The following is a 56491-nucleotide window of genomic DNA, read 5'->3' as shown; positions in this document are numbered from 1 at the left end:
ATCACCGTGGACGTGCGCGGCGAGATCCTGGAGCTGAAGATCACCATCAACACGATGGTGGACCAGTTGTCGTCGTTCGCCGACGAGGTGACGCGGGTCGCCCGGGAGGTCGGCAGCGAGGGCCGCCTCGGCGGCCAGGCCGAGGTGCCCGGCGTGGCCGGCACCTGGCGCGACCTCACCGACTCGGTGAACTTCATGGCCGGCAACCTGACCAGCCAGGTCCGCAACATCGCCCAGGTCACCACGGCCGTGGCCCGGGGCGACCTGTCGCAGAAGATCACCGTCGACGCCCGGGGCGAGATCCTGGAGCTCAAGAGCACCATCAACACGATGGTGGACCAGTTGTCGTCGTTCGCCGACGAGGTGACCCGGGTGGCCCGCGAGGTCGGCACCGACGGGCGGCTCGGCGGTCAGGCCCAGGTCAGCGGCGTGGCCGGCACCTGGCGCGACCTCACCGACTCGGTGAACTCGATGGCGGTCAACCTCACCGACCAGGTGCGCAGCATCGCGCAGGTGGCCACGGCGGTGGCCCGGGGCGACCTGTCGCAGAAGATCACCGTCACCGCGCACGGCGAGATCCTGGAGCTGAAGAACACCATCAACACGATGGTGGACCAGCTGTCGTCGTTCGCCGACGAGGTGACGCGGGTGGCCCGCGAGGTCGGCACCGAGGGGCGCCTCGGCGGCCAGGCGGACGTCAAGGGCGTCTCCGGCACCTGGAAGGACCTCACCGAGTCGGTGAACGTCATGGCGGACAACCTCACCGCCCAGGTGCGCAGCATCGCCGAGGTGACCACCGCCGTGGCGAAGGGCGACCTGACACAGAAGATCCGGGTCGACGCGCGCGGCGAGATCCTGGCGCTGAAGGAGACCATCAACACGATGGTCGACCAGCTCTCCGCGTTCGCCGACGAGGTGACCCGGGTGGCCCGGGAGGTGGGCACCGAGGGCCGCCTCGGCGGCCAGGCCCGGGTGTCCAACGTGGCCGGCACCTGGAAGGACCTCACCGACAACGTCAACGAGATGGCCAACAACCTCACCAACCAGGTGCGCTCGATCGCGCTGGTCGCCACCGCCGTCGCCCAGGGCGACCTGAGCCGGCAGATCACCGTGGAGGCCAAGGGCGAGGTGGCCGTGCTCGCCCAGACCATCAACACGATGGTCGGCACGCTCGGCGCGTTCGCCGACGAGGTGACCCGGGTGGCCCGCGAGGTGGGCACCGAGGGCCGCCTCGGCGGGCAGGCGCGGGTGCCGAACGTGGCCGGCACCTGGAAGGACCTCACCGACAACGTCAACTCGATGGCGAACAACCTCACCGGCCAGGTCCGCAACATCGCCCAGGTCACCACCGCCGTGGCCCAGGGCGACCTGACCAAGAAGATCGACGTCGACGCGCGCGGCGAGATCCTGGAGCTGAAGACCACCATCAACACGATGGTGGACCAGCTGTCCTCGTTCGCGGCCGAGGTGACCCGGGTGGCCCGGGAGGTCGGCAGCGAGGGCCGCCTCGGCGGCCAGGCCGAGGTCGAGGGCGTCTCCGGCACCTGGAAGCGGCTCACCGAGAACGTCAACGAGCTGGCCGGGAACCTCACCCGCCAGGTGCGCGCCATCGCCGAGGTGACAAGCGCCGTGGCCACCGGCGACCTGACCCGCTCCATCACCGTGGACGCCCCCGGCGAGGTCGGCGAGCTGAAGGACAACATCAACTCGATGGTGGAGTCGCTGCGCGAGACCACCCGCACCAACCAGGAACAGGACTGGCTCAAGACCAACCTGGCCCGCATCGCCGGCCTGATGCAGGGCCACCGCGACCTGGACGTGGTCGCCGGTCTGGTGATGAACGAGCTGGCCCCGCTGGTCTCCGCGCAGCTCGGCACGTTCCTGCTGGTGGACGACGGCCCCGGCGGGACCGGCCTGCGGGTCGTCGGCGGGTACGGGCACGACACCTCCGGCCGCCGGTACGCCCTCGGCGAATCGCTCGTCGGGCAGGCCGCGGTGAGCAAGCGGGCCATCGTGGTGGACACCGTGCCGGCCGACTACGTCACCGTCTCCTCCAGCCTCGGCGCCGCCGCCCCGCTGCACCTGGTGGTGCTGCCGATCCTCTTCGAGGACCAGGTGCTCGGCGTCATCGAGCTGGCCAGCATGAGCCGCTTCACCGAGGTGCAACGCGACTTCCTCGACCAGCTGACCGAGACCATCGGCGTCAACGTCAACACCATCGTCGCCAACGCCCGTACCGACGTGCTGCTCACCGAGTCGCAGCGCCTCGCCGCGGAGTTGCAGGCCCGCTCGGAGGAGTTGCAGGCCCGCTCCGAGGAGCTCCAGCGCTCCAACGCCGAGCTGGAGGACAAGGCGGCCCTGCTGGCCCGGCAGAACCACGACATCGAGACGAAGAACTCCGAGATCGAGCAGGCCCGGCAGGAGCTGGAGGCCCGCGCCCAGCAGCTCGCCCTCGCCTCCAAGTACAAGTCGGAGTTCCTCGCGAACATGAGCCACGAGCTGCGTACGCCGCTGAACTCGCTGCTCATCCTCGCCCAGCTGCTCGCGCAGAACCCGAACCGCAACCTGACCGCCAAGCAGGTGGAGTACGCGACGGTCATCCACTCGGCCGGCACGGACCTGCTCCAGCTCATCAACGACATCCTCGACCTGTCCAAGGTGGAGGCCGGGAAGATGGACATCAACCCGGAGACCTTCGAGCTGGCCGCGCTGCGCGACTACGTCGACGCCACCTTCCGGCCGCTGACCACGCCGCGGGGCCTGGAGCTGGAGATCAGCACCGGGCCGGGCGTGCCGACCGAGCTGCACACCGACGAGCAGCGGCTGCGGCAGGTGCTGCGCAACCTGGTCTCCAACGCGGTCAAGTTCACCGAGAAGGGGCGGGTACGGCTGCGCATCGAGCGGGCCGCGCCGGACGAGCTGCCCGAGGGGCTCGCCCAGACGGACGTCGTCCTCGCGTTCCGGGTGATCGACACCGGCATCGGCATCGCCGAGCAGCACCTGACCGCGATCTTCGACGCCTTCCAGCAGGCCGACGGCACGACCAGCCGGCGGTACGGGGGCACGGGCCTCGGGCTGTCCATCAGCCGGGAGATCGCCCACCTGCTCGGCGGCCGGATCCAGGCGCGCAGCGTGCTCGGCCGGGGCAGCACGTTCACCCTCTACCTGCCCGTCGGCCCGGTGCCCGCCGGGACCGGCGACGCGGCGGTCACGGACGACCGCCCGAGCGGCGCGCTGCCGGTTGCGGGCCGTGCCGGCGCGCTGCCCTGGACGTCGCCGGCCACCCTGCCGTGGACGCCGCCGGCCGCGCTGCCGCCGGCCGTGACCCTCCAGCCCGGCGAGGTTCGCCGGATGCTGGTGCTGGAGCGCCACGACAAGGGGCTGCTGACGCTGCTCGCTCAGGGCGTCGCGGCGGACCTGGGCGACGCCCACCCGCCGGTGGAGATCTCCACCGCGGTGGACGTGGCCTCGGCGGTCGAGGCGCTCGCCACCGGGCGGCACCACGTCCTGGTGCTCCAGCTCGACCTGCCCGACGACGGCGGTACGAATCTGCTGAAGGCGCTGCACGACGATCCGGCGCTGCGCGGGGTGCCCGTGCTGGCGTACCACGGACACCCGCTGCCGGCCGGCTCGCAGGCCCTGTTGCAGGCGCTGGCCCACGAGCGGCCGCTGGAGGTCCTGCGCAGCCTGGACGACCTGCGCGAGCGGATCGCCCTGCACCTCACGGCGGTGACGCCGGAGCGGGTGCTGCCGTTCGCCCCGGTGCTGCCCGACGTGCGTCCCGCCGTCGACGCCCTGCCCGACGACCTGGCCGGGCGCAAGGTGCTGGTGGTGGACGACGACGCGCGCAACGTCTTCGCGCTGACCAACATCCTGGAGCTGCACGGGCTCGACGTGGTGTACGCGGAGAACGGCCGGCAGGGCATCGAGACGCTGATGCGCCACGACGACATCGACCTCGTGCTGATGGACGTGATGATGCCGGAGATGGACGGCTACGCCGCGACGGCGGCCATCCGCGCCATGCCCCGCTACGCCGACCTGCCGATCATCGCGGTGACCGCGAAGGCCATGCACGGCGACCGGGAGAAGAGCATCTCCTCCGGCGCCAGCGACTACGTCACGAAGCCGGTCGACGCCGCCGACCTGTTGCAGTGCATCCACCGCTGGCTGCACGGCTGAGGCGTCCCGGCGGCGGGGGCGAGTCGGATTTCGGCCCGTCGCCAATGCGACTTGCCGCATCCGTGCGGTGACGCGGAGTGCTCCCATGTCTCCCACTGGCCCGCACCGGGCGGGCCGAGGGAAACGGAGAGTGCGAGTGGGACCCAACCTGCTGCGCCGCGTCGCCACGGCGACCGTGGCGCTCAGCTGCGCCGTCATCGGGACGGTGGTGGCGACGACGGGACCGGCGGCGGCCAGCCCGATCCGCAACAACACCCCCTGGTCGGTGCTGCTCTGCAAGTTCAGCGACAAGCCGGCCGAGCCTAAGACCCCGTCGTTCTTCGCCAACTTCCTCACCCACACCGGTCTCGGCACGGGTGGGGTGGCGGACTACCTCGCCGACCAGTCCGGCGGGCGGGTCTCGCTGGCCGGCTCGAACGTGCGGGGTTGGTACACGATGCCGTACACCCTGGCGCAGTTCCAGTCGATCGACCGCGGCACCCGCATCCAGCGCTGCGTCGACACCGCCGCGGCCAACGGCTACACCGTTCCCGCCGGGCACCGCACCGCCGTCATGCTCAACGACTGGGTCGACTCCGGGGCCGCCGGCGGGCGGGTGCTGCTCGACCCGGGCGCCTGGAACGTCGGCTTCGCCGCCCACGAGATGCTGCACGGCTACAACCTGGGGCACTCGTTCTCCAACGACACGACCTACCAGAACGCGCCGTGGTCCCAGCCGGGCGAGTACGACGACCCGTGGGACGAGATGAGCGCGATGCACATCTACGCCTTCGCCACGGCGAACTACGGCACGAGCGCGGTCGGGCTCAACGCGTTCCACCGCGACGAGCTGGGCTGGCTGCCGAAGAACCGGGTGTTCACCATGGCCGCCGACGGGGTGGGCTCGCGGAGCATCACGTTGGCGCCGCTGGAGGTGCCCTCGGCGAGCGGCCCGCAACTGGTCCGGATCCCGTTCGACCCCGCCGACACGTTCCACTACTACACGGTGGAGTTCCGCCGGAAGACCGGCTGGAGCGCCGGCATCCCGGCCGACACGGTCCTGCTGCACGAGGTCCGCAACGGCACGCCCACGCTGCTGCGTACCGGGCCCGGCGGCGGTCCGGCCCAGTCGCTCAACGCCAACGGGGTCCAGATCGGCGTGAACTGGATCTCGGGCAACTCCGCCTCGGTCACCGTCACCACCGACGTGGTGAACCGCTGCCTGCAGGGGTACGTCTGGCGGGAGGCCCGGCCGGGCGACATGGTCTGCGTCACCGGGGCCACCCGCAGCCAGGTGTGGGCGGACAACGCGGCGGCCCCGAGCCGCTGGACCAACGGCGCGTACGGCCCGCACACCTGCATCTCCGGCTACGTGTGGCGGGAGGCGTACTCCGGTGACGACGTCTGCGTGACCGGCGCCCAGCGCACCCAGGCCGCCTCGGACAACGCCGCCGCGGCGAGCCGCCGCAACCCGGCGCGCCTGGTCGCCGGGCCGAACACCTGCGTCAGCGGGTACGTCTGGCGCGACGCCGACCAGTCCGACTACGTCTGCGTCACCGGGACGACCCGCTCCCAGGTGCTCGCGGACAACGCCGTCGCCACGAGCCGCTGGGTCAACGGCCCGTACGGCCCGCACACCTGCGTCGCCGGCTACGTGTGGCGCGAGGCGTTCCTCGGTGACGACGTCTGCGTCACCGGCACCCAGCGCAGCCAGGCCGCGGCGGACAACGTCGCCGGCCCGGGCCGGGTGCTGCGACCGGGCGGCTGAGCCCCGACGCGCCCCGGGCGGGCGACCGCCCGGGGAGCGTCCCGCGTCTCAGGACCGGCCGGCCTCGAACGTCTCCCGGTCGAGGAAGAGCAGCCGGGCCCGCTTGCCGTTCACGTCGATCAGCGGGCCGGCGACGAAGCCGGTGCGCAGGAGCCGCTCGACCGCCTTGTCGTTGCGCGCGTCCGGCTCCATCACGACGCGCCGGTGTCGCGGGTCGGCGAAGACGAAGTCGAGGAACACGCGCAACAGGGTGCCGGTGAAGCCCCGCTCGACCGCGCCGGGCGGGCCGATCAGCAGGTGGGCCCCGTGGTCGCCGGGCTGGACCGGGTAGCACTCGCCGACCGGGTCGGCGGCCGGCTCGTAGGTCTGGAACAGCGCCACCGGTGTGTCGTCGCGGTGGGTCAGCCAGGCGTGGTGGGTGGGGAGCGAGTCGAGGTAGCGGTAGATTTCCTCGACCCGGTCCCGGCCGGCGTCGCGCATGCCCCAGAACCGGGCGCGTTCCTGGCTGACCCAGGCGTGGATCAGGTCGGTGTCGGTGTCGGGGTCGACGGGTCGGATCGTCACCCGGCCGAAGCCGTCGACGTCCTGTCGGTAGGTGCTGGCGAGATCACGCATCGTGTGCCACCGTACGGTGATTCCGGTCGATGCGCGAGTAGGTCGGGCCGCGGCGCGGCGCCGGCCGGGCCGACGCCGCACACGCCCCCGTCAGCCGCCGGCGGCGGTGACCGCCGGGGCGCTCGCGGCGGCCCGGCGGCGGGCGGCGGGGACCACCAGCGGGGTGCCGGTCTCCGGGTCGTCGATCACGCGGCAGGGCAGCCCGAAGACCTCCTCGACCAGCTCGGCGGTGACCACCTCCCGGGGCGCGCCGGCGGCGACCACCTCGCCCTCGCGCATCGCGATCAGGTGCGTCGCGTAGCGGGCGGCGTGGTTGAGGTCGTGCAGCACCGCCACCAGCGTGCGGCCCTGCTCCTCGTGCAGCCGGGCGCAGAGGTCCAGGATCTCGATCTGGTGGGCGATGTCCAGGTAGGTGGTCGGCTCGTCGAGCAGCAGCAGGGGGGTTTGCTGGGCCAGCGCCATCGCGATCCACACCCGCTGCCGCTGCCCGCCGGAGAGCTCGTCGACGGCCCGGTCGGCCAGGTCGGCGACCCCGGTGGCGGCCATCGACTCGGTGACCACCCGCTCGTCCTCGCGCGACCACTGCCGCAGCAGCCCCTGGTGCGGGTACCGGCCGCGGGCGACGAGTTCGGCCACGCCGATGCCGTCCGGCGCGATGGACGTCTGCGGCAGCAGGCCGAGGGTGCGTGCCACGCTGCGGGCCGGCTGCCGGTGGATGTCCTCGCCGTCGAGCAGGACCGCCCCGGCGGCCGGCTTGAGCAGCCGGGACAGGGCCCGCAGCAGGGTGGACTTGCCGCAGGCGTTGGGGCCGATGATGACCGTGAAGGACCGGTCGGGCACGGCGACGCTCAGGTCCTGCGCGATGGTCCGCCGCTCGTAGGCGAGGGTCATCGCGGTGCCGCTCAGCCGGGACTGCATGCTCGGTGCTCCGTTCTCGTCGTGGGTGGCCCGCCGGCCGCTCCCGGTCACAGTCGGCCGGCCCGGCGCTCGGTGGCCAGCAGCCAGACCAGGTAGGCGCCGCCGAGCACGCCGGTGACGACGCCGACCGGCAGTTGGTGCCCGGGGAAGGCCCGCAGCGCGAGCTGGTCGGCGGCGACCAGGAGGACCGCGCCGACGGCCGCCGAGGGCAGCAGGTTCGGCCCGGGGGCCCGGGTCAGCCGCCGCGCGAGGTGTGGCGCGGTGAGGGCCACGAAGTTCACCGGCCCGGCGGCGGCCGCCGCGAGGGAGACCAGCAGCACCGCCGCCGCCAGCACGACGAGGCGCAGCCGCTCCACGCGTACGCCGAGGGCGGCGGCGGTGTCGTCGCCCATCTCGACCAGCCGCATCGCCGGCCCGTAGCCGGCCAGCATGAGGGGCACCAGCACGCCAAGCGCGATCAGCAGCGGCAGCGCGTTCGACCAGCCGCGACCGTCGAGGCTGCCGGTGAGCCAGAGCACGGCGCGGGCGGCGTCCATCAGCGGGGCCCGGGTGAGCAGCCAGCCGTTGACGCCGGTGAGGATCGCCATGGTGCCGATGCCGACCAGGATCAGCCGGTACCCGTGCACTCCGCGCCGCCAGGACAGCGCGTAGACCAGCGCGCCGGTGACCAGCCCACCGACCACCGCCGACGAGGCCAGCGCCACGCTGCTGCCGCCGAGCACCACCACGACGAGCGCCCCGGTGGCCGCGCCCTGGGTGAAGCCGAGCATGTCGGGGCTGCCCAGCGGGTTGCGTACCAGGGACTGGAAGACCGCGCCGGCCAACGCCAGCGCGGCGCCGACGCAGAGGGCGGTGACCACCCGGGGCAGCCGCAGCTCGGTGACGATGAACTCCTCGGCCGGGGTGCCCTGGCCGGTGAGGGCGCGCAGCACGTCGGCGGGGCTCATCGGGTAGTCGCCGCTGCCGATGGCGAGCATGCCCAGCGCCAGGGCCAGCAGCACGCAGGTGACGCCGACGGCGACGGCGCGGGGACGCAGCCGCAGTGACAGGCCGCCGGTACGCAGGGTGATCACGGGTGGGCCACCCGTCCGCGCTGCACCAGCCAGAGGAAGAGCGGCCCGCCCGCCACGGCGGTCACGAGCCCGACCTGGAGCTCGCCGGGGCGGCTCAGGACCCGCCCGAGCACGTCGGCGCCGAGCAGCAGCACCGGTGCCAGCACCGCGCAGTACGGCAGCAGCCAGCGCAGGTCCGGCCCGGTGAGCGCGCGTACCAGGTGCGGCACCAGCAGCCCGACGAAGACGATCGGCCCGCAGGCGGCGGTGGCGGCGCCGCAGAGCAGCGTGATCGCCAGGACGACCGCGCCCCGGACCAGGGCCGGGCGGGCGCCGAGCGCGCGCGCCGCGTCGTCGCCGAGGGCGAGGGCGTTGAGCGGGCGGGCGACGGCCAGGGCGACCAGCAGGCCCGCCGCCATGAAGGGCGCGACCGTGCGGACGGTCGACGGTTCGGCGCTGGCCAGCGAGCCGACGGTCCAGAACCGCAGCCGCTCCAGCGAGGCCGTGTCCACCAGCATCACCGCGCTGACGTACGAGTAGAGGGTGGCGTTGAGCGCCGCGCCGGCCAGCGCCAGCCGGGCGGGGGTGGCCCCGCGCCCGCCGCCGACGGCGTACACGGCGGCGGTGACGGCGGCCGCGCCGAGCAGCGCGAACCACACCTGCCCGCCGACGCCGCCGACGCCGAACAGCAGCGCCCCGGTGGCCACCGCCGCCGCCGCGCCGGCGTTGATGCCGAGCAGGCCGGGGTCGGCGAGCGGGTTGCGGGTCAGCGCCTGCATGACCGCGCCGGCGACGCCGAGCGCCGCCCCGGCGAGCAGGCCGAGCAGCGTACGCGGCAGCCGCATGCGGTGTACGACGGCGTACTCGGCGGCGTCGCGGTCCAGCAGGCCCTGCCACACGTCGGTGAGGGGGAGCTGTTTGGCGCCCACGGCGATGCTGAGCACCGCGACGGCCGCGAGCAGCAGCACCGACGCCGCGAGCCCGGCGGCCCGCAGGGCGGACCGGCCGGGCCGGCGTACGGCCGGCGGTGCCGGCGGCGCGCCGACGCGGGGGGAGAGGGTGGCGGACAGTGTGGGCTCCGATTGGTGCGGAATTCCGAACGGGACTTGACAGCCGTTTAGGTTAGGTTAACCTAACCCCGCTGTCCATGGTCATTCGCCCGACCCTGATCGAAAGACACCGCCATGCCGCATCCCGTGTCCGCCCGCCGCCTCTCCCGCCGGGGCCTGCTCGCCGCCGGTGGCGCCGCCACCCTGGCAGCCCTGCTCGCCGGCTGCGGCGGGGACGAGGACTCCGCCACCCCCGCCGCCAAGGACTCCGGCGGTCCGTGGTCGTTCACGGACGACCGCAACGAGAAGGTCAGCGCCCCCGCCCGGCCGACCCGGGTGGTCGCCTTCACGGGGGTCGCCGCCGCGCTCGTCGACTTCGGGCTCGACAAGCAGATCGTCGGGGTGTTCGGCGAGACCAAGCGCTCCGACGGCAGCAAGGACCCGCAGGCCGGCGACCTCGACGTCGAGTCCGTGGAGATCCTCGGCAACGTCTGGGGCGAGTTCAACCTGGAGAAGTACGCCGCCCTGCGGCCCGAACTGCTCGTCACCCACATGTACGACCCGGGCGCCTTCTGGTACGTGCCGGACGAGAGCAAGGGCAAGATCCTCCCGCTCGCCCCCACCGTCACCGTGACCACCGCGCGGGTGCCGATGACCAAGCCGATCGAGCGGTACGCGCAGCTCGCCGAGTCCCTCGGCGCCGACCTGTCCGCGAAGAAGGTCACCGACGCCAAGGCCCGCTTCGAGGCCGCCGCCGAGTCGGTCCGCCAGGCGGTCAAGGCCAACCCGGGCATCAAGGTGCTCGCCTGCTCCGGCAGCCCCGACCTGTTCTACGCCTCCAACCCCAAGGTCAGCACCGACCTGATGTACTTCGCCGAGCTGGGCGTCGACATCGTCGTCCCCACCAAGCTGGAGGCCGGCGACTACTTCGAGGCGTTGAGCTGGGAGAACGCGGGCAAGTTCCCGGCCGACCTGCTCCTGCTCGACAACCGCAGCACCGCCCTTCAGCCCAAGGACCTGGCCGCGAAGCCGACCTGGCAGCAGCTGCCGGCGGTCAAGGCCAACCAGGTCGCCGCCTGGGACGCGGTGCCCCGCTTCTCGTACGCCGGGGCCGCGCCGCTGCTGGAGAACCTGGCCACCGCCATCAAGGGCGCGAAGAAGGTCACGTCGTGACCACCGCCGTCGCCGTGCAGTACCGCCTCTTCGCCGCGCAGGTCGTCGGCGCCCGCCGCGTCGGCGCCTCCCTGGTCCGGGTCACCTTCGGCGGGCCCGAGCTGGCCGACTTCGCCGGCGGCGGCCGGGACCAGAGCGTCTCGCTGTTCCTGCCGCACCCCGGTCAGCCCGAGCCGGTGCTCCCCGTCGGGGCGGGGGAGGACTGGTTCGGCGCCTACCGGGCCATGGACCCCGACGTGCGCGCGGTGATGCGCTCGTACACCATCCGGGAGCAGCGCCCCGAGGTGGCCGAGGTGGACATCGACTTCGTCAGCCACGGCGACACCGGCCCCGCCTCCCGCTGGGCCCGGCACGCCCTGCCCGGCGACCGGGTGGTGCTGCTCGGCCCGGCCGTGCACGACAACCGCAGTGTCTGCTTCCGGCCCCCGGTCGGCACGGACTCCGTCCTGCTGGTGGCCGACGAGACCGGGCTGCCGGCCGCCGCCGGGATCCTCGCCTGGCTGCCGCCCGGCACCCCGGTGCGGGCCTGGATCGAGGTCCCCGACGCGGGAGACATCCAGGAGCTGCCCACCGAGGCGCGGGCCGAGGTGCGCTGGATCGTGCGGGGCGCCACCGCCCCCGGCAGCACCCTGCTGGCGGACGCGGTGCGCGCCGCCCGGCTGCCGGCCGGCAGCCCGTACGCCTGGATCGCCGGCGAGTCCTCGATGGTGCGCTCGGTGCGCCGGCACCTCGTCGGCGAGCGCGGCCTGGACCGCCGGCACGTCACCTTCTCCGGCTACTGGCGCCGGGGCGCCTCCGAGGACAACCTGCGCGCCGAGGCCGTCGCCTCGGCCACCGCCTGACGATGCCCGCCGCGCGCCGCGTCCCGCCCCGACGGGACGTGGCGCGCGGCGTCGGGCCGGTCGCTCAGAACTCGCGGTACATCACGTGCAGGTCCACCCGGCCGAGGGTGGGATGTTGGAACGCGCCGGGCACCGTGCCCACCACGTCGAACCCCTCCCGCCGGTACAGCTCCACGGCGGTGACGTTGCTCGCCACCACGGCGTTGAACTGCATGCCGGCGTACCCCCGCTCGCGGGCCCAGTCGACCGCGTGCCGGCACAGCGCGGTGCCCACGCCCCGCCCGCGCGCCGCGCGGGCCACCATGAAGCTCGCGGTGGCGACGTGCGCGCCCGGCCCGGGGCGGTTGGTGCCCATCTTCGCGGTGCCCAGCACCGCGTCGCCGTCGACCGCGACCACCGTCCGGCCGGGCGCGGCCTCCACCCACATGTCGTACGCCTGCTCGGCGGTCAGCTCCGGGTCGTAGGGGAAGGTCTCCCGCGCCCGGACCACCTCCTGGACGATCGGCCACACCTGGGCCCAGTCGGACTCGTGGAACTCGCGGATCCGCATCCGGCGGATGCTAGGGACGGCCCGGGCGCGGCGGCAAGGCGTTTACCGGCGGGGAGGGTGCGGCCCGGGGCGGCGGGGCGGACGTCCGCGCACTACCCGTCGACGAGCTGCTCCCGGAGGATGTCCGCGTGCCCGCAGTGCTGGGCGAGCTCGCGCAGCACGTGCAGATACACCCACCGCAGCGGAAGCGGGCCCCGCCGGTGCCCGGGCAGGATGTCGTCCAGGCCCAGGGACGCCGTCGCGCGGCGTGACGCCTCGCAGGCCTCGCGGTGCGCGCGCTGGACGGTGGCGATCGTGTCGTCGTCATCGAGGACGAACGACTCGTCCGGCGTCGCGGGGATGCCGATCTCCGCGCGCGACCGGCACGTCACGGCCTCGTCGAACCAGACCTTCTCGACGAAGGTCACGTGCTTCACGAGACCCAGCAGCGTGGTCCGGGAGGCCACCAACGACCGGCGCGCCTGTTCCTCCGTCAGCCCGTCCAGGCAGCCGTTGAGCGCGCGACGGTGCTCGTCGAGGAACGCCTCGAACTGGGCCCGGGCCGGCTGGGCGACGACCTGGTCGGCGAAGGTGGGCGGGTAGGAAGGCATGGGAGGAGCATTCCAGACCGTCGCCCGGGAGCAGTGTCGGACATCAGCAGGTGGCCCGGGCCGAGGGCGAATGGTTCGGCGGGTCTGCGGACGTGACCGCCGACAGGACGACGTCGATGACGCGGACCCGCTCGCCGCGGCCGGGGCTGTCGTCGGCCGGCGGTCGACAGGCTAGTTTGCTCGGATGAGTTCCCTCGATGACGTCGCGAGGCGTGACGGCTGGCGATGCTGGGTGTGCGACGAGCCGGTCGACGCCGACATGTCGGTGAACGACCCACGCGGTCCCAGCGTCGACAGCCGCACCGCGGACAGGAAGGCCAAGGTCGCCGAGCGACTCGCGCACCGGGCCTGCAACACCCGCAAGGGCGCGGTCAAGGTGGTCATCGCCTGGCCGGACCACCTGCACGTGGTGGAGCCCGCGCCACTGATCACCGTCGCCGAGCGACTCGAACGCAAGGGCGGCCGCGAGCTGGTCGCCCGCTGTCCGAGCAGGAAGGACGCCCAGGAGGCGGCGGACTGGCTGGTCGACCGGTTCTCCCGGCTGGTGCCCGGACTGCCGGTGACCGCGAGCGTCGACGCGGGCGGCGGACAGTATCTCGTCGCCCTGGCCGCCGGCCGCCGCTGACCGGTGGCCCTGGTCGGCGCGTCGCCGGCCAGGGTCCGATCCGTGAGCGTCCGGCAGCCCGGGATCCGAGCCGCCACCGGCGCTGCGGCACACCGCGCTCACCGGCCGTCTCCGGCCGGTGGCGTCGGTGGGCGATCAGTGCCCTGATCAGAAGGGGGGTGCGTCCTCGCCCATCAACGCCAGCACGACGCCTCCCTTCCCGCTCTTGAGGCCCTGGACCACGACCTTGCCGGTGCTGCCGTCGGGCAACTCCAACGTGAAGGTCTTCCCGACCGCGTTCTTGGGGCCGTTGCCGGCGCTGTTGGCGGGTCGGAAATCGCCCGCCCACGGCGGGATCCCACCTTTGCGGGCGGGCTCGGCGAAGAGCGCGGCGGTGCCGGGGGTCCGGGTGCCGTCGGAGGAGAGGAGCACTGAGGCGCTGCGATAGGTAGCCATATGCCGCAAGGCTATCCCGGACTGCGCCCGTTCGTGCCACCACAACTGTCGGGTGACGCGAACGGCTTCGGCAACCGACGGTGGCCTCGTCCCACCCCTCGTGCCGCATCCTGGACCTCGACTTCCAAGGATGGTGTCGTATCGAGGCGTGGCCGTTCGTGGAACCGGTGTGCGGCGGCCGGCCCGGGCCGCTGGACACGAGGGGCCGGGCAGGGCCCTCGTCCGGGACCGAGAGGAGACGACCATGACGGAGTACCTGATCACCTTCAACGACGAGTGGGTGCCACCACACACGGCGGAGGAGATCCGCGAGAAGAGCAAGGCCAGCTGGGCCGTGATGGGGGAGATGCAGGCCGAGGGCGTCCTGCTCTTCAGCAACGGGGGGCTCGACCGGTCCACCGCGGTGTGCAGCGTCGAATCGGTCGACGGCAGGCCCGTCTTCACCGACGGCCCGTACGTCGAGACCAAGGAGCACCTCGGCGGCTTCGCCGTCGTGGACGTGCCCGACGACGAGGCGGCGCGATACTGGGCCGGCAGGCTCGCGACCGCGCTCGACTGGCCACAGGAGGTGCACCGGTTCCGAGGCCCCGGGGCGCGCCCGGCGTAACGGCTCCGGGGAGAAGTGAGCGTGGTGCCCAGATACCTGCTGTCCGTCTACGGCCCGGCCGAGCCCACCGAGCTCGGCACCCACCACTCCCGGGAGGCCGTGCCGCGGGCGTACGCCGACACCGGCGCCTTCGACGAGCGGCTCCGGCGGGACGGTCACCTCGTCTTCACCGACGGCCTGGCGCCCGCGACGACCGCCACCACCGTCGACGGGCAGGGCGGGAGGCCGGTGCTCACCGACGGGCCCTACCTGGAGACGAGGGAGCACCTCGACGGCTTCTGAGTCATCGAGGCGGCCGACCTCGACGTGGCCCTGGCCCTCGCCACCGAGGGGTCGAGAGCGTGCCGCGGTACGGTCGAGGTGCGTCCCTTCCGCACCGGGGAATCCGTCCGAGCGCTGCCGGAGCCATGAACGATCCCACTGTCGAGCAGGCGATCACCCGTCTCCACCACGAGGAGTGGGCGCGGGTGGTCGCCGGCCTCGCACGCCGTTTCGGCGATCTCGACGTCGCCGAGGAGGCGACGGCCGAGGCGTTCGTGGCGGCCGCGGAGCGGTGGCCGCGCGAGGGCGTACCGTCCAATCCCGGCGGTTGGCTAGCCACCACCGCGACCCGTAAGGCGATCGACCGGCTCCGTCGCGAGTCGCAGCGCGACGCCAAACACCAGGCGGCCCGGATCATGTACGACGACACCCCCGCCGAGCCGACCGGCCCGGTCGAGGACGACCGGCTCAGACTGATCTTCACCTGCTGCCACCCCGCGCTCGCGTTGGAGGCCCGGGTGGCGCTCACCCTGCGCCTGCTCGGCGGCCTCACCGTGCCCGAGATCGCCCGCGCCTTCCTGGTGCGGGAGACCACCATGGCGCAACGGATCACCCGCGCCAAGGCGAAGATCAAGGCGGCGCACATCCCCTACCGGGTGCCCTCGGCCGACGACATCCGCGAACGGCTCGCCGGCGTGCTCGCGGTCGTCTACCTCGTCTTCAACGAGGGCTATCTCGCCAGCGAGGGGAACGACCCGGTGCGCGTCGACCTCACCGAGGAGGCGATCCGGCTCGGCCGCCTGCTCCGGACCCTCCTCCCGGACGACGGCGAGGTGACCGGCCTGCTCGCCCTGATGCTCCTCACCGACGCCCGGCGGCCGGCGCGCGTGTCCCGCACCGGGGAGCTGGTGACCCTCGCCGAGCAGGACCGCGGCGCCTGGGACCACACGCTCATCGCCGAGGGCAGCGCCCTCCTCCGCGAGCGGATCGAGGCGGTGGCGGCCGGCGGCGACCCACCCGGGCGCTACCAGCTGCAGGCCGCGATCAACGCGGTCCACACCGACGCCCCGTCCGCCCGGGACACCGACTGGTCCACCATCGTCGCCCTCTACGGGCGCATGTCGCTGCTCGACCCCTCACCGATCGTGCGCCTCAACCGGGCGGTCGCGGTCGCCGAGGTCGACGGCCCCGGGGTCGGGCTCGCCGAGATCGACCGGCTCGCCGAGGCCCTCGACGGCTACCACGCCTTCCACGCCGCGCGCGCCGACCTGCTGCGGCGACTCGGGCGCGGCGGCGAGTCGCGGACCGCGTACGACCGGGCCATCGGTCTCGCCGGCAACCCCGCGGAGCGGGCCTACCTCACCCGCCGCCGCGACCAGCTCGCCGGCTGACCACCACGTGGAGCCTGCGCGATCTGTTCCACCTGCCCTGACTGGCCTGCGCTGCGGGGCCGCGTCGGAGTCAGGCGCCGACGTCGACCGGAGCGCGGCAGGGGCGGTGGCGGCTCGACGAGCGTGGCAGGATCGCGCTTTCGACCCCTGCCGCGATGCCGAGGAGCCAGCCTGGTGAAGGCCGACCACTACGACAGTTTCGCCGAGCGCTACAGCGCGGACAACGAGTCCAACCTGATCAACGGCTACTACGAGCGGCCCGCGATGATCGGGCTCGCCGGGGATGTGGACGGCCGGCGGATCCTCGACGCCGGCTGCGGTTCGGGTCCGTTGTCCGCGGCGCTCCGCGAGCGAGGGGCCGTCGTGACCGGCTTCGACGCCAGCCGCGCGATGGTGGAGCTGGCCCGACGGCGGCTGGGCGGGGACGCCACGCTGCTGGTGGCCGACCTCAGCGAGCCGCTTCCCTTCGCCGACGGCGCGTTCGACGACGTCGTCGCGTCCCTGGTCCTGCACTACCTGGAGGACTGGACCGCGCCCCTGGCCGAGCTGCGACGAGTCCTGAGGCCGGGGGGCCGCCTCATCCTGTCCGTGAACCACCCGATGGTCTACACGGCGGTCAACCCGGGCGCCGACTACTTCGCCCTCGCACGGTGGTCGGAGGAGTACACCTTCGACGGGCACACCGCGGAGCTGACCTACTGGCACCGGCCGCTGCACGCGATGACGGATGCGTTCACCGACGCGGGCTTCCGCCTCTCGGTCGTCAGCGAACCCCCCATGTCTCCCGAGACCCCGCGCGAGATCCTGCCGCCACATCTCGTGGACCGCACCACGTTCATCTGCTTCATCTTCTTCGTCCTCGAAGCGCACTGAGCCGGGGCCGGTCCGCCGCCGCGCGCCACCACCGGCCTTCCCTCCCGGGCCTGCGCCGACGGTGCCGGACGCGCGGCCGGCGGCTCAGCCGAGGCGCACGTGGGCCGGCCGTTCGGGCCGGCCGGTGCCGGTGCCGGCGCCGTCGAGCGTCGTGCCGACCGGGACGGCGGGCCGGGCCGGTACGACCGGCGCGTCCCGGCCGGTGCCCCGGTGGCCGTCCCCGTCGTGGCTCGACTCCTCGTGGTAGTCCTGCTCCACGTTGACCGACCACACGTCGTGCCGGGTGCCGCAGGCGATGTTCTCGGCGGTGAGCATGGCGGTCAGCATCGAGTGGTCCTGGTTGTTGTAGCGGTGCATGCCGTTGCGGCCCACCGGGTGGACGTTCGGCACCTCGCGCGCCAGCCAGTCCCGGATCACGTCGACGTTGTGCTGGTAACGCTCGTCGTAGACCGGGTACGCCTTCGGCATCCGCACCACGTACCCGGCCTCGACCACCCCCGGCCGGACCAGGCCGAGCCGCTCCAGCTCGGCCGTCGCGGCGGCGACCAGTTCGGCGTCCGGCGTACGCCAGGTCTCGTCGTCCTCGAACACGAAGTACTCCAGGCCGAGGCAGGTGCGGCCGTCCTTGACCAGGTGCGGCGACCAGGAGCCGAAGTTCTGGATCCGGCCGACCCGCACCGCCGGATCGTGCACGTAGATCCAGTTGTCCGGGAACGAGAACTCCTCCGGCACCACCAGCGCGACGGTCAGGAAGTCCCGGTACCGCAGGTCGGCCGCGGCGGCCCGCACCTCCGGCGGGGCCGCCGGGCGCAGCGCGGCCACCAGCTCCGAGATCGGCATCGAGGAGACGACGTGCTCCGCCGGCTCGGTACGCTGCCCGCCTGCCCCGTTGACGGTCACGGCGACGGCCCGGCGGCGCTCCGGGTCCCGGTGCACGGCGGTCACCCAGGTGCCGGTGTCCACCCGGCCCCCGCGCCGGCGCACCTCCTCGGCGCAGCGTTGCCACATCATGCCCGGGCCGAGCTTCGGGTACTGGAACTCCTCGATCAGGCTTGTCACGTCCTTGCGGTTGCGTCGGGGCAGCACCGCGTTGCGGACCGCCTTGGCCAGCGACAGGTTCTTGATCCGCTGGGCGGCCCAGTCGGCCTGCAACCGGTCGGCCGGCATCCCCCAGACCTTCTCGGTGTACGTCTTGAAGAACATCGAGTAGAGCCGCCAGCCGAACCGGGCCGAGACCCACCCCTCGAAGTGCGACTGGTCCTTCGGCGGGCGCAGCCGGGCCCGCGCGTACGAGCCCATGCACAGCGCGGCCTCCCGCACGCCGAGGTTGCGCAGGGCGTTCGCCGCGCTCAGCGGGTAGTCGAACAGGGCGCCCCGGTAGTAGATCCGGCTCATCCGGGGCCGCAGCAGGAAGTCCTCGTCGGGCAGGATCTCGTGCCAGAACTCCTCGACCCGGGCCACCTTCGTGAAGAACCGGTGCCCGCCGATGTCGAAGCGCCACCCGTCCCGCTCGACGGTACGGCTGATCCCGCCCACCACCTCGTCTGCCTCGAACACCCGGACCGCGCTGTTGCGCCGGAGCAACTCGTACGCCGCCGTCAGGCCCGCCGGCCCAGCGCCGATGACCACCGTGCCGTGCTCTTCGCCCATGCCCGTCGCCCCCTGCTTCCGCCTCCCGGAGGCGGCCCGCTTACCCGGCACCGGCCCGAACTCACCCCGGATTCCCGTCCGCCCCCCGGGACACCCCGACGGGCGGAGCGCCCGGGACGCGCCGCGCCGCGCCCGGCGCCCGGTTCCGCACCGGGATCGCGCCGACGTGTCAACGGCCCCGGAACGGGGATGTCGCACCGGTCGGGCCGCCGGACCGGGAGACGCGTGATGGACAGTGGGCGGGCCGTCTCGGAGCGGCGGTGGCGCGCGCTGCCCGTCCGGCTGGCCGGGCGCGGGCACGACCTGCGGCGGGCGGCGTCGCGGGCCGCTGGCCGGATGCCGACGCCGTGGCTGTTCGTCCTCGCGGTCTTCCTCGGTACGAAGATCGTGCTCAGCGCCCTCGGGGTGCTCGCGCTGAGCGCCTTCGACGACGTGCCCTGGGCCCCGCCGCCGGACGAGACGATGATGCGCGAGCAGCAGCGGGCGGTCTCCGGGCACCGCGCGGTCGCGCTCTGGTTCGCCTGGGACTCCTTCCTCTACGACCGCCTGGCGCAGCTCCCGCTCGACGAGCCGTGGCCCGACTTCGGCTTTCCCCTGCTCTATCCGTTCCTGGCCCGTCCGCTGGCCCCGCTGCTGGGCGGCGACACCGCGCTGGCGTTGCTGCTCGTCGCGAACGTCGCGTTCCTGCTGATGCTCTTCTACGCCCACCGGCTGGGCGAGCGGCTGCTCGGCGGCGACGCCGCCGCCCGCCGGTTCGTCCGCTACCTCGTGCTGCTGCCGGCCGGGTTCCTGTTCCAGGCGGCGCTGACCGAGTCGCTGTTCCTCTGCCTCGCGCTCGCCGCCTTCCACTACGCCGAGCGGCGGCGCTGGCTGCTCGTGGGCGTCGTCGGCTTCTTCCTGGCGACGAGCCGCTCGGTCGGGTTCCTCGTCGTGCTCCCGCTGGCGCTGGTGCTGCTACGGCAGCACGGCTACCGGCTGGGCCCGCGCGCGTGGTGGGCGTACGTGCGCACCGGCTGGCCGCTGGCGCTGGTGCCCGCCGGCTGGCTGGCGTTCATGGCGTTCTGCCGGTGGCAGAGCGGCGACTGGTTCGCCTACAAGCACGCCCAGGAGACGGGTTGGGGCATCCGGGTGCAGAACCCGCTGGCGGTGCTGTGGCACGGCCTCACCGGCAGCCCGCCCCGCGACGCCCTGCGGGTGTGGGTCGCCGTGCTGGTGCTGGCGGTCCTGCTCGCGGGCGCCCGCCGACTCGGGCTGCCCTATCTCGTGTATGGGCTGACCATGGTCCTGGTGCCGCTGTCGATGGGGCCGCCGGTGTACAAGAGCCTGCTGCGCTATCTGCTGGCCGTCTTCCCGGTCGCCCTCGTGCTGGCCCGCTGGGCCCGGCACGCGGGCGCCGACGCCTGGCTGACCGCCGCCCTGGCCCTGCTCCAGGGCGCGCTCTTCGTCACCTGGCTCGCCTACTGGACCCACTTCATCATCTGAGCCCGCCTACGCCTCCTGCCCGCGCGCCGGGGCGTCCGGCGTACGGGCGGCGACCGCGCGCACCAGCTCCTCGGAGAGCGCCGTCGAGACCAGCGCCAGCCGACTCGCGTCGGCCTGCACGTCGGCCTGCGCGACCGCCACGCTCTGCGACTCCAGGGCCGGATCGACCTCCCGCGTCGCCGTCGCCCCCGAGGTGAAGCGCCGGAGCGCCACCAGGACCGCCGCGGCCTCACCGGCGGCGTCGGCACGCTCGATGCTCCAGCCGGCCGCCACCGCCCGCTGCCGGGCGGCGCCGGCCACGGACTCGTCGAGCGGGCCCAACGCACGCAGGCCGTCGCTGATCTCGACGCAGCGGCGGTAGAGCCGTTCGCCCAGGCGCCACGCCCACCGGGGGTCGACCTCCGGCCGGCGCGGGGGATGCAGGGCGATGGTCGGCATCGCCCGGTACAGCAGGTACCACAACGCGTGCAGGTCGCGGTGCGTGGCGTACCGGCGCGGCCAGGCGCGGACGCCGTCGACCGCCTTGCGTGCCGTCGCCAGCACGAAGCTGGCCCCGATCAGCGACACCGACAGCGTGATCAGCGTCTGCGTCGCGGCCGGCTCGGGCCACGGCGGCGCCACCCCGGCCAGCTTGAGGCAGATGAACAGGGCCTTGTGCGCGACGAATCCCGCACCGAAGGCCGCGCCGGCACTGAGCAGCCGCATGCTGGTCCTCAGCCGGGCGCCGGCGTAGCGCGCGTAGCCGGCGGACACCCGCAGGATGTCCACGACCGTCACCCCGAGGCAGGTCAGGAACGCGAGCATGTAGACGCCGACCGGTGGCAGGTCGCCGTACCGCTCGGCGAAGTGCAGGGGCTCGGACTCGGGGAAGTCGGCCCGCGAGAACGCCGCGACCATCACGCCGAACGCGGCGGCGAGGAACCCGCCCCGCCGCGCCATCAGCCGGCGTGCCCGCCCCGGGTCGCCCAGGTGCAGGAAGAGAAACTGGATCGCCGCCGCGGCGAGCAGCGCCGAGCCGTGCTCCACCAGCTTGGCGAGGTTGGCCACGCCCGACACGCGGTCGAGCAGGCTGTGCACCGGCGCCCACCCGGCGGTGACGGCCACCCCCATCCCCAGACAGATCCCCGCGCTCGCCAGGATCCTCGGGTTGGCCGGATCCCGACCCAACGCCCTGAGCTTCACCAGGAACGCCACTGCGGCGACGCTGGCGGCGACCAGATGACCGACAGTGACGAGCACCCGATCTCCCGCCTAGTCCGTCAACGTCGCGGCGATGCGGTGCATGACGGCGGCCGTGACGCCGCCCAGCTCGTCGAAGGCCACGTCCTCGCCGCCGCCGTCGAGCCGTGCCCCCAGGTATGTCGCCAGCAGCTCCGCGTCGTGCTCCTGCTGCTCGTCGAACGTGGCGGGGGAGCGGGCGAGCACCCCGTGCGCCGCCGCCGGCTCACCCGTTCCGCCGGCGGAGGGCACCGCCCGCGCGGTGTGCCGCAGGGCGATGTGCATCAGCTCGTGCAGGATCGTCTGGACGCGCAGCACGGGCGGCGCGTCGCGACTGAACAGGACGTAGTCGGTCCCGGAGGTCGCCACCCACAGCCCGCAGGGCCCGGCCTGCCCGTCGACGCTCATCGCGGCGAGCTGGATGCGCCGACCGCGCGTGGTCTCGAGCGCGGACACCAGGCCCCGCACCGTCAGGGGCGACGGCAGGTCCACGTCGAGCTGGCGCAACAACCGCTGTCTCCGACGCCGTCGGTGCCACATCGCCCGCCATCACTCTCCCCGCCGGGCCGCCAGCCCGAGAGACCCCCGTGTCGTGTCACCCGCCCGCCGCGTCCACCCCGGACGGTCGACGCCCGTGCCGGCCGCGACGGCGCGGGTGCGGGCAGCATAGCCAAGCGCGACGACACTGTGACGCCCGAGCGGGGCGGAACGTGACAGCTCACGCCCGCGGTGTGCCCGCCGCCCGGGGCGGTCGGCAGAATGTGGACCGTGCACGACGTCATCGACCGCCCCGACCGCCGCACCGGCAGGCTGCTCGCCCGCGCCGCCACCGAGGTCTTCGCCCCGGCGCTGCTGGCCGCGCTGATGCCCGTCGTCGTGGGCCTGCACGCCGCGTCGCCCGTCGAGGTGGGCCTCGCCTGGGCCCTGGTCGGCTCCCTGTTCTGCTCGATCATCCCCAACAGCCTGATCTGGTGGGGCGTACGCCGGGGCCGGCTGACCGACCACCACATCAGGCGACGGGAACAGCGCCGACGGCCACTGGCGTACGGGCTGCTGTCCGTGCTGGTGGGCCTCGCCGTGATGATCGGGTTCGGCGCCCCGCGCCCCGTCCTGGCGATGGTCGTCGTCATGTTCGCCCTCGGCCTCGCCGTGACCGTGGTCAACCTGGCGTGGAAGCTCAGCATCCACGCGGCCGTGGCGGCGGGCGCGGCGGCCGTGCTCGTGATCGAGTTCGGACCGGCGCTGCTCGCCTCGGCGCCCGTGGTGGCGCTGGTCGGCTGGTCGCGGGTGCGCCTGCGCGACCACACCGTCGGTCAGGTGGCCGCCGGCACCGTCGTGGGGGCGCTCATCGCCGTCCCCACGTTCCTGCTGCTGCGGTGAACGGAGGCGGGAGCACGCCCTACGTCCGGCCGCGCCCCGTGGGCTTGTTGCGTGCCTCCAGCGCCGCGACCTGCTCCACGATGGCGCGTAGGCTCGCCCTGGGCGCCCCCGGCGGCATCCGGCGGGCCAGGACGGTGATCGTCTCCAGGTCGGGGTCGCCCTCGCCGTCTGCGGCCACGGTGTCGAAGAAGTAGCCCGGGGGCACCCGGAAGAAGTTGGCGAGCTGCTGGATGGCCGACCGGGTGGGATTGTCCCGTTCGCCGCTCAGCAGGTAGTTGACGTAGCTCGTCGAGAGCCCCGTGGCCCTGGCGACCTCCTCCGGCGAGAAGGGCCTGTCGCTGCCGGGCCGGCGATGCGTCTCGAACAGGTGCCGCAGCCGGTCGGCGAAGGACGTCGATCCGCTGGCCTTGCCGCCGTCGGCCATGACCACCCCTCCCGATCCGACCCGAGGACGCCCACCATAGTGGTTGGGCCGGGCTGCGCCGCCACAATGGTTGCGGGCCGTGGCGGACCGTGCTTGACTGACCACGCCGACCACTGTTGTGGCAGTGACACCGTAGCGGACAACCATAGTGTGTGGTAGGACACCCGCACCAGCGTGTGTCGACTCCGTGTCGGCGCGTCGGCCGACGACCGCCAGGCGCGGCACAGGGGACGGAAACGGGGGATGCGCAAGCCGCTCAGGGGTGCACCTCACCGCACGCCGAGGAGCAGCCGGCAGGGGGGACCGCAGCCGGTACGGCCGCGCGCATCTGGGGGGCCGTCCTCCGAGCGACCTGGCGCCAGGTGGCCCCGGGTGCCATGCCCGGGGCCACCGACGACGGTGTCCACCGTGGCCGGGGCGTCCCGGTGACCGGAGGGTCGTCAGCCGGCTGACGCGCCGGAACCCCCCGCCCGTGGGCGGACCGGGGTGACCTCGGCGGCCGGCCCGGTGCTGTCCCGGCGCACCACCTCGGCGGGCAGCACCTCGACGCGGGGCGCCGCGGCCCCCGGGTCGAGCGCCAACGACATCGCGCGGACCCCCATCTCGACCAGGGGCAGCCGGACGGTGGTCAGCGCCGGGGTGACGTCCCGGGCGATCGGCATGTCGTCGAAGCCGATGACCGACACCTGCCGGGGCACCGCCACCGACCGGGAGCGCAGCAGCGCCAGCGCGCCGATCGCCATCGAGTCGTTGAGCGCCACGACGGCGGTCAGCTCGGGGTCGGCGTCGAGCAGCGCGGCCGTCGCGGCGACACCGCCGTCGCGGTCGAACTCGGCGTGCCGGACGCGGTGCTCGGGCAGGCTCAGCCCGTGCGCGGCGAGGGACTCCCGCAGGCCGGTGAGCCGGTCGGTGGTGGTGGTGAGCACCGCAGGCCCGGCCACCACCCCGATCGCCCGGTGACCGAGTTCGTACAGTTCCTCGCCGATCAACCGGCCGCCGGCGCGGTTGTCCGGCATCACCGCGTCGCCGGAGTGCTCGTGCCGGCCGATGACCGCGACCCGTCCGCCGGTCGCCTCGTACGCGGCGAGCTTCTCGTTGAGCAGCCGGGTGAAGGTGGCGTCGTGGTAGCCCGAGCCGGCCAGGATGATCGCGGCGACCTGCTGGCCGCGCAGCAGCTCGACGTACTCCAGCTCGCGGTCCGGGTCGCGGTAGCTGTTGCAGATCATCAGCAGCCGGCCCTGGTCGGTGGCGACCCGTTGCAGGCCCCGGGTGATCTCGGCGAAGTAGGGGTCGGAGACGTCGTGCACGATGACACCCACCGCCACGCGGTGCGAGCGGGCCAGCAGTTGGGCGTGCGCGTTCGGCACGTACTGGAGGTCGGCGACGGCGCGCAGCACGCGCTCGCGGAGCTCCTCGGTGACGGGCTTGCTGCTGCCGTTGATCACCCGGGAGGCGGTCGCGGGCGAGACCCCCGCCCGCCGGGCCACGTCGGACAGGGTCGCCACTGCCGCCCCCTCGGTCGTTTCTCGACGGCCGCGCCCCGGTGCCGGCCATGCGTCACCGTACCGCAGCGAAAGCGCTTCCCCGCCCCGGCGCCCGCCCGCGTGGCCCGGCGGTCGGCGCCGGCCGCGAGACGGGGCGAACAGCCTCTTGCCTGAGGAGGGAGGCGTTCCCTACGCTGCCCAGGAAAGCGCTTGCCTGAGATCCGCCGCCGGGAGCCTCCCGGCGGCGGCGCAGGCGTGGAACAGGTCGCCCGCCGCCGGTCCCGGTCGGAGGCGCCCGCGGAGGGAAGGAACACCATGACCCGCAGGTCGATAGGCATCATCGTCAACGGCGTCACCGGCCGGATGGGCTACCGGCAGCACCTGGTGCGCTCACTGCTCGCCATCCGCGAGCAGGGCGGCGTGCCCCTGGCCGACGGCACGTCGATCTGGCCCGAGCCCGTCCTGGTCGGGCGCAGCGAGACCAAGCTCCGCGAGATCGCCGAGCGGCACGGGCTGACCGACTGGACCACCGACCTGAGCGCGGCGCTGGCCCGCGACGACGTCGAGATCTACTTCGACTCCCAGGTAACCCAGCAGCGGGAGAAGGCGATCCGCCGGGCGCTGGACGCCGGCAAGCACATCTACACCGAGAAGCCGCTGGCCGAGGACACCGAGGGCGCCCTCGACCTGGCCCGGGCGGCGCGCGCCGCCGGCGTGCGTACCGGGGTGGTGCAGGACAAGCTCTTCCTGCCCGGGCTGCGCAAGCTCAAGCGGCTCATCGACGGCGGCTTCTTCGGCCGGATCCTGTCGGTGCGCGGGGAGTTCGGCTACTGGGTGTTCGAGGGCGACTGGCAGCCGGCCCAGCGCCCGTCCTGGAACTACCGCAGCGAGGACGGCGGCGGCATCGTCGTGGACATGTTCCCGCACTGGCAGTACGTGCTCGAGGAGCTCTTCGGCCGGGTGCGTACGGTCTCCTGCCTCACCGCCACGCACGTGCCGCAGCGGGTCGACGAGGCGGGCCGCACCTACCCGGCGACCGCCGACGACGCCGCGTACGGCATCTTCGAGCTCGACGGCGGCGTGGTCGCGCAGCTCAACTCCTCGTGGTGCGTCCGGGTGCACCGCGACGAGCTGGTCGAGTTCCAGGTCGACGGCACCGAGGGCAGCGCCGTGGCCGGGCTGCGCAGCTGCCGGGTGCAGCACCGGGCGGTCACCCCGAAGCCGGTGTGGAACCCCGACCTGCCGGTCACCGAGCCCTTCCGGTCGCAGTGGACGGAGGTGCCGGACAACGAGGAGTTCGACAACGGCTTCAAGGTGCAGTGGGAGGCGTTCCTGCGGCACGTCGTCGCCAACGAGCCGTTCCCGTGGGACTTCCTGGCCGGCGCGCGCGGCGTGCAGCTCGCCGAGCTGGGCCTGCGGTCGGCGCGCGAGGGCGCCCGCCTCGACATCCCGGAGCTGGACCTGTGAGTGCGACGAGTGAGCCGGGTCTGCGAGCCCCGCAGTCGCGAACGGAGGTGGCGCTGTGAGCGCGAGCAATGAGGTGGTGCTGCCGGGTGGGCGGCGGTACCGGTTGACCGGGGGCGCCGGCTTCCCGCGCCCCGCCGGGCCGCCGAGCAGCCGGATCGCGTACGCCGCCGCGCACGTGGTGGCCGATCCGACGGCCGAGAACGTCCCCGGCGCCCCGGCCGTGCTGGACTGGGACCGCACCCTGGCCTTCCGGCACCACCTGTGGTCGTACGGCTTCGGGGTGGCCGAGGCGATGGACACCGCGCAGCGCGGCATGGGCCTGGACTACCCGGCCACCCGCGAGCTGATCCGGCGCAGCGCCGCCGAGGCCCGCGCGGTCGGCGGGCGGATCGTCGCCGGGGTCGGCACGGACCAGCTCCCGCCCGGCCCGGCCACCCTGGCCGAGGTCGCCCGCGCCTACCGCGAGCAGCTCGACGACGTGCGGGCCGCCGGGGCCCGCCCGGTGCTGATGTGCAGCCGCCACCTGGCCGCCGCCGCCCGCGACCCGGAGGACTACCTGCGGGTGTACGACGAACTGCTCTCCGCCGTCGACGAGCCGGTGGTGCTGCACTGGCTCGGCCCGATGTTCGACCCGGCGCTCGCGGGCTACTGGGGGTCGGCCGACCTCGACGAGGCCGCCGACGCCGTCGTCGGGCTGATCAAGGCCCACGACAGCCGGGTGGACGGGATCAAGGTCTCCCTGCTCGACGCCGGCCGCGAGGTGGCGCTGCGCCGCCGGCTGCCCGCCGGGGTGCGCCTCTACACCGGCGACGACTTCCACTACCCGGAGCTGATCCGTGGCGACGCGAGCGGCCACTCCGACGCGCTGCTCGGGGTGTTCGCCGCGATCGCGCCGGCCGCCGCCGCGGCGCTCGCGGCACTGGACCGGGGGGACCTGGCGGCGTACGACCGGATCTTCGCCCCGACCGTGCCCCTGGCCCGGCACATCTTCGCGGCCCCCACCTGGCACTACAAGACGGGCATCGTCTTCCTGGCCTGGCTGACCGGGCACCAGGACCACTTCACGATGGTCGGCGGGGCGCAGTCCGGCCGCTCGCCGGCGCACCTGGCCACCCTGCTCACCCTCGCCGACGCCGCCGGGCTGCTGCCCGACGCGGACCTGGCCGCCGCCCGCGCCCGGGCGCTGTTCACGGTGGCGGGGGTTGACCAGTGAGCGCGAGGAGTGAGCCGGACCTGGGGCGGTTCTCGTTCAACCAGGCCACGTCGCAGCACTGGCCGCTGCCCGAGGTGGTCGCCGGCTGCGTCGCCGCCGGGGTGCCGGGGATCGGGCTCTGGCGGGAGCCGGTCGCCGAGTACGGGTTGGCCCGCGCCGCGAAGCTGGTCCGCGACGCCGGCCTGGCGGTCACCTCGCTCTGCCGGGGCGGGTTCTTCACCGCCGACGGCTGGCGGGAGGAGAACCTGCGCGCCATCGAGGAGGCCGCCACCCTCGGCACCTCGGTCCTGGTGCTGGTCTCCGGCGGGCTGCCGGCGGGCAGCCGGGACATCGACGGCGCCCGCCGGCAGGTCGCCGACGCCATCGCCGAGCTGGCCCCGCACGCCGCCGCAGTGGGGGTGACGCTGGCGATCGAGCCGCTGCACCCGATGTTCAGCGCCGACCGCTGCGTGGTGTCCACCCTCGGCCAGGCGCTCGACATCGCCGAGCGGTTCGACCCGGGCGTGGTCGGGGTCGTCGTCGACGCGTACCACGTGTGGTGGGACGACACGGTGTACGCGCAGATCGCCCGGGCGGGGGCGCGGATCGCCGCGTTCCAGGTGTGCGACTGGGTCACCCCGCTGCCCGAGGGGGTGCTGCTCGGCCGGGCCCTACCCGGCGACGGCTGCATCGAGCTGCGCCGGCTGCGGGAGGCCGTGGACGAGGCCGGCTACGCCGGGCCGGTCGAGGTGGAGGTCTTCTCGGCCGAGGTGTGGGCCCGGCCCGGCCGGGAGGTCCTCGACGCGTCGGTCGCGGGCTACCTGCGTCACGTCGCCTGACGACGGGTCCCGGCCGGTCGGGCGGCTGGCCGGGATCCGGGCGAGGATGAGGGGGTGACCGACCGACGGGTGCACCTCGACGACCTCGGCGCGTGGCTGATCAAGGGCAACGCGGACCGGGTCGACCTGGCCGGCCGCTTCGCCCGTGATCCGCGGGTGACGGGCTGGTGCGTACGCCCCGGCTACCGGGCCCGGCTGATGCGCGCCGGTCAGCCGGTGGTCCTCTGGGCCAGTGGCAGCCGCGGCCGGCTCGCGTACGGCGTCTGGGGCGTGGGGCTGGTGGCCGCCGCCGCGGTGCCGGGGGAGCCGGGCGCGGCCTGGACGGTGCCGTTGGACCTGACGGTCCTTGACGAGGCGCACCGGGTGCCCCGTGAGTCCTTCCGGGGCGACGTGCGGCTGGCCGGCGCGGAGGTGCTCAGGCAGCCGCAGGGGGCCAATCCGTCCTTTCTCACGGCGGCCGAGTTCGCCGCGCTGCGCGAGCACCTGCCACCGCGCTGACGGGTGCCCCGCCGTCTTCACCCAGCCCTTCCGGCTCTCTATGATCGGTGAAAACTGTCGCCAGGCAACCGGTCAAGAACCGGCAAAAAGCTACAGGGAAGGGTGGGCATGGCGCTGTCCGCGACCGTCCTCGCCGAGCTGCGCGGGATCGTCGGCCCGTCGCACGTGCACGACGCGGCCGGCGACCTCGTGGCGTACGCGCGGGACGCGACGCCGTTGTTCTCGCACCGCCCGGACGCGGTGGTCTTCCCGGCCGACACCGCCGAGGTCGCCGCGGTGCTGGCACTCGCCACCCGGCACCGGGTGCCCGTGGTGCCCCGCGGCGCGGGCTCCAACCTGTGCGCCGCCACCGTGCCGCTGCGCGGCGGGATCGTGCTGGTGCTGACCCGGCTCAACGTCATCCTGGAGGTCAGCGGGGACGAGTTGCTCGCCCGGACGCAACCGGGCGTGACCAGTGCCGCCCTCGCCGACGCCGCCGCCGCACAGGGCCTGCTCTGGGCGCCCGACCCCGGCAGCCGGACCGTCGCCACGGTCGGCGGCACCATCGCCACCTGCGCGGGCGGGCTGCGCGGCCTGAAGTACGGCGTGACCCGCAACTACGTGCTGGGCCTGGAGGCGGTGCTGCCCACCGGTGAGGTGATCCGCACCGGCGGTCGGCTGTGGAAGGACGTCGCCGGCTACGACCTGACTCGGCTGCTCACCGGCTCCGAGGGCACCCTCGCCGTGATCACCGAGGCGACCGTGGCGCTGCTGCCCGCACCGGCGTCGGCGAACACCGGGGTCGCGTACTTCCCGACGCTTGCCGACGCGGGGGAGGCGGTCGCCCGGGTGATCCGGGCCGGGGTGGTGCCGGCGACGCTGGAGTTCCTCGACCGGGCCTGCATCGACGCCGTCGAGGACTTCGCCCACCTGGGGCTGCGTACCGACGCCGGCGCCCTGCTCCTCTTCGGCGACGACGGCCCGCCCGACCTCGTCGCCGCCCACCTGGAGCGGATCGGCGCGGCCTGCGTCGAGGCCGGCGCGGTGGAGGTCACCACGGCCCGCGAGGTCGCCCAGGCGGAGGCGCTGCTGGCCGCCCGGCGCTGCGCGCTGCCGGCGCTGTCCCGCCGGGGCGGGGTGACCATCCTGGAGGACGCGACCGTGCCCCGGCCACGCATCGCCGAGATGGTCGACCGGATCGACGCCATCGCCGCCCGGCACGGCGTCGCCATCGCCACCTTCGGCCACGCCGGCGACGGCAACCTGCACCCCACCTGTGTGCTCGACTCGGCCGAGGACCACGACGCCGTACGCCGGGCCGAGGCGGCCTTCGCCGACGTCTTCGCCGCCGCCATCGACCTCGGCGGCACCATCACCGGCGAGCACGGGGTGGGGGCGGCGAAACTGCCGTTCCTCGCCGCCCGCCTCGGCGAGGACCAGCTCGCCCTGCTGCGCCGGATCAAGAGCGCCTTCGACCCGGCGGGCATCCTCAACCCCGGAAAGCTGGGCTCATGACCGGCGACGTGTTCGACCCGGAGCAGTTGTCGCGCTGCATCTCCTGCGGGTTCTGCCTGCCGGCCTGCCCCACGTACGCGATGACCGGCGACGAGGCGTCCTCGCCGCGCGGCCGGATCACGCTGATGCGGGCGTTGCAGGACGGCACCCTGCCCCCGGACGACGACACCCTCGCCGAGCAGTCCTCGTTCTGCCTGGGCTGCCGGGCCTGCGAGCCGGTCTGCCCGGCCGGGGTCGAGTACGGCAGCCTGCTGGAGCAGTGGCGGGTGCACCAGTGGCGGGGCTGGCGGCGACCGCTGGTGGCCCGGGCGCTGATGCTCTTCGTCGAGCAACGCTGGCTGCTGCGGCTGTCCGGCCTCGTCCGCCGCGCCGCCCGCGGCCGGCCCGCCACCGCACGGCGGGCCATGCCTGGCCCGGCGGGGCCCGCCCCGTCCGCGCCGAGAACGGCCCCGGCAGCCGTCCCCGCCGCCGCGCAGGACCCGGCCGACACGCCGGGCGCGCAGCTCATGCTGGGCTGCGTCGAGCGGGGCCTCTACCCGGCGGTCAGCCGGGCGGCGCACGCGCTCGCCCCCGAGCTGGCCGTTCCCACCACCCAGGGCTGCTGCGGCGCGCTGCACGCCCACAACGGCGACCTGGCCGGGGGCGAGCGGCTGGCCGAGCGGCTCGGCGCGGACCTGCCCGGCACGATCGTCACCACCTCCGGCGGCTGCGCCGCGCACCTGGCCTCCGTACTCGGCCGGGACCGGGTACGCGAGCTGTCCACCTGGCTCGCCGACCGGCCCGCCGGGGCGGAACTGCGAGTGGGCGGCCGACGCGCCAGGGTCACCCTCCAGGACTCCTGCCACCTGCGCAACGGCCTCGGCGTCTTCGCCGAGCCCCGGACGCTGCTGCGCCAGGTCGCCGACTACGTCGAGCTGCCGTCGGCGGCCGCCTGCTGCGGCGCCGCCGGCACGTACTCGCTGCTGCGGCCGAAGGACTCCCGGCGGATCCTGGACGCGAAGCTCGACGAGATCGAGGCCGCCGGCGTCGACCTGGTGGTGGCCGTCAACCCGGGCTGCCTGCGGCAGTTGCGCACGGGGCTGCGCCGGCGCCGGTCCGCCGTGCGGGCCGTGCACCTCGCCGAGCTGCTCGCCCGGATCGAGTCGCCGTAGCCGGCCGGGGCCGCCGGGCGCACCTGCGGTGCACCCGGCGGATGATCACTCCGTACGGATGCCGTCGGGGCGGGTGAGCCGCCACAGCACCGGCAGGCTGAGCCCCGTCACCAGCAGCACCACGGCCGCCCCGAGGCCGGTGGAGATGCCCAGCGCCGGCCAGGCGACGGTCACCGGCGTCTGCACCATGCGCAGCAGCACCGCGCCGAGGGCGAGGCCGAACACCACCGCCAGGGCGAGCCCGATCACCACCGGCACGGCGCTCTGCCACAGCACCGACCAGCTCAGCGTGGATCGCCGGGTGCCCACCGCGACCAGCATCGCCAGCAGCCGGCGGCGCTCCCGCAGCTGCTCCAGCACGCCGACCAGCATGCTGGCCCCGATCAGCAGCAGGGTGACCACCGCGCCGGCGTAGAGGCCGCGCTGGACGTTGACGAACTGGCTGGCCTGGCGGTTCTCGGTCAGCGTGAGCACCGAGGCGTACGGGTCGACGCCGGCGGCGGCGTTGCGGACGTGCTCCACCGCGTCCGGCCGGTCGGCCGCGAGCCGCAGGTACGCCTCGGCGCGCAGCGGCCCCAGCCGGGCCGTGTCGACCGCGCCGGGAGTGGCCAGCACCCCGCCCTGCCGGTAGCCGGACGGGTCGCTGCGCACCGGTGCCTCCCGGGCGGAACGGGGAACCCGCCAGGTCACCCCGCTGACCGTGACCGTGCCGCCCGGCCGGATGCCGGCGGACTGGCCCTCGGGATCGCGGACCAGGAAGACGTCGCCATCGGCGCACCGGTCGAGCCGGCCGAACTCGGCCAGCGCCGCGCAGTCGCCGATCCGCAGCGTGCCGTACGCCTCGCCGGCCGTGACCGAGGTGGCCAGGGTGGCGTTGCTCGCGGTCACCCCGGGCGCGCCGGCCAGCCGGTCCAGCCCCGCCGCCGCGTCCGACTGCGGGGAGAACTGCACCTGCACCTGGGCCCGGGAGGTGTCCTGGCCGGTGTCGAAGGTGAACCGACCGGCGACGCCGGCGAAGAGCATCTGCAACCCGATGGTGCCCGCCACGGCGACCGCGATGCCGTTGACCAGCCGCGCGGAGGCGGCGCTGTCGAGCTGGAGGCGGCGCACCGCGAGCTGCCACGCGACCGGGCCGCCGCGCAGCCGGCGTACGAGCAGGTCGGTGAGCCAGGGCAGCAGGGTGACCACGCCGGCCAGCAGGAGCACGGCGCCGGCCGCGGTCTGCCGCTCGCCGCCCAGCGGCGCGACCCCGGCGGCGCCGGCCAGCAGCAGCCCGAGCCCGGCGGCCGGCAGCAGCAGCCGCCACACCAGCCGCCGGCGCACCGGCGTCGCCCGCCGGGTCACCCCGAGCGGCTCGACCAGCACGGCGCGCATCGACACCAGCGTCACCACCACGGCGAGCGCCGGCACCGCCAGCGCGACGGCGGCCACCAGCGGCAGCGGCGGGCGCACGTCGGCGGCGTACACGCTGAGGTCCATGAGGGTGACCAGCGGCACCACCTGCCGGCCGAGCGCGAAGAGCACGCCGCCGGCCGCGACGCCGAGCAGCGCGCCGGCGGCGGCCTCACCGGCGGCGATCCGGCGGACCATCGCGGCGTCGGCGCCGACCAGGCGCAGCGCGGCCAGCCGCCGGTCGCGCCGCTCGCCGCCGAACCGCACGGCCGCGCCGAGGAAGACCGCGATGGGCAGCAGCAGAACCACGAAGATGACGACCACCAGCACCACCAGCACCGGGTCGAAGGCCTCGCCGGGCAGCCCGCCGCCGAACGCGTCCAGCCGGGTGGCGTCGTCGGCGGCGAGGGTGTCGCTGCCCAGGTAGTAGGCCAGCTCGCGGGGGCCGGCCAGCCCCTCGTCGGCGATGACGCCGGTGACCGTGGCCCCGCCGAGGCGGGGGGCGAACAGCGCGCCGTCGGCGGAGCCGAGCAGGTCGCGCAGGGCGGGGGAGACCAGCACCTCGCCGGCGCGGGGCAGCGCGGCCACCCCGGGCGGCGCCGGCGCGGCCGGTCCCTCGGGCCGCAGCACCCGGCCGCGCACCGGCTGCCCCCGGAACTCGGTGTCGGTCTGGCGGATCAGCAGGGTGTTCGCGGCGGCCGGGATCTTCTCGCCCATCCGCAGGTCGTCGCGGGCGTCGCCGCGCGCCTGCCGGGCGTCCAGCGCGCCGGGCACCGCGGCGGCGAGCAGCAGCATCGCCACCCCCACCCCGACGCCGACCGCCGTGAGCACCGCCCGCAGCCAGCCGTCCCGGCCGCCCGTGAACGCCATCCGCGCGCCCATGCCCAGGTCGGCCGCGCGGTCGCGCAGCCGCGTCACGCCGCGACCTCCAGGTCCCGGGTGCGGCCGTCGCGGACCACGACCTCCCGATCGGAGTACGCGGCGACCCGCGCCTCGTGCGTCACCAGCACCACGGCCGCCCCGGTGTCCCGGGCGGCGGCGGTGAGCAGCCGCATGACCCGCTCGCCGTTGAGCGAGTCGAGGGCGCCGGTCGGCTCGTCGGCGAAGACCACCCGTGGCCGGGTGACCAGTGCCCGGGCGACCGCCACCCGCTGCCCCTGCCCGCCGGAGACCTCGCCGGGCCGCTTGCCGGCCACCTCGGCGACCTCCAGGCGGTCCAGCCACTCGGCGGCCCGCCGCTCCGCCTCGCGCCGACCGACCCGGCCCAGCCGCAGCGGCAGCGCGACGTTCTCCAGGCAGGTCAGCTCCGGTACGAGCTGGCCGAACTGGAAGACGAAGCCGAACTCCTCGCGGCGCAGCGCGCTGCGCTCGGCGTCGCTCAGGGCGGCGAGGTCACGGCCGGCGTAGCGGACCCGGCCGGAGTCGGGCCGGGTGATTCCGGCGAGGCAGTGCAGCAGCGTGGACTTGCCGGAGCCCGACGAGCCCATCACGGCCAGCACCTCGCCCGGGTGGACGCGCATGCTCGCCCCGGCGAGCGCCCGGGTCGGGCCGAACGAGCGGTGCAGGTCCTCGGCGAGCAGCAGCGGGGCGCTCACGACCGCACCGTCGCGGCCAGCTCGTCGAGACGGGCGGCGGTCAGCTCCAGCCAGCGCAGGTCGGCCTCCAGGTGGAACAGCGCGTGGTCGCAGACCAGTTGCTCGGCGAGGTCGCCGTCGCGCTTGCGGCGGGTCAGCTCGCGCATCATCCGCAGGTGCTCGGCGCGCTGCACGTCGAGCACGTCGGCGGCGGGGCGGCCGGTCAGCAGGGCCAGCACCACCTTGGTGTAGAGGGTGCTCTGCAGGTACGGCTCGGGCTTCTCGGCCCGGGCCAGCCACTGCGCCACGTCGGTGACGCCCGCCTCGGTGATCGCGTACCGCTTGCGTTCCGGGCCCTCGCCGGGCTCCACCGCCTCCACCTCGACGAGGCCGCCGCGCAGCAGCCGGGACAGGGTGGCGTAGACCTGCCCGTACGCGAGCGGTCGGGCGTGACCGAAGCGCTCGTCGTAGAGGCGTTTGATGTCGTAGCCGTGGCGGGGGGTGGCCTCGAGGAGGCCCAGGAAGGTCTGTCCGATCGACATGCCGGCGACTATACACACCGCGTATACCCGGAGTGTATAGCGGTACATTGCCCGCTCAACCGTCTGCATCGGAGGTCACCGTGTTCGCCCTGTCCCTGACCGAGGACGCGGAACTGCGTCCCCTGGAGCCCTGGCGGGCCGAGGAGTTCCTCGCCCACCTCGAGCGGGCCCGTACGCACATCGCGCCCTGGGTGTCGCCCTCGTTCCTGGTCGACGACCTGGCCGGTGCCCGGGCCGTGCTCCAGCGCTACGCGGAGCTGTGGGCGCGTGACGCCGGCGGTATCTGGGGCATCTGGCGGCGGGGCGAGCTGGTCGGCGGGGTCATGCTGGTCTCGTTCGACGCCGCCAGGGGCGTCTGCGAGGCGGGCTGCTGGCTGGAGCCGGCCGGGGAGGGCCACGGGCTGGTCAGCCGGGCGGTCGGCCGGCTAATCGACTGGGCGGTACGGGAACGCGGCATCCACCGCGTCGAGTGGCGCACCAAGCCGGACAACACCCGCAGCATCGCCACCGCCCGGCGGCTGGGCATGCACCTCGACGGGACGCTGCGCCAGGTCTATCCCGGCCCGGCCGGACGGGGCGACATCGAGGTGTGGTCGGTGCTGGCGCCCGAGTGGCGCGGCGTGCGCTCAGACGCCAGCGAGCACCGCGTCGAGTGAGCGGGGCACCCCGTCCGGCTCCAGCGCCGCCACGAGCAGCCGCGCGTACGCGCTCTTGCGGCCGGACCGGGTGCCGAGGAACCGGCGCAACTGCGCCTCGACGGCCCGACCCCGCTGCGCCGGCTGTCGCTGGAACAGGTCGAACGAGCGCAGCTCGCCCTCGGCGGCGAGCACCGCCCGCACCCCCGCGACGCCGACCGCCCGGATCAGTTCGTCCTCCAGGTCGGCCACGCAGACGTGGAACCCGAGGGCCGTCAGGTCGGCCCGGGACAGGTCGACGCCGAAGCCGCAGCGTTCCAGCGCGCGCCGGAAGTAGCCCTCCTCGGCCTCGTCGTAGAGGCCCGCCAGCCGCAGGCCGCGTCCCGCCGGGCCGAGCAGGTCGAGGAAATGGCCGATGTTCGTCGCGCCGCCCATGGCCACCACCCGTACGCCCTCGGCGTCGAGGTCCCGGCCGCGGCGCGCGGCGAGGGTCTCCAGGGCGACCCGGTCGCTCGGCCCCTCGACGAGCACGACCGTCCGCGCGTCGATCCCGGCCGCCAGGTCACCGATGCTCCGCACTCCGCCTCCCCGTTCCCGATGCCGCAGCGCCCGCCCGGGGTCGGCCCGGCGGTCCGGCCCCGACATGCGGGACGTACCACCGGGACCTGTGTCGGGCGGGCCAGCGCGGCCCGTCGCCCGCCGGGGCAGCGCGGCCGTGCCCGCCAGGGCAGCGTGGACCGGGCCGGCCCCCGGCGCAACCGGATTGCGGGCGGCAGGGAACCGCCGGGGACCGGCGATCGTGCCGCCGCCCGGGCCGGGTGGCCCGGACGGCGGCGCCGGCGTCAGGGCAGCGACTTCAGGAACGGGCCGTGGCTCAGGCGGAACTCCCAGGCGTAGAACCGGTCCCAGTTGATCGACCAGGTCATCAGGCCCCGGAGGGCGGGATTGGTGCCGCTGCGCGGGGTGTACGGGCCGCAGCCCTGCCCCTTCACCAGGCAGGTCACCGCGGCCTGCACCCCGGCCGGGGCGAGATAGCCGTTGCCGGCGCTGGGGGAGGAGGGGGCGCCGAAGGCCACCTGGTCCTCACGCAGCGGCGGGAAGACCCGGTCGGCGTTGCCGGCGACGGGGAAGCCGGCGAGCAGCATGTCGGTCATCGCGATGTGGAAGTCCGCGCTGCCCATGGTGTGGTACTGGTTGTCGAGCCCCATGATCGGCCCCGAGTTGTAGTCCTGCACGTGCAGCACGGTGATGTCGTTGCGCAGCGCGTGGATCACCGGCAGGTACGACCCCGCGCGCGGGTCCTGCCCGCCCCACGGGCCCGAACCGTAGTACTGGTAGCCGAGCTGGACGAAGAACGTCTCCGGCGCCATGGTGAGGACGAAGCCCGCCCCGTACCGCTGCTTGAGGGTGCGGATCGCGGAGATCAGGTTGACGATCACCGGCGTGGTCGGGTTGCGGAAGTCGGTGTCCCCGGTGTCCAGGTAGAGCGAGTGGCCCTCGAAGTCGATGTCGAGCCCGTTGAGGCCGTACCGGTCGATGATGGCCGCCACCGACCGGACGAAGGTGTCCCGGGCGGCGGTCGTGGTGAGCTGCACCTGGCCGTTCTGCCCGCCGATGGAGAGCAGCACCTTCTTGCCCTGCGCCTGCTTGGCGCGGATCGCGGCGATGAACTCGGCCTCGGTCTCGACGCCCGGGCACTCGGCCGCCGGGCAGAGCTGGAACCGGATGTCGCCCGAGGTGACCGTGGTGGGTTCGCCGAAGGCGAGGTTGATGATGTCCCAGTCGGCGGGCACGTCGGCCATCCGCAGGTAGCCCGAGCCGTTGGCGAAGCTGGCGTGCAGGTAGCCGATCAGCGCGTGCCGGGGCAGCCCACCCGTCGGCGGCGGCGTGGTCGGTGGGGGCGTGGTCGGCGGAGGCGTGGTGGGTGGCGGGGTGGTGGGCGGCGCCGTGGTGGGCGGGGCGGTCGTGGGCGGTGCCGTGGTCGGCGGGGTGGTGGGCGTGCCGCCCGAGCAGGGCGCGCCGTTGAGCGTGCAGTTGGTGGGGGAACCGGAGCCGGTGGCCAGGAAGCCGAACGACACCGAGGCGCCGGGGGCGACGGTGCCGTTCCAGGAGCGGTTGGTGAAGGTGTGCCGCTGGCCGACGCTGTTGACCGTGGCGTCCCAGTAGGAGCCGAGCGTGGTGCCCGTGGGCAGGGTGAAGGCCACCTGCCAGCCGGTGATGGTGGCCGGGCCGCCGTTGGTGACGGTGTAGCGGCCCTCCCATCCGGTGCCCCAGTCGGCGGTCTTGACGAAGGTGGCGGTCGGGCCGGCGGCCTGGGCCGGCGCGGCGAGGGTCAGCGTGGTGGCGGTGACGGTGGCGAGGGCCGCGACGGCGGCCAGCAACAGGTTTCGGGCAGGGCGACGCATCCGGACCTCCCGGGTACGAGGGCCGTCGGATCGACGGATGCACAATTATTAGGATTGTTAACTGTAGTTGTCCAGATCGAAGTGTGAGGAAGGGGCCCTTCCTATCGCCCAGGCGATAGGAAGGCCCTCGGGTCAGCGCCTGGCCTCGCGACGCTTCAGGGTGCGCTCGTAGTCCTGGAACCGCGCCTTGGCGATGGCCGAGCGGTCCGCCGCGCGGAGCACCAGCCCCTCGGACCGGCCGGCCGGCCCGTCCAGGGCCACCAGGGTCCGAGGCAGGTGACCGGTCAGGAACGCGTGCGTCCCGTCGATGTCGCGGGGCAGCTCCCCGGCGGGGACGGTGGCCAGCCGGGGCACCGTCGGCAGGTCCAGCGCGTCGGCCCGCCCGACGAGGTCCGCCTCGCCGAGGAAGCGCTGGCCGCCGCCGTCGCGCCAGGCCGAGATCCGCTGCGCCGGCCAGTCGAGCATCGGCGTGGGGTCGTCCAGCACGGCCACGTCGAAGAGCCGGTGCCCGACCCGGCGCTCGGCCGTGTACTGCCGGGAGGCGGCGGTGACCTTGCCGCCGTACACCTCCAGGTAGAAGACCGTGATCCGGTCGTCCGCCGCCGCGACCGTCAGCCGCTCGGCCACGTCGCGCAGGGCGTCCACGATGCCCAGCGCGGGGTTGCCGATCAGGTCGCCGCGCGCGTACAGCAGCTCCTCGCGGCTGCCGATCAGGTACGCGCCGCCGGGCAGCACGACGATCCGGGCGTTCGTCCCGTCGACCTTCTCGGTGAGGGTGACCGGCCCGGTGAACGCCACGCACTCCGCCAGCAGCCCGCCGTCGCCCGGGTCCAGGGCGTGGTAGGTGGGGATCGACGGGTACTTGGTCAGCGAGTTGATCCTCCGCAGGTCGACCGTCCGGACGTCGAGGCGGGACACGGCAGCTCCTTCATCGGTGGGGTGCGCCGAGCCGGTTCGCGGTGCGGCGCCGGGCCGGCAGCGTATCCGCCGCGGGGGCCCCGGCTCGCGCCAGTTTCCGGTCCGCGCGTCCACCCTGGACCGTCGGCGTGCGGAAATGTCGTACCCGGGGGCGACCATCCATCCATGGCTGTCCCCGCTCTCACCCCGCACACCGACCGGCCGCGCTCGGTGCCGCTTCGCGAGGCGCGCACCCGGCTCACCCAGCTCGTCGCGCTGGCCGAGTTGACCGACACCGTCACCGTCGTCACCCGCGACGGCGATCCCCGCCCGGTGGCCGCGATCGTCCCGGCGGCCGCCGCCCGCAGCGCCGCCCAGGCGCGTGCCGACACCGACCGCCTCGCCGCCGTCACCGCCGGCTGGGCCCGGCGCCTCGACGAGGCGCACCGGCGCAGCGCCCACCGGCACGCCGCCGAGCTGCGCGCGGTCACCGCCGCCCTCGCCGACGTCTGGGCCGAGCTCGACCGCCGGGTCACCCCGGGCAGCGACCCCGGCCTCGCCCGCCTCCGGGCCGCCCACGCCGACCTGCTGGCCGCCGACCCCGCCGCCTGACCCGCCCGGGTCCGCGCCGCGTCCGGCGCCGCTCGCGTCCGCGCCGTCCCGGGATCCGCGCCGTCCCGGGATCCGCGCCGTCCCGGGATCCGCACCATCCCGGGCTCAGTGCCGCGCCGTTGCCTGGCCAGGATCCGGTGTGCCGCCGTCGACCGCGCCCCGACGCCGCCGCGGGCAGCGCTCGCGCGGGCCGCCGGCCCTCGGGCTGCAGGATGTCAGCCGGCGGGGTACGCGTGGGTCTGCGCCGCCTTCACCGCGGCCCAGACCGGCCGGCCGGGGGCCAGTCGCAGCTGTGCGGCGGCGGCCGGCGTGACGTCCGCCGACACCCCGATCGGCCCGTCGAGCTGCACCCGCAGGTCGTCGCCGTGCCGCTGCACGCCGGCCACCGTCGCCGCCCAGGTGTTGCGCGGGCTGCCCTCGGGGCGTGCCGGGTGCAGGGCCACCGCCGAGGGCCGGAAGGCGACGAAGACCTCCCCGTCGAGCCGGTCGGCGACGGTGAGGGTCAGCCCGTCGGCGACCCGGACCCGGTGCCCGTCGGCGTGGCCCCGGTGCAGGTTCAGCCCGACGAGCCGGGCCACGTAGTCGGTGCGTGGCCGCGCCGTGACGGTCGCGGCGTCCCCCTCCTGCACCACCCGGCCCTCCTCGACGACCACGAGCCGGTCGGCCAGCACCAACGCGTCCAGCGGGTCGTGGGTGACAAGCAGGGTGGCCCCCGGGTGCGCGGCGAGGTGCCGGTGCAGCTCGGCCCGGGTGTCCAGCCGGGTGCGGGCGTCGAGCGCGGCGAGCGGCTCGTCGAGCAGCAGCAGCGCCGGCTCGACGGCGAGCGCGCGGGCCAGCGCGACCCGCTGCGCCTGCCCGCCGGAGAGGTGCCGGGGCCGGCGGTGGGCGTGCTCGGCCAGGCCGACCCGGTCCAGCCAGTCGTGGGCGGTCCGCCGGGCGGTCCGCCGGTCGGCGCCGTGCCGCCGGGGCCCGAAGGCCACGTTCTCCCACGCGCTCAGGTGCGGGAACAGCAGGTAGTCCTGGAAGACCACGCCGATCGGCCGGCGCTCGGTCGGCGTCCAGGCGCGGCGCTGCGGCCGGTCCAGGTCGACGCCGTCGAGGGTGAGGTGCCCGCCGGTCAGCGGGAGCAGGCCGGCGAGCGCGCGCAGCGCGGTGGTCTTGCCCGCCCCGTTGGGGCCGAGCAGCGCGACCACCTCGCCGGCGGCGACCCGCAGCGCGACGTCGAGGCGGAAGCCGTCCCGTTCCACCACGAGGTGCGCGTCGAGCAGGGGCGCGCTCACGGGCTGGTGATCCAGCGGTCGCGCAGTCCGGCGAGGATGGCCACCGAGACGGTGAGCAGCACGAGGCTGAGCACCACGGCGGCCTGCACGTCCGTCTCCAGCGCCAGGTAGACCGCCAGCGGCATGGTCTGCGTACGCCCCGGATAGTTGCCGGCGAAGGTGATGGTGGCGCCGAACTCGCCGAGCGCCCGGGCCCAGCACAGCACCGCACCGGCCGCCAGGCCGGGAGCCACCAGGGGCAGGGTGACGTGGGTGAACGTCGTCCAGCGGCCGGCGCCGAGGGTTGCCGCCGCCTCCTCGTACCGGCCGTCGGCGCCGCGCAGCGCCCCCTCCACGGCGATCACCAGGAACGGCATCGCCACGAACGCCTCCGCCAGCACCACCCCGGCGGTGGTGAACGGCAGGGTGATCCCGAAGGTCGCGTCGAGCCAGCCGCCGAGCAGGCCGCGCCGACCGAAGACCAGCAGCAGCGCCACCCCGCCGACGACGGGCGGCAGCACCAGCGGCACGGTGACGAGGGCGCGTACCAGGCGTCGGCCGGGAAACTCGACGCGGGCCAGCAGCCAGGCCAGCGGCACCCCGAGCAGCAGGCAGAGCAGCGTGGCCAGCGTGGCGGTCAGCAGGGACAGCCGCAGCGCGGTGAGCACGCCCGGTGCGGCGAGCCGCTGCGGCAGGTCGGCCCACGGCGTACGGGCCACCAGCCCGACCAGCGGCAGGACGAGGAAGACCAGGCCCAGCACGGCCGGCAGCAGCAGCGCGACGGGCACCCCGGGACCCCGCCGGCGCAGGCGTCCGCTGCGGGTACGCGTCACGGCGCCTGGAACCCGGCCGCGGTGAGCACCGCGCGCCCCCGCTCCGAGCGGACGTACGCGACGAAGGCCCGCGCGCCGTCGGGGTTGGGCGCGTCCCGCAGCGCGACGATCGGGTAGTCGTTGACGGCGCGGGCGGACTCGGGGAACTCGACGGCCGTCACGTCGGCCGCGGCGGCCAGGGCGTCCGTGCGGTAGACGAGGGCCGCGTCGACCTCGCCGAGCCGCACCTTGGACAGCGCGCCCCGCACGTCCTGCTCCAGGGTGACCGGGGTGAGCGCGACCGAGGCGGCGTCGAGCGCCGTCCGCGCCGCCGCCCCGCAGGGCACCTGCTCCGCGCAGAGGGCGACCTTCACGCCCGGCCGGGCCAGGTCGGCCAGCCCGGCGACGCCCCGTGGGTTGCCCTTCGGCACGGCGACGACGAGCTGGTTGCGGACGAAGACCACCGGGTCGCCGTCGGCGTTGCCGGCCTCGGCGACGGTGGTCATGTTGCGCGTCGCCGCCGAGGCGAACACGTCGGCCGGGGCGCCCTGGTTGATCTGGGCGGCCAGCGCGGCGCTGCCGGCGAAGTTGAGGACCACGGTCGTGCCCGGGTGGGCCGCCTCGAAGTCTTGGCCGATCCGGGTGAACGACCCGGTCAGCGAGGCCGCGGCGAACACGGTCACCGTGCCGTCCGTCGACCCGCCACCGGCGGTGGTGCCCGCGCCGCACCCGGCCAGGGCCACCAGGGCGGTGATCGCCGCCGCCGCGACCGTCCGCGCCCGCCGCGCCGCTCTCACGACCCCTGCCTCCCCCGGGAGGCCCCGGACGGGGAGGCGCGTTCCACCACCACCGTGGTCGACTTGATCACCGCGACGGCAAGCGAACCGACGCGCAGGTCCAGCTCGTCGACCGCCTCCCGGCTCATCAGCGAGACGACCCGGAACGGCCCGGCCTGGATGTCGACCTGCGCCATCACGGTGTCCTTGACGACGTTGACCACGATGCCGCGCAGCCGGTTGCGGGCCGAGGAGGCGTCCGACCGGTCGTCCGGCTCGGCGGCCTGCCCCCGGGCGAACGCGGCCAGCTCGACCCCGTCGATGACCCGGTGCCCGTGCTCGTCGCGGCCGGCGGCGAGCCGCCCGGCGTCGACCCACCGGCGCACGGTGTCGGCGCTGACGCCGAGCAGCTCGGCGGCCTCCCCGATCCGGAACGTCGTCACCGGCCCAGCCTAGCGCCCGGCAGATGCGAGGATAAGAGCGGGCCGCCCATCGCGGATGCGGCCCGGACAAGCCTATGTTCCTCGTGTTCGCGGCAGACGCCGCCGCAACACGACCGGCCGTCCGGATGCTGTCGTGACCTGGCGGCATGGACCACAATGGAGGGCTCGGGCGGGGGACGGTGACCGGGAGGGCCGAGTTGGGTCAGGACGACGAGGGCAGCGGCAACCCACCGGCGCCGGAATCCGTGGCGGCCGCCACCGCCCGCCGGTCGAGGGCCCGGCAGGTGCGCCTGGCCGCCCTGCTGCTCCTGCTGGTGGTGATCGTGGCGGCCACGGTGCGGGTGATCGTGGCGACCGGCCCGCCCACCTGGGACGAGCTGCGTGAGCGGGCGGGGCTGACCAACCGGGACAGGCTGGTCATCGGGGTCAAGGACGACCAGCCGGGTGTGGCGCAGAAGCTGGAGAACGGCGCGTTCGAGGGCTTCGACATCGAGATCGCGTACATGATCGCCGAGGACCTGGGGTTCGACGCGCCGGAGGTGACGCTGCTGGCGATCGAGAGCGAGGACCGGGCCCGCCGGCAGGCGCGCGACGCCGGCGGCAGCTTCGTCACCGTCGACCTGGTGGTCGCCTCCTACAGCATCACCGAGCAGCGTCAGGGGCAGGGCGTGGTCTTCTCCTTCCCCTACCTGGAGACGGAGCAGTCGGTGGTGACGCTCGCGTCCGACAGCCGCAAGGTCGCCAGCCTGCGCGACCTCGACCGGGCGAAGGTCTGCACGCTGGGCACGTCCACCTCGGAGCGGCGCCTGCGGGACGCGGGCGCGAGCCCGATCGGCCGCAACCGGATCAGCGAGTGCATCCAGGCGCTCTACGACAGGGAGGTCGACGCGGTCACCACCGACGCGGCGATCCTGGCCGGCTTCGTGGGCCCCCGCCCGCCGGGTGAGCTGCCGCCGGCGGTGAAGCTGCGGGGGCGCCAGGAGTTGCAGCACTGGGACATCGGCGAGGAGGCGGCGGAGAAGTGGGGCGTGAACACCGGCCCCGATCCGGCGATGCGGGACCTGGTCAACCTCTCCCTGCAGCAGTCGGCGGAGGGGCCCGACGGCTACCGGTGGAAGGCGGCGTTCGACCGGTACCTGGCCTCGGAGCAGCAGTACAGCAACCTGCAGCAGGTGGCGGTCGGCCGGCAGCCGGAGCCCGAGGAGAAGGTGGAGGTGCGGCAGTGGCCGTGGGAGAGATGGGCCCTGCCGTCTCCGAGCCGGCCGCGATCGGGCGCGCCGACCGTCGCCCGGGCACCAAGCAGGCACAACAGGCGCAGCAGTGGCTGCTGACGCTGCTGCCCGCGTTCCCGGTGCTGCTGCTGGTGCTGCGGCTCTGGCGGCTCAGCCGGCAGGACATGCCGACGATGCTGCTGCTGGTGCAGTACGTCAGCCCGCTCGGGTTGCTCAGCGCCCTGCTGATCGCGCTGGTGTGGGCGTTCCCGCTTGTGGTGCTGGTGCTGACCGTCCTCGGCCGGCTGCTCCAGGTCAGCGCGCCTGACCGGTTCGACCCGGATCGCTCGCTGCTCGCCTACGGCACCGTGCGTACCCCCGGTTGGGTGCTGGTGGCGGCGATCGCCCTGGCGGCGCTCACCTGGCAGTTGCGGTTCCTGCCGCTGCTGATGATGCTCGCCCTCTGGCTGCTGGCGCTGCGGACCCGGCTCCGGTACCCGGACCGACCCCGCCTGCTCCTGGTCACCACCCTGGTGCTGCCGGTCGTGGCGGCGACCGCGAGCTACGCCTGGCTGGCGCCCGCCGTGCCGGCCGCGGTCCGCGACGGCGAACTGGCCACGGCCCTGTTGCTGGTCGTGCCCCCGCTGGGAGCCGTGGTGCTCACCGGCCCGGTGCCGCGCCCGGTCGCCCCGGCGCTGACCCACAGCCTCGCCTACGCGGTGGCGGCGGTGGTGCCGCTGGTCACGGGGGTGGTCTTCCTGCGGGTGCCGCTGCTGCCCGCGGTCGCCGTCGAGGTCGGCCCGGAGGCGGGCCCGGTGCGGGAGGTGGTACGCGGCCAGGCGGTCACGGTGACCGACCGGATGACGATCGTGCTCGACGGGCGGGGCGAGGTGCGCTTCCTGCCGAACGACCAGGTACGCGGGCAACTCCTCTGCCCCGACCCGGGGCGGATCCCGGTCACCCGCGTGGACGTGTACGGCTGGCACGTGGAGGAGACGGCGCTGGACTGGATGATCCCCCGGCAACCGGTGGGGCGGGCGGACCCGCGCTGCCTCGGCCGGGTGCCCGCCGGGGACCCCGCCGAACCGTCCGCGCCGCCGTCGCCCGGGCCCGCCGGGTCGTCCGCGCCGCCGTCCTCCGGCCCCCGCTGACGGCCGGCGGGCGGGGGAGGCGACGGGGGCGGGCGACACCGGCGTGCGGGCGCGGCGAGGGGAGCGGTCAGCCCCGTCGGGCGGTGCGGCCCTTGAGGTGGCGGCCCAGCTCCCGGGCGATCTCCCGCTCGGCGTCGCGCTCGGCGAGCGCCTGCCGCTTGTCGTACGACTTCCTGCCCTTGGCCAGGGCCAGCTCGACCTTCGCCCAGCCGCCCGAGAAGTACATCGACAGGGGCACCAGCGTCAGGCCGCCCTCGCGGGTCCGCTCCAGGATCCGGGCGATCTCCACCCGGCGCAGCAGCAGCTTGCGGGTGCGCCGGGGCGCGTGGTTGGTCCAGCTGCCGAAGCCGTACTCGGCGATGTGCAGCCCGTAGAGCATCAGCTCGCCGTCGCGCTCCTGGGCGAAGGCGTCGACCAGCGACGCCCGACCCTCGCGCAGCGACTTGACCTCGGTGCCGGCCAGCACGATGCCCGCCTCGTAGGTCTTGAGGACCGTGTAGTCGTGCCGCGCCTTCTTGTTGGAGGCGATCAGCCTGCGCTCGTTCTGCCGGGCCGCGTTCACCCGGCCGAGGATATCGGCTGCCGGCCGGGGCTGGCCGGCCCGGCGCCGATGCGGTGGCCGGGTCCGGCCGAATCCGATGGCGCCGGCGGCGCCCGGCGGGGGAGACTCCGCCAATGGATCACCGGGCGATGGTGCGGCTGAGCAAGCGGATGTCCCTGGCGTTGCGGCACGAGCCCGCCCGGTTCGGCCTCGTGCCCGACCGGGCCGGCTGGGTGTCGGTCGACGACCTGCTCGCCGCGCTGGGGACCGACCGCGCCGACCTGGACGCCGTGGTGGCCGGCAACGACAAGCAGCGCTTCGCCGTGGAACGCGGTGCCGACGGCGTCGAGCGGATCCGGGCCAACCAGGGGCACTCGATCCCGGTCGACCTGGAACTGGCGCCCAGCGCGCCGCCGGCACGGCTCTACCACGGCACCAGCCGCGTCGCGCTCGACTCGATCCGGTCCACCGGCCTGCACCGGGCCGGCCGGCACCACGTCCACCTGTCGCCGGACCTGGCGACCGCCCGACGGGTCGGTGCCCGCCGGCTGGGCGAGCTGGTGGTGCTGACCGTGGACGCGGCGGCGATGGCCCGCGACGGGCACGCCTTCTATCGCAGCGCCAACGGCGTCTGGCTCACCGACGCGGTGCCCGCCCGGTACCTGGCCGACTGAGCGGTCCGGCTCAGCCCGCGCGCCGGGCGAGGAATTCGGCGAGCACCCGGGTGTGGGTGGAGAAGGCCAGCTCCGTCGGCTCGGTGAGCACCAGCCACTCGGTGGCCTCCTCGGTCGGCGCCGACGGCGGCAGCGCCTCGGCCCGCCGCTCGGGCAGCTCGCCGAAGACCATGATCGTGCCGCCGGCCGGGGCGCCGTGCACCGCGAGGAGTCGGGCGTCCGCGGCGTCGGCGCGCAGGCCGGTCTCCTCCCACAGCTCCCGGACCAGCGCCTCCTGCCACTCCTCGCCGTACTCGATGAAGCCGCCCGGCAGCGCGAGCTGGCCGCGGGCGGGCTCGATGTCGCGGCGGACGACCACCACCCCGAGGCCCCGGGCCGTGCGGACCGGCAGCACCGCCACCGCGACGGGCAGCGGGTTGCGCCAGACCGTCGCGCCGCAGGCCGCGCAGGCCCGCGGCCAACCGGCCCCCGCCGGATAGGCGGCGCCGCAGAAGGAGCAGTGGGAGTACGCCACGGCGGTCATGCCGCAGCACGTTACCCGGCGCACCGGTGGCCGCCGCGAGCCGCCGCCCGAGGCGTGCGGCGGCGGCTCCCGGCGGTCACGGGCGGCCCGCGCGAAGTGCGTCCCGGGCCGCCATGAGGGCGAAGCCGAGCAGGTTCGCGCCCTGCCAGCGCGCCGGATCGTCCGCGCGCGGGTCGTCGGCGGTCAGGCCGATGCCCCAGACCCGGTCGAGCGGGCTGGCCTCCACGAGCACCCGTTCGCCGGTGCCGAGCAGGTACGCCCGCAGGTCGTCGTGCTGGTCGAACTTCGCGACGCTGCCCGCCACCACGATGTCGAAGCGCCGGGCCTCCCAGGTCGCCTGGTCGAACCCCCGCACCTCGCGGCCGAGCGACTTGGCGCGTTGGGGGTGCCCGGCCGCCAGGATCCGCTCGGCGACCGCCGCGTCGCCGAACAGCATCGCCTTGTGCCACATCATCCAGTGCTCGGCGGTGGCGTACGTCCGCTCGCCGTCGGTGAACGGGGCCGGCCACCACTGGCTCAGGCAGCCGGGCCCGACGCTGCCGTCACGCTGCGGTCGGTGACCCCAGAAGTGCAGGTAGCGGATCTTCTCGCCGGCGTTGACGGCGGCGACGAGCTCGGTGACGGATCGCGGCGACATGGCGGCGAGTCTGCCCGAGGGGTCCGACGGAACGCGCGCGCTTTTCCGGCCGGCCGCCGGCGCGGTCAGGCCGGCGGCGCCCCGGTGTAGAAGGCCGTGGTGCGCTCTGCGGCGCCCCGGGCGGCCTCGGCGTCGGTGCCGTCGGCGACGCTCGCCTCGCCCCACCGCTCGCTGCTCGCCGTCACGAACTGCCGGCCCTGCTCGGACACCGACCAGGCCTCGCCCTCCTCCGGCGTGACCCCGCTGCCGTCGGCGGCCAGGTACGACGCCAGGCCGAGCAGCGCCAGGTCCCAGCCGACCCCGACCGCGCCCGGGCCGAACTGGTCCCAGCGCTCCTGGTCGACGTGTGCGACGTGCTCCAGCTCGAACCGGGTCCGGTCGTCCCCGACCGGCGTCAGCCGCACCTCGATCCAGCTCACCTCGCCGCCGAACTCCCAGGTGGCGGCGAAGCCCTTCGGCGGATCGCAGCGCTCGATCGTGCCGCCGGCGTTGCCCTCCAGCTGGTAGCGGCCGTCCAGCCGCAGGTCACCGGAGATCGGCATGAACCAGCGGGGGATCCGTTCCGGGTTGGTGCAGGCGTCCCAGAGGTCCTCCAGCGGCGCGTCGTACGTCTGGCTGATGGTCATCACCCGGGCCTCGCCGGCCTCCAGCACCCGCCGGCCGAGCTGGCGGCGTACGGCGTTGATCTGCTCGGTCGCGTCGATCATCGGTCTCTCCCGTGGTCGGTCGTGTCGTCTGTCGTGGGCGGCTGCTCGCGCAGCCGCCGTTCGCGCTTGCCTCGGGCCAGCTCGGTGGCGAGGGCGTGCAGGGGCGGCGTCCAGAACCGGCGGAAGTTGTCGAGCCAGCGGTCGACCTCCCGCAGCGGCCGGGGATCGACGGCGTAGAGACGCCGGGTCCCCTCCGCCCGCACGGTGGCGAAGCCGTTGTCCCGCAGCACCTTCAGGTGCTGGGAGACGGCCGGCTGGGAGATCCCGAACTCCCGCCGGATCACGTCGCACAGCCCGCCGGCGGTCGTCTCGCCGTCGGTGAGCAGTTCGAGGATGCGGCGCCGCACCGGGTCACCGAGTACGTCGAAGGCGTGCACGGAACCCTTTATATCAGCCACCCCTTATTTAAGCGACCCGTGATGGGTCGGTGTGTCGCCGACGCCTGCGCGGAAGCGTCGGGGATACGACTCTCCACGGGTCGGTGCGAAGATCCGCACGACGCTACCCTGGCATCGACGGACATATACTTTCCGTACGATCGTGGGACCCGTGAGCGGAGGCGGGCGTGCCACTCTTCTTCCTGAGCTACGCCCATGAGGACAACCGCAACGGCCAGGTGCAGGAGTTCTTCGGCGATCTCAGCGAGGCGGTGGCCCGGCTGGCCGGCGTGGGCTGGGACCAGGCGGGATTCGTCGACGGGCAGATGCCGCTCGGCGCGACCTGGTCGCAGGAGCTGGCCGACGCCCTCGCCACCAGCTCCTGCCTGGTGGCGCTGACCTCCCCCCGCTACGTGGTCAGTGACTACTGCGGGCGCGAGTTCCGGGTCTTCGCCGACCGGGTCGACGCGCACGAGCGGGAGTTCCGTCGCCGTCCCCCCGCCGTGCTGCCGATCCGCTGGATCCCCTGCGACCGCGTGCCCGAGGCGCTGACCGGCTTCCAGCACAAGAACTTCCCGGCCGGCGCCGTGTACGCCCAGGACGGGCTGCTCACCCTCAAGCAGCGCCGCCGGCACCACGACGAATACCAGGACTTCGTCGACGCGCTGGCCAAGCACATCGTGCAGACCGACCGCGAGCACCGCCTGCTCCGGCCCGCCCGACGGCCGGTGCTCGCCCAGGTCACCAGCGCCTTCGAGACCACCCGCAGGCGGCCGGCACCCGGCTCGTCCGCCGCCCGGTCGCCCCGCTCGACAAGCGCCCGGCACGTCTGGTTCGTCCTGGCCGCCGGCAGCGCGGCGGAGCTGGCCGGCACCCGCAGCGGGGCGGAGGAGCGCTACGGCGCGCTGGCCCGGGACTGGCGGCCGTACCGCCCCGAGCTGGAGGCGCCGATCGGCAGCTACGCCGGGGCGGTCGCCACCACCAAGAGCTACGGCTGGACGGTCGAGGACGCCGTCGACCTCGCCGAGGTGCGGGAGTGGGCCCGGGCGCACAACCAGATCGTCGTGCTCGTGGTGGACGTCTGGTCGGCCGGCCTGCCGCGCTACGAGCTGAGCCTCGTCGGCTACGACCGCGACCCCGACACCACCACCCCGGTGCTGGTGCCGTGGACGGACGCCGACGACGCGGCGGCCGACGGCAACCAGCGGCTGTGGGAGACCCTGGCGCGCGTCCTGTCGCACCACGTGGTGCGCAACGATCCCGCGATGTGGCGACCGGAGATCGCCACCGCCGGCCGCTTCCACGCCGAGCTGGAGGACGCGCTGGTCGTGGCCCAGAGCCGCATCTACCGCACGGGCACGGTCTACCAGGAGCCGCCGTCGGACGGCCCGGTGCACCGCCCGATCCTCGAAGGTCCCTGATGGAGGCGGTCAGCCGATGGCGGTGAACGACGCGGCACGCGGGCAGATCGTCACGTTCTACTCGTACAAGGGCGGCACGGGACGCACGATGGCGCTGGCCAACGTGGCCTGGATCCTGGCCAGCCAGGGGCTCCAGGTGCTCGTGGTGGACTGGGACCTGGAGTCGCCCGGCCTGCACCGCTACTTCCATCCGTTCCTGCGCGACTCCGAGCTGCGCGCCACCCCCGGGGTCATCGAGATGATCTGGGATTACTCGATGGCCACGATGCAGCGCAACCCCGGCGACGACCCGCAGGAGCTGCTCGCCGGGCACGCCAAGATCCAGCGGCGGGCGGTCTCGCTGAACTGGGAGTTCCCGCACGGTGGCGTGATCGACTTCGTGGCGGCCGGCCAGCAGGACTCGGCGTACTCGCGGTTGGTGAGCACCTTCGACTGGTCGAACTTCTACGAACGCCAGGGCGGGGCGGCCTTCTTCGACGCGGTCCGCGCGCAGATGCGCGCCGAGTACGACATCGTGCTGATCGACAGCCGTACGGGCCTGAGCGACGTCGCCGGCATCTGCACCGTGCAACTGCCCGACACCGTCGTCAACTGCTTCACCATGTCGACGCAGAGCATCCGGGGCGCGTCGGCCGTGGCCCGCTCGATCCGCGCCCAGCGCCCGGACGACCCGCCGCTGCTGGTGCCCGTGCCGACCCGGGTGGAGGACGCCGAGCTGCGCAAGCTGGAGACCGGCCGGGACCTGGTCCGGGCCGAGTTCGCGTCGTTCCTCGACCACCTCTCCGACGCCGCGCGGGCCCGCTACTGGAACACCATCGAGGTGCCCTACCGCGCGTTCTACGCCTACGAGGAGATCCTCGCCGCGTTCGGCGACCGGCCGGAGCAGGCGGGCACCCTGCTGGCGGCGTACGAGCAGCTCGCGTCGGTGGTCACCGGTGGCCGGGTCACCCGGCTGGAGCCGATGCCGGAGGAGGAACGGCGCCGCTCGCTGACCGCGTTCGAGCGGTCCCGGCTCACCGCCGAGCAGACCGTGCTGGTCGGCTACGCCTCGATGGACCGGCTCTGGGCGGAGTGGATCAGCGACCAGCTCGAGGAGGCCGGGCTGCGGGTGGACCGCCGCGCGGTCGACGTGCCGGTGCGTGCGGGTGGCCGCACCGAGTTCGACCGGGCCCTCGCCGCCGCCAGCCGGGTGCTGGTCGTGCTGACCCGGCACTTCGCGGCCACGCCGCTGGCGGGGGAGGCGTGGAAGGCCGCCGCCAGCCGGGACCAGGTCGCCGGCACCGGCGTGCTGGTACCGCTGCGAGTCGACGAGTCCCGGCTCGCCCTGCCCTACACCGACCGCACCCCGGTCGACCTCAGCGACGTCGACGCCGGCACCGCCCGGACCCTGCTGCTCGAGGAGGTGGGCGCACCCGCGCACGCGGTGACCGGGCGGTCGGTCGGCCGGTTCCCCGGCTCGTTCCCGGCGGTCTGGAACGTGCGCCAGCACGGCACCACCTTCGTCGGCCGGGCGGCGCAGCTGGAGGCGCTGCGCGACCGGCTGACCGCCTCGCCCGCCTCCGGCGTGCAGGTGATCCACGGTCTGGGCGGGGTCGGCAAGACCCAGCTCGCCGCCGAATACGCGCTCCGCTTCGCCCGCGACTACGACGTGGTCTGGTGGATCCCCGCCGACAGCGAGGAGCGGATCCGGGGCGGGCTGGCCGACCTCGCCGAGGCGATGGGGCTCGGCGCCGGCGGCGGAGGCGAGGCCGTCCGGCGGGTGCTCGACGCGCTGCGCCGGGGCGGCCCCGGCCGGCGCTGGCTGATCATCATGGACAACGCCGACGAGCCGTCGCGGGCCACCCGGGCGCTGCTGCCGCAGGGCCCCGGGCACGTCCTGCTCACCACGCGCGACCAGACCTGGAGCGAGTACGCGGGCGCCACCGAGCTGACGGTCTTCGACCGGCTGGAGAGCGTCCAGCTGCTGCGCGAGCGCGTCCGCGGCCTCACCGAGGAGGAGGCGACCCAGGTCGCGGAGAAACTCGGCGACCTGCCGCTGGCGGTGGAACAGGGCGCCGCCTACCTGCGGGCCACGGCGCTGCCGGTGCAGCAGTACCTCGCCTCGCTGGACACCCCCGGCCTGCTGCGCATCCTCGAGGGCCGGCAGTCGGCCGGATACTCCAAGACGCTCGCCGCGACCTGGCTGGTGACCCTGCGCCAGCTGCGGCAGGAGAAGCCCGCCGCCGCGCGCCTGCTGGAGCTGTGCTCGTACTACGCGCCGGAGCCGATCCCGGTCGCGATGCTCACCGGCGAGCGGTTCGCCGTCTTCATGGCCCCGTTCGACCCCACCCTCACCGACCCGATCCTGCAAGGGCTGGTCACCGCCGAGCTGGGCCGCTACGGCCTCGCCCAGGTCGACGCGGAGAACAACACCGTCCGCATCCACCGGCTGGTGCAGCTCGTCATCAAGGACCAGCTCGACGACCCCGCCGAGACCCGCCGCCAGGCCCAGTCGCTGCTCGCCGCCGCCAGCCCCCGCGACCCGGACAAACCGGCCAACTGGCCGCGCTACGCCGAGCTGTGGCCGCACGTACGTCCCTCGGCGCTGCACGAGTCGACGGCCGAGGAGGCCCGCCAGCTCGTCGCCGACACGGTGCGCTACCTCTACCGGCGCGGGGACTACGAGTCCGCGCGCTCGCTGGCCGAGGACGCGTTGGAGCGCTGGCGCGACACCGACGACGACGACCCCACCACGCTGCGGATGCGGTTCCACCTGGCCAACGTCCTGCGCGCGCAGAGCCTCTTCGACCGGGCCTTCGAGATCGACCAGGACGTCTACGACCGGCAGCGGCGGATCTTCGGCGAGCACCACCTCTACACCCTGATGACGGCCCGCAGCCTCGGGGCCGACCTGCGCGCCCAGGGCCGCTACCACGACGCCGAGCAGCGCGACCGGCGCACCCTGGAGCTGAGCGTCCGCAGCTTCGGCGAGGACAGCGGCCGTACGCTGACCGCCGAGAACAACCTCGCCGTCTCGCTGCGGCTCGTCGGCCACTTCCGGGAGGCGGCCCAGCTCGACCAGCACATCTACGAGCGGCGCCGGGAACGCTTCGGCGACGAGGACCCGTCCACCCTCGCCTCCGCCAGCAACTACGGCCGGGGCCTGCGCGACACCGGGGAGCTGTGGCGCTCGCACAGCGTCCTGCAACGCACCTCCGCCAACCAGCAGAAGATCATCGGCCCCGACCACCCGGAGACCCTGCGTACCGCCAAGGAGCTGGCGCTGACCCTGCGCCAGCTCGGCCGCTTCGCCGACGCGCACCGGGTGCTCGAACGCACGGTGGTGCGCTACCAGCGCACCCTCGGCGGCGAGCACGCCGACACCCTCTCCTGCGAGATGGCGCTGGCGACCACCTGGTCGGCGGTGGGCGACAACCCGACCGCGCTGCGGATGGCGCGGCGGCTGCGCGACGCGTACACCGAGGTCCTCGGCGCCGACCACGCGATCACCCTGGCCTGCCTCAACAACCTCGGCGTGTTCCTGCGCAAGGGCGGCGAACACCCCCAGGCGCTCGACCTCGCCCAACGGGTCCGCGACCAGCTCCTCGCCAGCCTCGGCGAGCGGCACCCGCACACCCTGCTCGCCACGCTCAACCTCGCCAACGACCTGTTCGCGCTCGGCGAGCGCGACGCCGCCCTGCTGTTGGACACCACCGCGTACGTCGAGTTGATCCGGGCCCTCGGTGCCGAGCACCCGGACAGCGTCTCGGCGGCGCTCAACCTCGCGGTCAGCAGGATCGCCACCGAGAGCGAGGCCGACGCCGGGCGCGCCCTCTACGACGACGCGTTCGGCCAGCTGGTGCAGCTGTTCGGCGGCGACAACCCGCGGGTGGTCCAGGCCCGCCAGCGCGACCGGTTCAACGGCTACATCGAGCCCGCCCTGCTCTGAGCGCCCGCCCTGCTCTGAGCGCCCGCCCTGCTCTGAGCGCCCGCCCTGCGCTGGGCCCGCCCTGCGCTGGGCCCGCCATGCGCCGGGCACGGCCGGGAGGGCGCGCTAGTCGGGGCCGCCGGCCAGCCAGGTCGCGACCGCCAGCGGGTCGGCGCCGGGCAGCCGCCGGCACAGCGCCCGGACCAGGTCGGGGCGGGTGGTCAGCACCCGCGCGGCGGCGGTACGCCCCAGCCGCCCGGCGGCCAGCGCGACGCCGACCAGCGCGTCGGCGTCACCGGGGTCCCCGGCGAGCCGGCGGCGGTAGCCGACCAGGGCGCCGCCGGCGTCCCCCGCCGCGTACGCCCGGTCGGCGCGGTCCACCCGCTCCGTCGCGTCCGCCTCGCCGCTGCCCGTGCCGTCGTGCTCCGTCGTCGCCAGCAGCCGCCGCCGCACCGCCGCCTCCGCGCCGGTGTCGCCGGTCGACGCGGGCCGGGCCGGGCCGGGTACGACGGCGGGTGCGGCGATCGGCGGTGGGGGCCGACCCCGCCGCCACGCGTGCGCCACCTCCGTTACGCCGTCGTCGTCGGGAACCAGGTTGGCCAGCGCCCAGCGCACCGCCCCGCCGTCCGCGACGTCGCGCGCCGCCGCCTCGACCCGCGCGTCGCCGGTGGGCTGCCAGCCGCGCAGGGTGCCGGCCATGCCCGCCACGAAGGCCCGCCCGTCGTCGGTCAGCTCCGCGCTGCCGGCGAGCTGCGCGACGGCCCGGGCGGTCTGCACCCGCCAGTACGCGTACTCGAACGCGCAGCGGATGTCCTCGTGCCGTCGGCAGCGCCACACCTCGGCCACCCCGAGGTGGGCGTACGCGCCCTGCAACAGCGCGCCGACGGGGCGGGGGTCTGACCGCCACGGCGCCCGGTAGCGGGCCGGGCCGCCCGGCGCGTGCAGCGGCAGCAGGTCCAGTAGCGCGCCCAGCTTGGTGTGCTGCAACTCGTGCACCAGCAGCAGCGCGAGCGTCTGCGGGTCGGCCGGCACGGAGAGCGCGATGGCACCCAGTGCGGCGCGGCTGGTGGCGCTGACCGGGTGCCCGGACGGCGGCGGCGTGAGCGGCACCAGCGTACGCAGCAGCGTGGCCAGCCCCCGTGTGTGCGCCGGCAGCCGGTCGGTCAGCCAGTGCCACGCCTGCCCGGTCAGCCGGTCGAGCCGCTCCGCCGTGGCGTCGTCCAGGCGGCTCGCCGGCGGCCGGTGGTAGCGGCTCCGGTGCGGATCCTGGTCGTCGACGAGCACCCCGGTCGGGGGCGCGTCGCGGCCCGGGCTGAGCCGGCGGCTCGGCAGCCACCCGCGTGCCGGGGCGTGCCCGTCGCCCGACCCGTCGGTGGCGTGCACGGCGCCGGCCGACCCGTGCACCGACAACCCCGGCGGCGGGGGCCCGGCGGCCGCCCCCCCCGGGGGGGATGGCCCCGCCCGGCCCCCCCCCCACGCCGGGGCGGCCGGGGCCGCCCCCCCCCCCCCCCGCGGCGGGCCCCCGCCCCCCCCCCCCCCCCCCGCCCCCCCCCCCCCCCCCCCCCCCGCCCCCCCCCCCCCCCGACCGGGGGTCGTAGCGCCGTCCCGTGCCACGCACGAGCGCGGTGCCGGCGCCGAGCCCGACCGCGCCGCCCACCGTGGGCAGCAGCAGCGCACCCTGCGGGCAGGGCACGGCGAGCGTGAAGGCAATGCCCGCGCGCAGCGCGGCGGCCGCCGCCAGCCCGGCCAGGTAGGCCGCGTCGGGGCGGCCGTGCAGGGCGTCCGTGGCCCAGCCGGTGACCGGCGGGTGGGCCAGGACGTGGGCGACGGCCGCCGGATCCGCCCGCTCGGCGAGGGCGAGCAGGGCGAGGCACCGCGCGGCGGGCGAACCGGTCCCGTCCGCGCGGGCGGCGGCGACGGTCAGCAGCCGCCGCCGTCCGAGCTGACCGGTGCGCAGCACCTCGAGCGTGGCGTCGTCGCCGTGGCCCGCGGCGAGGCCGGCGAGCTGGGCGGGGGAGAGCACCACCGACTCACCGCCGCCGGGCCGGGGCGGCGTCGGGCGGAGCGGCCAGGGTGCGGCGGCGCAGGGCGTCGACGTCCGCCGCCACCACCCGTCGTACGTGGTCGATGAGCCGGTAGAGGTCGGGGCAGTAGACCGACGGGTGCGCGAAGCCGGCGCCGGCGCGGAAGCGGTGCGCGTACAGGCCGCCACCGCAGGCGCTGAGCACGGGGCAGGCCCGGCACGCGGCGGCCAGGGCGGCCGGACCGGTCGGCCGGCCCGCCAGTGCCGGGTGCCGCAGCGCCTCGTCGAAGGAGTGGCGGAAGACGTCGAGGCCGGTACGCATCGACGCGTCGTCTGTCGTCTTCAGGGTGTCGGTGCCCTCGATGGTGCCGTCGGTCTCGATCGTCATGACGTCCGGCTCGGCGAAGCCCACCGCCCGGGTGCCGCTGCGGCCGCCGAGCACCAGCGCGATCAGCGACTCGAACAACCGGATCCCGGTGCGGCGGGGCGTCGTGGCGTACCAGCGGTCGAAGACGGCCACCAGCCAGTCGCCGTACGGGGTGTCGGTGCCGCCCGGCCGGCGCCCGGGCGGGGGAGTGCTCCAGTTGCCGTGCGGCAGCAGCAGGTCCAGGCGGGGCGGGTCGAACGCGAGCAGCGACTCGTAGACGCCCACCGGGTCGTTGGCCAGGTCGACAGTGCAGAGCAGTCCCGCCCAGCGGGACCGGTGCCGTGGGCGGCCGAGCAGCCGCAGCGCGGCGGCCACGTCGGCGAAACTGCCCCGTCCGTCGGGGTAGCGGCGGTGCA

At 74.7% G+C, this 56491-nt stretch carries 53 protein-coding genes (2 of these 53 cut by a window edge); 24 read left to right on the top strand and 29 right to left on the bottom strand.

The genetic code is table 11. The features are described 5' to 3' along the window. Together AB0B83_RS01020 and AB0B83_RS01015 are read left to right on the top strand one after the other, a co-directional pair. A protein-coding gene (locus AB0B83_RS01020) for a HAMP domain-containing protein (RefSeq protein WP_357576409.1) crosses the window boundary here: on the top strand, window positions 1–4182 show its 3' portion. Its footprint begins 348 nt before the window's first position; 4182 of the gene's 4530 nt are visible here — the last part of the coding sequence; the start codon falls outside the window, past its left edge; its stop codon occupies window positions 4180–4182. Between the two features lie 136 nt (window positions 4183–4318). Continuing rightward, window positions 4319–5929, top strand: a complete 1611-nt coding sequence (locus tag AB0B83_RS01015) for a hypothetical protein (protein WP_357576393.1) — start codon at window positions 4319–4321, stop codon at window positions 5927–5929. A 48-nt stretch (window positions 5930–5977) separates the two neighbouring features. Here AB0B83_RS01015 and AB0B83_RS01010 read toward each other — a convergent pair whose 3' ends face one another. The 4 genes from AB0B83_RS01010 to AB0B83_RS00995 all read right to left on the bottom strand — a co-directional run bounded on the left by AB0B83_RS01010 (window position 5978) and on the right by AB0B83_RS00995 (window position 9509). Continuing rightward, window positions 5978–6544: a GNAT family N-acetyltransferase gene (locus tag AB0B83_RS01010; protein WP_357576392.1), complete on the bottom strand. Its 567-nt coding sequence runs from the start codon at window positions 6542–6544 to the stop codon at window positions 5978–5980. Between the two features lie 90 nt (window positions 6545–6634). Further along, entirely contained in the window at window positions 6635–7462 is an 828-nt protein-coding gene (locus AB0B83_RS01005) for an ABC transporter ATP-binding protein (RefSeq protein WP_357576391.1), read from the bottom strand. Between the two features lie 47 nt (window positions 7463–7509). Beyond that, window positions 7510–8535 carry an iron chelate uptake ABC transporter family permease subunit gene (locus tag AB0B83_RS01000; RefSeq protein WP_357576390.1) on the bottom strand — a complete coding sequence of 342 codons (1026 nt, stop codon included), beginning with the start codon at window positions 8533–8535 and terminating at the stop codon, window positions 7510–7512. After that, window positions 8532–9509 carry an iron chelate uptake ABC transporter family permease subunit gene (locus AB0B83_RS00995; RefSeq protein ID WP_357576408.1) on the bottom strand — a complete coding sequence of 326 codons (978 nt, stop codon included), beginning with the start codon at window positions 9507–9509 and terminating at the stop codon, window positions 8532–8534. Before AB0B83_RS00995 ends, AB0B83_RS01000 begins: the two co-directional genes overlap by 4 nt. 189 nt (window positions 9510–9698) lie before the next feature. Between AB0B83_RS00995 and AB0B83_RS00990 the strand changes: the two genes are divergently transcribed. Continuing rightward, window positions 9699–10736, top strand: a complete 1038-nt coding sequence (locus AB0B83_RS00990; protein ID WP_357576389.1) for an ABC transporter substrate-binding protein — start codon at window positions 9699–9701, stop codon at window positions 10734–10736. Further along, a complete protein-coding gene (locus AB0B83_RS00985; RefSeq protein WP_357576388.1) occupies window positions 10733–11578 on the top strand; it encodes a siderophore-interacting protein in 846 nt (281 codons plus the stop codon). Before AB0B83_RS00990 ends, AB0B83_RS00985 begins: the two co-directional genes overlap by 4 nt. Before the next feature lie 64 nt (window positions 11579–11642). On the opposite strand, the gene AB0B83_RS00980 is transcribed toward AB0B83_RS00985, so the two are convergent. Both AB0B83_RS00980 and AB0B83_RS00975 read right to left on the bottom strand, forming a co-directional pair. After that, on the bottom strand, window positions 11643–12128 hold the full coding sequence (locus AB0B83_RS00980) for a GNAT family N-acetyltransferase (RefSeq protein ID WP_357576387.1): 486 nt from the start codon (window positions 12126–12128) through the stop codon (window positions 11643–11645). A 92-nt stretch (window positions 12129–12220) separates the two neighbouring features. After that, window positions 12221–12718: a DinB family protein gene (locus AB0B83_RS00975; protein WP_357576386.1), complete on the bottom strand. Its 498-nt coding sequence runs from the start codon at window positions 12716–12718 to the stop codon at window positions 12221–12223. Window positions 12719–12902: 184 nt separating this feature from the next. Here AB0B83_RS00975 and AB0B83_RS00970 point away from each other — a divergent pair, with 184 nt between their 5' ends. Then, on the top strand, window positions 12903–13343 hold the full coding sequence (locus AB0B83_RS00970) for a hypothetical protein (protein WP_357576385.1): 441 nt from the start codon (window positions 12903–12905) through the stop codon (window positions 13341–13343). 147 nt (window positions 13344–13490) lie between these two features. On the opposite strand, the gene AB0B83_RS00965 is transcribed toward AB0B83_RS00970, so the two are convergent. After that, window positions 13491–13778, bottom strand: a complete 288-nt coding sequence (locus AB0B83_RS00965; RefSeq protein WP_311414653.1) for a hypothetical protein — start codon at window positions 13776–13778, stop codon at window positions 13491–13493. Window positions 13779–14022: 244 nt separating this feature from the next. Here AB0B83_RS00965 and AB0B83_RS00960 point away from each other — a divergent pair, with 244 nt between their 5' ends. The 4 genes from AB0B83_RS00960 to AB0B83_RS00945 all read left to right on the top strand — a co-directional run bounded on the left by AB0B83_RS00960 (window position 14023) and on the right by AB0B83_RS00945 (window position 16910). Continuing rightward, a complete protein-coding gene (locus AB0B83_RS00960; RefSeq protein ID WP_357576384.1) occupies window positions 14023–14385 on the top strand; it encodes a YciI family protein in 363 nt (120 codons plus the stop codon). A 21-nt stretch (window positions 14386–14406) separates the two neighbouring features. Continuing rightward, a complete protein-coding gene (locus AB0B83_RS00955) occupies window positions 14407–14667 on the top strand; it encodes a hypothetical protein (RefSeq protein WP_357576383.1) in 261 nt (86 codons plus the stop codon). A gap of 125 nt (window positions 14668–14792) precedes the next feature. After that, entirely contained in the window at window positions 14793–16037 is a 1245-nt protein-coding gene (locus tag AB0B83_RS00950; protein ID WP_357576382.1) for a DUF6596 domain-containing protein, read from the top strand. Between the two features lie 174 nt (window positions 16038–16211). Further along, window positions 16212–16910 carry a class I SAM-dependent methyltransferase gene (locus AB0B83_RS00945; RefSeq protein WP_357576381.1) on the top strand — a complete coding sequence of 233 codons (699 nt, stop codon included), beginning with the start codon at window positions 16212–16214 and terminating at the stop codon, window positions 16908–16910. An 84-nt stretch (window positions 16911–16994) separates the two neighbouring features. Here AB0B83_RS00945 and AB0B83_RS00940 read toward each other — a convergent pair whose 3' ends face one another. Further along, window positions 16995–18560 (bottom strand): NAD(P)/FAD-dependent oxidoreductase, encoded by a 1566-nt coding sequence (locus tag AB0B83_RS00940; RefSeq protein WP_357576380.1) that lies wholly within the window; start codon window positions 18558–18560, stop codon window positions 16995–16997. 228 nt (window positions 18561–18788) lie between these two features. Between AB0B83_RS00940 and AB0B83_RS00935 the strand changes: the two genes are divergently transcribed. Continuing rightward, on the top strand, window positions 18789–20042 hold the full coding sequence (locus AB0B83_RS00935; RefSeq protein ID WP_357576379.1) for a hypothetical protein: 1254 nt from the start codon (window positions 18789–18791) through the stop codon (window positions 20040–20042). A gap of 6 nt (window positions 20043–20048) precedes the next feature. Here the strand turns inward: AB0B83_RS00935 and AB0B83_RS00930 are convergent, their stop codons facing one another. Both AB0B83_RS00930 and AB0B83_RS00925 read right to left on the bottom strand, forming a co-directional pair. Then, entirely contained in the window at window positions 20049–21281 is a 1233-nt protein-coding gene (locus AB0B83_RS00930; protein ID WP_357576378.1) for an MAB_1171c family putative transporter, read from the bottom strand. 12 nt (window positions 21282–21293) lie between these two features. After that, entirely contained in the window at window positions 21294–21770 is a 477-nt protein-coding gene (locus AB0B83_RS00925; protein WP_357576377.1) for a hypothetical protein, read from the bottom strand. Between the two features lie 258 nt (window positions 21771–22028). Here AB0B83_RS00925 and AB0B83_RS00920 point away from each other — a divergent pair, with 258 nt between their 5' ends. After that, the gene (locus tag AB0B83_RS00920; RefSeq protein ID WP_357576376.1) at window positions 22029–22640 is read left to right on the top strand and encodes a phosphoesterase PA-phosphatase; all 612 of its coding nucleotides are present in this window, start codon (window positions 22029–22031) and stop codon (window positions 22638–22640) included. 19 nt (window positions 22641–22659) lie between these two features. On the opposite strand, the gene AB0B83_RS00915 is transcribed toward AB0B83_RS00920, so the two are convergent. Together AB0B83_RS00915 and AB0B83_RS00910 are read right to left on the bottom strand one after the other, a co-directional pair. Further along, window positions 22660–23064 carry a helix-turn-helix domain-containing protein gene (locus AB0B83_RS00915; RefSeq protein WP_357576375.1) on the bottom strand — a complete coding sequence of 135 codons (405 nt, stop codon included), beginning with the start codon at window positions 23062–23064 and terminating at the stop codon, window positions 22660–22662. Window positions 23065–23504: 440 nt separating this feature from the next. After that, window positions 23505–24569, bottom strand: a complete 1065-nt coding sequence (locus tag AB0B83_RS00910; RefSeq protein WP_357576374.1) for a LacI family DNA-binding transcriptional regulator — start codon at window positions 24567–24569, stop codon at window positions 23505–23507. Window positions 24570–24863: 294 nt separating this feature from the next. Here AB0B83_RS00910 and AB0B83_RS00905 point away from each other — a divergent pair, with 294 nt between their 5' ends. The 6 genes from AB0B83_RS00905 to AB0B83_RS00880 all read left to right on the top strand — a co-directional run bounded on the left by AB0B83_RS00905 (window position 24864) and on the right by AB0B83_RS00880 (window position 31189). Continuing rightward, complete coding sequence (locus AB0B83_RS00905) at window positions 24864–26015, top strand: Gfo/Idh/MocA family oxidoreductase (RefSeq protein ID WP_357576373.1); 1152 nt, start codon at window positions 24864–24866, stop codon at window positions 26013–26015. A gap of 103 nt (window positions 26016–26118) precedes the next feature. After that, the gene (locus AB0B83_RS00900) at window positions 26119–27228 is read left to right on the top strand and encodes a dihydrodipicolinate synthase family protein (RefSeq protein WP_357576407.1); all 1110 of its coding nucleotides are present in this window, start codon (window positions 26119–26121) and stop codon (window positions 27226–27228) included. Beyond that, window positions 27225–28046, top strand: a complete 822-nt coding sequence (locus AB0B83_RS00895) for a sugar phosphate isomerase/epimerase (RefSeq protein ID WP_357576372.1) — start codon at window positions 27225–27227, stop codon at window positions 28044–28046. The genes AB0B83_RS00900 and AB0B83_RS00895 overlap by 4 nt, the downstream gene beginning before the upstream one ends. A 54-nt stretch (window positions 28047–28100) precedes the next feature. Further along, the gene (locus AB0B83_RS00890; protein ID WP_357576371.1) at window positions 28101–28544 is read left to right on the top strand and encodes a hypothetical protein; all 444 of its coding nucleotides are present in this window, start codon (window positions 28101–28103) and stop codon (window positions 28542–28544) included. A 108-nt stretch (window positions 28545–28652) separates the two neighbouring features. After that, complete coding sequence (locus tag AB0B83_RS00885; RefSeq protein ID WP_357576370.1) at window positions 28653–30038, top strand: FAD-linked oxidase C-terminal domain-containing protein; 1386 nt, start codon at window positions 28653–28655, stop codon at window positions 30036–30038. After that, entirely contained in the window at window positions 30035–31189 is a 1155-nt protein-coding gene (locus tag AB0B83_RS00880; RefSeq protein WP_357576369.1) for a (Fe-S)-binding protein, read from the top strand. Before AB0B83_RS00885 ends, AB0B83_RS00880 begins: the two co-directional genes overlap by 4 nt. 45 nt (window positions 31190–31234) lie before the next feature. Here the strand turns inward: AB0B83_RS00880 and AB0B83_RS00875 are convergent, their stop codons facing one another. The 3 genes from AB0B83_RS00875 to AB0B83_RS00865 are packed head-to-tail and all read right to left on the bottom strand — an operon-like array spanning window position 31235 to window position 34697. Beyond that, window positions 31235–33499 carry an ABC transporter permease gene (locus AB0B83_RS00875; protein WP_357576368.1) on the bottom strand — a complete coding sequence of 755 codons (2265 nt, stop codon included), beginning with the start codon at window positions 33497–33499 and terminating at the stop codon, window positions 31235–31237. After that, window positions 33496–34176 carry an ABC transporter ATP-binding protein gene (locus tag AB0B83_RS00870; RefSeq protein ID WP_357576367.1) on the bottom strand — a complete coding sequence of 227 codons (681 nt, stop codon included), beginning with the start codon at window positions 34174–34176 and terminating at the stop codon, window positions 33496–33498. Before AB0B83_RS00870 ends, AB0B83_RS00875 begins: the two co-directional genes overlap by 4 nt. Continuing rightward, window positions 34173–34697: a PadR family transcriptional regulator gene (locus AB0B83_RS00865; protein WP_151453153.1), complete on the bottom strand. Its 525-nt coding sequence runs from the start codon at window positions 34695–34697 to the stop codon at window positions 34173–34175. The genes AB0B83_RS00870 and AB0B83_RS00865 overlap by 4 nt, the downstream gene beginning before the upstream one ends. An 80-nt stretch (window positions 34698–34777) precedes the next feature. Between AB0B83_RS00865 and AB0B83_RS00860 the strand changes: the two genes are divergently transcribed. Further along, window positions 34778–35353 (top strand): GNAT family protein, encoded by a 576-nt coding sequence (locus AB0B83_RS00860; protein ID WP_357576366.1) that lies wholly within the window; start codon window positions 34778–34780, stop codon window positions 35351–35353. Here AB0B83_RS00860 and AB0B83_RS00855 read toward each other — a convergent pair. The 3 genes from AB0B83_RS00855 to AB0B83_RS00845 form a co-directional block, all read right to left on the bottom strand. After that, window positions 35324–35911 carry an ATP-dependent endonuclease gene (locus tag AB0B83_RS00855; protein WP_357576365.1) on the bottom strand — a complete coding sequence of 196 codons (588 nt, stop codon included), beginning with the start codon at window positions 35909–35911 and terminating at the stop codon, window positions 35324–35326. The genes AB0B83_RS00860 and AB0B83_RS00855 overlap by 30 nt on opposite strands. A gap of 263 nt (window positions 35912–36174) precedes the next feature. Beyond that, complete coding sequence (locus tag AB0B83_RS00850) at window positions 36175–37737, bottom strand: cellulose binding domain-containing protein (protein WP_357576364.1); 1563 nt, start codon at window positions 37735–37737, stop codon at window positions 36175–36177. A gap of 132 nt (window positions 37738–37869) precedes the next feature. After that, the gene (locus tag AB0B83_RS00845) at window positions 37870–38655 is read right to left on the bottom strand and encodes an RNA ligase family protein (RefSeq protein ID WP_357576363.1); all 786 of its coding nucleotides are present in this window, start codon (window positions 38653–38655) and stop codon (window positions 37870–37872) included. Window positions 38656–38820: 165 nt separating this feature from the next. Here AB0B83_RS00845 and AB0B83_RS00840 point away from each other — a divergent pair, with 165 nt between their 5' ends. Further along, window positions 38821–39246, top strand: a complete 426-nt coding sequence (locus tag AB0B83_RS00840) for a type II toxin-antitoxin system Phd/YefM family antitoxin (protein WP_357576362.1) — start codon at window positions 38821–38823, stop codon at window positions 39244–39246. A 215-nt stretch (window positions 39247–39461) separates the two neighbouring features. Here AB0B83_RS00840 and AB0B83_RS00835 read toward each other — a convergent pair whose 3' ends face one another. The 4 genes from AB0B83_RS00835 to AB0B83_RS00820 are packed head-to-tail and all read right to left on the bottom strand — an operon-like array spanning window position 39462 to window position 42536. After that, window positions 39462–40526, bottom strand: coding sequence for an ABC transporter ATP-binding protein (locus AB0B83_RS00835; protein WP_357576361.1), 1065 nt, complete (start codon window positions 40524–40526; stop codon window positions 39462–39464). After that, window positions 40523–41338, bottom strand: coding sequence for an ABC transporter permease (locus AB0B83_RS00830; protein ID WP_357576360.1), 816 nt, complete (start codon window positions 41336–41338; stop codon window positions 40523–40525). The genes AB0B83_RS00835 and AB0B83_RS00830 overlap by 4 nt, the downstream gene beginning before the upstream one ends. Further along, window positions 41335–42114, bottom strand: a complete 780-nt coding sequence (gene modA / locus AB0B83_RS00825) for a molybdate ABC transporter substrate-binding protein (RefSeq protein ID WP_357576359.1) — start codon at window positions 42112–42114, stop codon at window positions 41335–41337. The genes AB0B83_RS00830 and modA overlap by 4 nt, the downstream gene beginning before the upstream one ends. Then, the gene (locus AB0B83_RS00820) at window positions 42111–42536 is read right to left on the bottom strand and encodes a helix-turn-helix domain-containing protein (RefSeq protein WP_357576358.1); all 426 of its coding nucleotides are present in this window, start codon (window positions 42534–42536) and stop codon (window positions 42111–42113) included. Before AB0B83_RS00820 ends, modA begins: the two co-directional genes overlap by 4 nt. 197 nt (window positions 42537–42733) lie before the next feature. On the opposite strand from AB0B83_RS00820, the gene AB0B83_RS00815 reads away from it, so the two are divergent. Together AB0B83_RS00815 and AB0B83_RS00810 are read left to right on the top strand one after the other, a co-directional pair. Further along, window positions 42734–43867 (top strand): transporter substrate-binding domain-containing protein, encoded by a 1134-nt coding sequence (locus tag AB0B83_RS00815; RefSeq protein ID WP_357576357.1) that lies wholly within the window; start codon window positions 42734–42736, stop codon window positions 43865–43867. Further along, window positions 43759–44898: a hypothetical protein gene (locus tag AB0B83_RS00810; protein ID WP_357576356.1), complete on the top strand. Its 1140-nt coding sequence runs from the start codon at window positions 43759–43761 to the stop codon at window positions 44896–44898. The genes AB0B83_RS00815 and AB0B83_RS00810 overlap by 109 nt, the downstream gene beginning before the upstream one ends. Before the next feature lie 67 nt (window positions 44899–44965). On the opposite strand, the gene smpB is transcribed toward AB0B83_RS00810, so the two are convergent. Then, window positions 44966–45460 carry an SsrA-binding protein SmpB gene (gene smpB, locus AB0B83_RS00805; RefSeq protein ID WP_357576355.1) on the bottom strand — a complete coding sequence of 165 codons (495 nt, stop codon included), beginning with the start codon at window positions 45458–45460 and terminating at the stop codon, window positions 44966–44968. A 113-nt stretch (window positions 45461–45573) separates the two neighbouring features. Here smpB and AB0B83_RS00800 point away from each other — a divergent pair, with 113 nt between their 5' ends. Beyond that, window positions 45574–46113, top strand: a complete 540-nt coding sequence (locus AB0B83_RS00800) for an RNA 2'-phosphotransferase (RefSeq protein WP_357576354.1) — start codon at window positions 45574–45576, stop codon at window positions 46111–46113. 10 nt (window positions 46114–46123) lie between these two features. Here the strand turns inward: AB0B83_RS00800 and AB0B83_RS00795 are convergent, their stop codons facing one another. The 4 genes from AB0B83_RS00795 to AB0B83_RS00780 form a co-directional block, all read right to left on the bottom strand. Next, window positions 46124–46636 carry an NUDIX domain-containing protein gene (locus AB0B83_RS00795; RefSeq protein WP_357576353.1) on the bottom strand — a complete coding sequence of 171 codons (513 nt, stop codon included), beginning with the start codon at window positions 46634–46636 and terminating at the stop codon, window positions 46124–46126. Window positions 46637–46712: 76 nt separating this feature from the next. Beyond that, on the bottom strand, window positions 46713–47273 hold the full coding sequence (locus AB0B83_RS00790) for an NADAR family protein (RefSeq protein ID WP_357576352.1): 561 nt from the start codon (window positions 47271–47273) through the stop codon (window positions 46713–46715). A gap of 65 nt (window positions 47274–47338) precedes the next feature. Further along, entirely contained in the window at window positions 47339–47980 is a 642-nt protein-coding gene (locus AB0B83_RS00785; RefSeq protein WP_357576351.1) for an SRPBCC family protein, read from the bottom strand. Further along, entirely contained in the window at window positions 47977–48357 is a 381-nt protein-coding gene (locus tag AB0B83_RS00780) for a metalloregulator ArsR/SmtB family transcription factor (protein ID WP_132234872.1), read from the bottom strand. Before AB0B83_RS00780 ends, AB0B83_RS00785 begins: the two co-directional genes overlap by 4 nt. Before the next feature lie 188 nt (window positions 48358–48545). Here AB0B83_RS00780 and AB0B83_RS00775 point away from each other — a divergent pair, with 188 nt between their 5' ends. Together AB0B83_RS00775 and fxsT are read left to right on the top strand one after the other, a co-directional pair. After that, window positions 48546–49778, top strand: coding sequence for a TIR-like protein FxsC (locus AB0B83_RS00775; protein WP_357576350.1), 1233 nt, complete (start codon window positions 48546–48548; stop codon window positions 49776–49778). 16 nt (window positions 49779–49794) lie between these two features. Further along, window positions 49795–53706 (top strand): FxSxx-COOH system tetratricopeptide repeat protein, encoded by a 3912-nt coding sequence (gene fxsT, locus AB0B83_RS00770; RefSeq protein ID WP_357576349.1) that lies wholly within the window; start codon window positions 49795–49797, stop codon window positions 53704–53706. Window positions 53707–53811: 105 nt separating this feature from the next. On the opposite strand, the gene AB0B83_RS00765 is transcribed toward fxsT, so the two are convergent. Next, on the bottom strand, window positions 53812–55089 hold the full coding sequence (locus AB0B83_RS00765; RefSeq protein ID WP_357576348.1) for an HEXXH motif-containing putative peptide modification protein: 1278 nt from the start codon (window positions 55087–55089) through the stop codon (window positions 53812–53814). 626 nt (window positions 55090–55715) lie between these two features. Next, window positions 55716–56491: the 3' portion of an FxsB family cyclophane-forming radical SAM/SPASM peptide maturase gene (locus tag AB0B83_RS00760; protein ID WP_357576347.1), read on the bottom strand. 535 nt of this gene lie beyond the right edge of the window; the window shows 776 of its 1311 coding nt (coding positions 536–1311); the start codon falls outside the window, past its right edge; its stop codon occupies window positions 55716–55718.

The organism is Micromonospora sp. NPDC049060 (assembly GCF_040649055.1).
GTDB classification, from domain to species: domain Bacteria; phylum Actinomycetota; class Actinomycetes; order Mycobacteriales; family Micromonosporaceae; genus Micromonospora; species Micromonospora reichwaldensis.
Note: the sequence above shows the minus strand (reverse complement) of the source record. Positions and strands in the feature narration are given on the sequence as shown.

What these genes read in the sequence shown, in the direction of transcription:
- AB0B83_RS00950 (WP_357576382.1), top strand. Translation starts at nt 14,793, where the DNA reads ATGAACGATCCCACTGTCGAGCAGGCGATCACCCGTCTCCACCACGAG.
- AB0B83_RS01010 (WP_357576392.1), bottom strand. Translation starts at nt 6,544, where the DNA reads ATGCGTGATCTCGCCAGCACCTACCGACAGGACGTCGACGGCTTCGGC.
- AB0B83_RS01005 (WP_357576391.1), bottom strand. Translation starts at nt 7,462, where the DNA reads ATGCAGTCCCGGCTGAGCGGCACCGCGATGACCCTCGCCTACGAGCGG.
- fxsT (WP_357576349.1), top strand. Translation starts at nt 49,795, where the DNA reads ATGGCGGTGAACGACGCGGCACGCGGGCAGATCGTCACGTTCTACTCG.
- AB0B83_RS00840 (WP_357576362.1), top strand. Translation starts at nt 38,821, where the DNA reads ATGGCTGTCCCCGCTCTCACCCCGCACACCGACCGGCCGCGCTCGGTG.
- AB0B83_RS00800 (WP_357576354.1), top strand. Translation starts at nt 45,574, where the DNA reads ATGGATCACCGGGCGATGGTGCGGCTGAGCAAGCGGATGTCCCTGGCG.
- AB0B83_RS00965 (WP_311414653.1), bottom strand. Translation starts at nt 13,778, where the DNA reads ATGGCTACCTATCGCAGCGCCTCAGTGCTCCTCTCCTCCGACGGCACC.
- AB0B83_RS00865 (WP_151453153.1), bottom strand. Translation starts at nt 34,697, where the DNA reads ATGTCGATCGGACAGACCTTCCTGGGCCTCCTCGAGGCCACCCCCCGC.
- AB0B83_RS00850 (WP_357576364.1), bottom strand. Translation starts at nt 37,737, where the DNA reads ATGCGTCGCCCTGCCCGAAACCTGTTGCTGGCCGCCGTCGCGGCCCTC.
- AB0B83_RS00975 (WP_357576386.1), bottom strand. Translation starts at nt 12,718, where the DNA reads ATGCCTTCCTACCCGCCCACCTTCGCCGACCAGGTCGTCGCCCAGCCG.
- AB0B83_RS00935 (WP_357576379.1), top strand. Translation starts at nt 18,789, where the DNA reads ATGGACAGTGGGCGGGCCGTCTCGGAGCGGCGGTGGCGCGCGCTGCCC.
- AB0B83_RS00785 (WP_357576351.1), bottom strand. Translation starts at nt 47,980, where the DNA reads ATGATCGACGCGACCGAGCAGATCAACGCCGTACGCCGCCAGCTCGGC.
- AB0B83_RS00940 (WP_357576380.1), bottom strand. Translation starts at nt 18,560, where the DNA reads ATGGGCGAAGAGCACGGCACGGTGGTCATCGGCGCTGGGCCGGCGGGC.
- AB0B83_RS00795 (WP_357576353.1), bottom strand. Translation starts at nt 46,636, where the DNA reads ATGACCGCCGTGGCGTACTCCCACTGCTCCTTCTGCGGCGCCGCCTAT.
- AB0B83_RS00960 (WP_357576384.1), top strand. Translation starts at nt 14,023, where the DNA reads ATGACGGAGTACCTGATCACCTTCAACGACGAGTGGGTGCCACCACAC.
- AB0B83_RS00970 (WP_357576385.1), top strand. Translation starts at nt 12,903, where the DNA reads ATGAGTTCCCTCGATGACGTCGCGAGGCGTGACGGCTGGCGATGCTGG.
- AB0B83_RS00885 (WP_357576370.1), top strand. Translation starts at nt 28,653, where the DNA reads ATGGCGCTGTCCGCGACCGTCCTCGCCGAGCTGCGCGGGATCGTCGGC.
- AB0B83_RS00915 (WP_357576375.1), bottom strand. Translation starts at nt 23,064, where the DNA reads ATGGCCGACGGCGGCAAGGCCAGCGGATCGACGTCCTTCGCCGACCGG.
- AB0B83_RS00880 (WP_357576369.1), top strand. Translation starts at nt 30,035, where the DNA reads ATGACCGGCGACGTGTTCGACCCGGAGCAGTTGTCGCGCTGCATCTCC.
- AB0B83_RS00790 (WP_357576352.1), bottom strand. Translation starts at nt 47,273, where the DNA reads ATGTCGCCGCGATCCGTCACCGAGCTCGTCGCCGCCGTCAACGCCGGC.
- AB0B83_RS00905 (WP_357576373.1), top strand. Translation starts at nt 24,864, where the DNA reads ATGACCCGCAGGTCGATAGGCATCATCGTCAACGGCGTCACCGGCCGG.
- AB0B83_RS00980 (WP_357576387.1), bottom strand. Translation starts at nt 12,128, where the DNA reads ATGCGGATCCGCGAGTTCCACGAGTCCGACTGGGCCCAGGTGTGGCCG.
- AB0B83_RS00990 (WP_357576389.1), top strand. Translation starts at nt 9,699, where the DNA reads ATGCCGCATCCCGTGTCCGCCCGCCGCCTCTCCCGCCGGGGCCTGCTC.